Raw genomic sequence first — 53,625 nt, forward strand, 5'->3', positions numbered from 1 at the left:
GTCTTCCCGGCCCCTCAAGCGTTCCCGCCTTCGGTGAAGCGGTGTTTAGGCCTCACCGCAAACCTGCGCAACAAGAAAATGACGGAAGAGATGAAGAAAAACGCAACTTCATGATATCTAATCAGGATATCACGGGTTGCCTGACCGCCGTCGACCAGGACGTCGTACCATGTTGGCACAAAACCATCGAATCGTGACGGGAGAATGACGGAATCAGGGTGAAGCGCCCGCATTCGAGGCCGTTCGGCTGAGACTTTTGGCGGGAGTGCCTGGACGAGAAGCAGTTCCGGAATGCGAAGGGGGCGCGGCTTTCGCCGCGCCCCCCTGATAGGATGGTCCTGAAACGAAGATCAGCGCTTCGAGAACTGGAAGCTGCGGCGGGCCTTCGCCTTGCCGTACTTCTTGCGCTCGACCACGCGGCTGTCGCGGGTCAGGAAGCCGGCGGCCTTCAGGGCCGCGCGCAGGTGCGGCTGGTGCAGCTGCAGAGCCTGGCTGATGCCATGCTTGACGGCGCCCGCCTGGCCCGACAGGCCGCCGCCCTTGACGGTGGCGTGCACGTCATACTGGCCCACGACGCCGGCAACCTCGAAGGGCTGCTTCAGGATCATCTGCAGCACGGGACGTGCGAAGTAGGCGTTAATGTCCTTGCCGTTGACGGTGACCTTGCCCGAACCCGGCTTGACCCAGACGCGGGCGACCGCGTCCTTGCGCTTGCCGGTGGCATAGCTGCGGCCATGCTCGTCGCGCTGCGGCTGGCGGTCGGTGGCGGCTTCGGTCGCGGCGGCGGGGGTGCCGGCCACGGCCGATTTCAGATCGTCCAGAGTTTTGATGTCGTCGGCCATGATCATGCGCTCCGGGTGTTTTTCTTGTTCAGGACCTTGACGTCCAGAACTTCGGGCTGCTGGGCCTCGTGCGGGTGCTCTGCGCCGGTATAGACGCGCAGATGGGTCATCTGCTGCTTGCCCAGCTTGTTGCGGCTGATCATGCGCTCGACGGCCTTGACCACGACGCGCTCGGGATGGGCGCCTTCCAGGATCTGGCGCGCGGTGCGGTGCTTGATGCCGCCCGGGTGGCCGGTGTGCCAGTAGTATTTCTTGTCGTCACGCTTGTTGCCGGTCATCTGCACCTTGTCGGCGTTGATGATGATGACATTGTCGCCCATGTCCATGTGCGGCGTGAACGTCGGCTTGTGCTTGCCGCGCAGGCGGTTGGCGACGATCGTGGCGAGGCGGCCCAGAACGACGCCCTCGGCGTCGATCAGGATCCACTTCTTCTCGATCTCCGCCGGTTTCGCGGTGTAGGTTTTCATCTGTCGTCCCTTCAGGGTCGTGTGCATTCGAGATGGGGGTGTATCGAAGATTGCCCCGCCTGCGTCAAGACCCGGACGCGCAGATTAAAGACACAAAATCAATGCCTTGAAAGATAGGTATTTAAATACCTCAACTTAGGCCGCTGATCTGGCCCGCATTCGGCGGAATCGAATAGGTCATCGAACAGCGCGCCACCGGCTGATCCTGCCCCTCTGAGCGGATCAGCGCATCGGCCACCGCCAGCACCCGTCCCAGCTTCAGCAGCCGGCAATCGGCCAGCAGATCGACCCCCGCCGCGGGCTTGCGCATGAAGTCGATCGAGGCGTTCGTCGTCACCGCCAGCGCCACAGGCCCGATCCGCGACAGGATCGCGCAGTAGATCGCCAGATCGGCCAGCGCGAACATCGACGGGCCACTGACCGTCCCGCCCGGGCGCAGGTGATCCTCGGACACGATCAGCCGGGCGGTCAGCAGCCCCTCCTCGGCATGCTCGACGCGATAGCCGGTCGCGACCTGCGGAAACTCGCGCGCCAGGAACGCGTTCAGCGCGCCCGCATCCATCATCAACGCCATGCTCTCTCCCTTGGGCCTTTACCCTCCGGGCCCGCGGCGCCTAGGCTTTCCGCAAATGCGGAGGAGATCAAGATGGACCAGCCGGTGACGCGACGCGACAGGGGGGCGGTGGCCTGCCTGACCCTGTCCAGCCCCACGACCTACAACGCCCTGTCGCAGGCCATGATCGACGCGCTTGCCGCGGCGCTGCACCAGGTGGGCGACGATCCCGCGATCCGGGTCGTGGTGCTGGCGGCGGAGGGCAAGGCCTTCTCGGCCGGGCACGACCTGCGCGCGCTGCAGGCCATGCAGCGCGACGGCGACCGGGGACAGGAGCGGATGCGCGATCTCTTCGACCGCTGTGCGGCGCTGATGCAGCTGATCCCCGCCCTGCCCCAGCCGGTCATCGCGCAGGTGCAGGGCGTGGCCACGGCGGCGGGATGCCAGCTGGTCGCGTCCTGCGATCTGGCGGTGGCGGCCGAGGGCGTGCGCTTCGGGGTGAACGGCGTCGCGGTCGGCCTGTTCTGCACCACGCCGATGGTCGCGCTGACCCGCACCGTCCCGCCGAAGGCCGCGTTCGAGATGCTGACCACCGGCGACTTCATCCCCGCGTCGCGCGCGGCCGAACTGGGCCTGATCAACCATGTCGTCCCCGCCGAGGCGCTGGAGGCGCGCGTCATGGCCATGGCCGACAGCATCGCGGCCAAGCCCGCCGCGGTGATCCGCATGGGCAAGGCGGCGTTTCACGCGCAACGCGGCCTGCCCCTGCCCCAGGCCTATGCCACCGCGGGCGAGGTCATGTGCCGAAACCTGGCCCTGCCGGAAACCGCCGAGGGCATCGCCGCCTTCCTGGAGAAGCGCGCGCCCGACTGGCCCTAGGCCAGCGCGCGGACCAGCCGGACGAAATCCTCGCCGCGCTTCTCGAAATTGGGGTACTGGTCGAAGCTGGCTGCGGCCGGGGCCAGCAGCACCGTGTCGCCCGGTTCGGCCTCGGCGCTGGCACGGGCCACGGCCTGCTCCATGGTCTCGCAGATCTCGTGCGGGGTCTGGCCGATCTCCAGTGCGAAGTCACGGGCGGAATGGCCGATCAGATACGCCTTGGCCACCGCGCCCAGATGCGGCTGCAGGGCCGCGATGCCGCCCTCCTTGCCCAGGCCCCCGGCGATCCAGCGGATGCGGGGAAAGGCCTGCAGCGCCTTGGCGGCGGCATCGACATTGGTCGCCTTGCTGTCGTTGACATAGCGCACGCCGCCGATCTCGGCCACGGTCTGACTGCGATGCGGCAGGCCCGCGAAACTGTGCAGCGCCGCCGCGATCTCGCGCGGGGCCAGGCCCAGTGCCCGGCAGGCCGCATAGGCCGCGCAGGCGTTCTGATGATTGTGCGCGCCGGGCAGGCCCTGGATGGCGCGCAGGTCGATCGACGCCGCCTGCCGGCCCTTGCGGTATTCCGACAGGAACCCCTTGCGGGCAAAGACCGACCAAGCCGCCTTGTCCAGCTTCTGCCCAGACGACACGCGGATCACCCGGTCGTCGGCCGGGCCCATCGACAGCTGCCCGGCCAGATAGCGGCCCTCGACCTCGTCCACGCCGATCACGGCGCGGTCGGGGCCGCCCTCGGCGAACAGGCGCCTCTTGGCCGCGAAATAGCCGCCATGGCCGGAATGGCGGTCCAGATGGTCGGGCGACAGGTTGGTGAAGACGGCCACATCCGGGGTCAGCGCGCGCGCGAGGTCGGTCTGATAGCTGGACAGCTCCAGCACCACGACCTCCCCGTCCTGCGCGGGGTCCAGCGACAGCACCCCCCGCCCGATATTGCCGCCCATCTGCACCGGGCGTCCGCATTCCGACAGGATGTGGTGGATCAGCGCCGTCGTGGTCGATTTCCCGTTCGACCCGGTCACCGCCACGACGCGGGGCGCCCGGTCGAATCCGTCCCAGTCATCCGAGGCATAGCTGCGGAAGAACAGTCCGATGTCGTTGTCCACCGGCACGCCCAGATCCAGCGCCATCGCGATGACCGGATGGGGCCTCGGATAGAGATGCGGAATGCCGGGGCTGACGATCAGCGCGCGCACCCCGGCCCAGTTCGCCTCGCGCGTCAGGTCCAGAAGGGTCAGGCCCGCGGCCTCGGCGCTGGCGCGCGTGTCCACGCCGTCGTCCCAAGCGACGACCGTCGCGCCCCCCGCGGCCAGGGCCGCCGCCGTCGCGGTGCCCGACCGCCCCAGGCCAAGCACTGCGATCGTCTGGTTCTCAACGCCCTGGACGGGGATCATGGCAGGCTCCTTGGGACTGTGGGTGGATCAGCGCAGCTTCAGCGTCGCCAGACCGATCAGCGCCAGGATCAGCGCGATGATCCAGAAGCGGATGACGATCTGCGCCTCGCCCCAGCCCTTCTTCTCGAAATGGTGGTGGATGGGGGCCATCAGGAAGACCCGCTTGCCGGTGCGCTTGAAGTAGAGGACCTGGATGATGACCGACAGCGCCTCGACCACGAAGAGGCCGCCGACGATGGCCAGGACGATCTCGTGCTTGGTCACCACGGCGATGGCGCCCAGCGCGCCGCCCAGGGCCAGCGACCCGGTATCGCCCATGAAGACAGCCGCCGGGGGCGCGTTGTACCACAGGAAGCCCAGCCCCCCGCCGATCAGCGCGGAGACGAAGATCAGGATCTCTCCGCTGCCCGGCACATGGTGCACGCCCAGATATTCGGTGAAGTCCACCCGGCCCACCGTATAGGCGATGATGCCCAGCGTCCCCGCCGCGATCATCACCGGCATGATGGCCAGCCCGTCCAGGCCGTCGGTCAGGTTCACCGCATTGGCCGAACCCACGATCACGATCATCGCGAAGGGCACGAACAGCAGGCCCAGATTGACCAACGTATCCTTGAAGATCGGCAAAGCCAGCTGGTTCGTCAGCGCCTCGGGGTGCAGCAGCGAGGCCGCCAGGCCCGCCAGGGCCGCGATGGCCAGGCCCAGCAGCATCCGGATGCGCGAGCTGACGCCCTTGGTGTTCTGCTTGGTGACCTTGGCATAGTCGTCGGCGAAGCCGATCGCGGCAAAGCCCGCCGTGACCAGCAGCACGATCCAGACATAGCCGTTGTCCAGCCGCGCCCAGAGAAGCGTGGAGAAGAGCAGCGCCGACAGGATCAGCAGACCGCCCATGGTGGGCGTCCCGGCCTTGGCCAGATGGCTCTGCGGGCCGTCGTCGCGGATCGGCTGACCCTTCTTCTGGACGCGGCGCAGATAGTTGATCAGCGGCCGCCCGAAGATGAAGCCGAAGAACAGCGCCGTGAAGAACGCGGCCCCCGCCCGGAAGGTGATGTATCGGAACAGGTTGAAGAAGTCCCCGCCCTCGGACAGGTTGCTGAGCCAGTAGAGCATGGCATTATCCTTTGTCTTGGGCGGCGCGGGCGCGCAGGGCGCCGACGACCGCCGAAATCCGCGAGGATTTCGATCCTTTCACCAGGACGATATCGCCCGCGCGGATTAGGTCGGGGGCCTGGGCGGACAGCTCGGCCGCCGTCTCGGCCCAGACGCCGCGCCGCCCCGGGGGCAGCGCGTCGAACAGGTGGCGCATGCGCGGACCCGCGCAATGGACCAGATCGACCGCGGCCATGGCCGGGTCGTCGGCCACGGCGCGGTGCATCGCGGCCTCATCGGCACCCAGCTCCAGCATGTCGCCCAGGATTGCCACGCGCCGTCCGCCCTCCAGCCCCGCCAGCGTCGCAAGCCCCGCGGCCAGCGATGCCGGGTTCGCGTTGAAGGCGTCGTCGATCAGGCGGATGTCGCCCAGATCCTCGACCGCGCCGCGCCCCTGCGGCGGCTGCCAGTCGGACAGATGCGCCGCCGCCTGCCCCAGATCGGCCCCCGCCGCCGCCAGCGCGGCCAGCACGCCGACCGCGTTCATCGCGAAATGCCGCCCCGTGGTGGGCAGGGTGAAGGCCAGCGTGTCGCCCATGATGCGCGCATGACAGGACAGCGCCCCGCCCTGCGGCACGATCCGCAGCGGCCGCGCCATGCCGTGTTCGCCAAAGCCCACGACCACCGCGCCCGCCCGGTCCGCGCAATCGCGCAGGATCTGGGTCACGGGCAGGTCCTCGGGCAGGATCGCGTGGCCCACGGGCTGCAGCCCCTCAAAGATCGCGCCCTTCTCGCGGGCGATGCCCTCAATCGCGCCGAAGGCCTCCAGATGCGCGGCGGCCACCGTGGTGATCAGCGCCACATGCGGCCGCGCCATGCGCGACAGGGGCGCGATCTCTCCCGGGTGATTCATGCCGATCTCGATGATCGCGAAATCGGTCGCGGCGGGCATGCGCGCCAGCGTCAGCGGCACGCCCCAATGGTTGTTGTAGCTGGCCTCGGCCGCGTGGATCATGCCCTGCCCCGCCAGCGCGATCCGCGCCATCTCCTTGGTCGAGGTCTTGCCGACCGAACCGGTGATGGCAATGACCCGGCCCGCCATGCGCGCGCGGCCCGCGCGACCCAAGTCCTCCAGCGCGGCCAGCACGTCAGGCACCACCAGCAGCGGCGCATTGGACGCCACGCCATCGGGGATGCGGCTGACCAGCGCGGCGGCCGCCCCCTTGACCAGGGCCTGCGCCACGAAATCATGCCCGTCGCGCTCGGCCTGCAGGGCCACGAACAGATCGCCGGGCGCGATGGTGCGCGTGTCGATGGACACGCCCGAAGCGGTCCATGCGGCCGTCACCCGCCCGCCGGTGGCGGCGGCGGCATCGTCGGATGTCCAGAGTGTCATATCCGCCCGTCCAGTGCCGCGACCGCGACCGAGGCCTGTTCGGCATCGTCGAAGGGATAGACGTCCTGCCCCACGATTTGGCCGGTCTCATGGCCCTTGCCGCAGATCAGCAGCGCATCGCCCGGCTGCAGCGCATCGACGCCGCGCAGGATCGCCTCGGCCCGGTCGGCGATCTCGGTCGCGTCGGGGCCGGCGCCGGCCATGACGGCGGCGCGGATCAGGGCCGGGTCCTCGGTCCGGGGGTTGTCGTCGGTGACGATCACCACGTCGGCATGATCCCGCGCGGCCTCGCCCATCAGCGGGCGCTTGCCCCGGTCGCGGTCGCCGCCCGCGCCGATGATGCAGACGATGCGCCCCATCACATGCGGGCGCAGCGATTGCAGCGCGGCGACCACGGCGCCCGGCTTGTGGGCGTAATCGACAAAGACCGCCGCGCCATTGTCGCGCTGCGCGACCAGCTGCATCCGGCCCCGCACGGTGGTCAGCTGCGGTAGCACGCGCAGGATGTCCTCGGCGCTGTCGCCTGCGGCCAGGCACAGGCCCATCGCCGCCAGCACGTTCTCGGCCTGGAACCCGCCGATCAGCGGCAGCCGCACGAGGTGCGCCTGTCCCATCACCGAGAACCGCAGGTCTTGCCCCGTCGCGTCGTACCGCTGGCCCAGGATGCGCAGCATCGCATTGTCGCCCGTGCCGATGGTGGTCAGGGCCAGGCCGCGATCGGTGGCGATGTCGGCCATCTGGCGGCCGCGCTGGCTGTCGATGTTGATGACCGCCGCCGCACCATCCTCCAGCACGCGGTTGAACAGCAGAGCCTTGGCCGCGAAATATTCGTCGAAGCCCGCGTGGTAATCCAGGTGGTCCTGGCTGAAATTGGTGAAGGCCCCGGCCTCGACCCGGACCCCGTCCAGGCGGCGCTGGTCCAGACCGTGGCTGGAGGCCTCCATCGCGGCATGGGTGACGCCCGCGGCGACCGCCTCGGCCAGGACGCGGTGCAGGGTCAGCGGATCGGGGGTGGTATGGGCCAGCTTCGCCTGATGATCGCCCTCGACCCCCATGGTGCCCAGGCTGATCGCCTTGTGGCCAAGCGCCTGCCAGATCTGGCGGGTGAAGCTGGCCACGCTGGTCTTGCCGCTGGTGCCGGTGACCGCCACGACATGGGCGGGCTGATCGGCGAACCACAGCGATGCGGCCCCCGCGAACGCGGCGCGCGGGTCCTCGGCCACGATCAGCGCGCCGTCCCATCCCGCCAGCGCTTCGGCGGCGATCTCGGCGCCCTGGCGGTCGGTCAGGACGGCGGCGGCCTGCATGCGCAGCGCGTATTGGATGAATTCGCCGCCATGGACCGCCGATCCCGGCAGGGCCGCGAACAGATGCCCCGGCTTGACCGTCCGGCTGTCGATGGACAGCCCGGTGATGCGCGGGTCACGCCCGCCGGGGGCGCGCAGCCCCAGCTGCGACAGCGTCACGTCGTCCTTGTCCACAGTCCCACCCGTCATTGATTTGCGACGAGCCTTACCGCAGCCTCCGCGCCGGGTTCAACACGCGGTTCGAACCGCGCGGTGATCGTCGGCAGGTTTTCGTCGGTGACCGGCTCCAGCCCCAGCAGCGGGGCCACGCGGCGGATCAGCTCGGCCGAGACCGGCACGACCGTGTGGCCGGCGGTGCGCACCTGGGTGCCGTTGATCGTGGTCGAAGGTTCGTCCAGCGCGACGATCAGCACGTATTTCGGGTCGCTGGCCGGGAACATCGAGGCGAAGGTCGCGATGACCTTGTTCTCATAGTACCCGCCGGCGGCGCGGGGCTTGTCGGCGGTTCCGGTCTTGCCCGCGACCTCATAGCCAGGAACCTCCGCCTGGCGGGCGGTGCCGCGGGTCACCACCTGGCGCAGCATGTCCACCGACATGGCCGCGGCGCGCGGCGACATGATCTGCTCGCCCTCGGGGCGCTGGCGGCCATGGACCAGCGTCGGCGTCACGCGCTTGCCGCCATTGGCGATGGTCGCATAGGCCACGGCCAGGTGCAGGGGGCTGGCGGCCAGGCCGTGCCCGAAGCTGACCGTGGCCGCAGTCACCGCCGGCCAGCGCGTGGGCACCAGCGGCTGGCCGGTGGGCGCCTCGACCATCTCGATGGGGGTCGGCACGAACAGGCCCAGCTTCTCCAGGAACTCGCGCTGGCGGTCCGGGCCGATCATCTGGGCGATGCGCACCGTCGCCACGTTCGACGACTTGACGATGACGTCGGTCACGCTCAGCTCGCGGCCGTAATTATGGAAGTCGTTGATCAGGAAGCGCCCGATGCGCATGGGCGCCTGCGCGTTGATGCCGCTCGCGGGGTTGATCAACCCCAGATCCAGCGCCTGCGCGACGGGAAAGATCTTGAAGGTCGAGCCCAGCTCGTACTGGCCCTGCACCGCGCGGTTGAACAGCGGGCTGTCCGAGGGCTCTCCGGTCAGCAGCGGGCGGGGGCGGTCGTTGGGGTCGAAATCGGGCAGGCTGGCCATGGCCAGGATCTCGCCGGTCGAGACCTCCATCAGGATGCCGGTGGCGCCCTTGGCGTTCATCAGCGTCATCCCGGAGGCCAGCACGTCCTCCATCGCCTGCTGCAGGGTCAGGTCGATGGACAGCGCCAGGGGCGCGCCTTCGTTGCCGGGGTCGCGCAGCCACGCGTCGAAGGCCTTCTCGACGCCCGCGACGCCGATCACCTCGGCACTGGCCACGCCCTCGTTGCCGAAGCCCGAGCCGCCCAGGATGTGACTGGCCAGATCGGCATTGGGATAGATGCGCATCTCGCGCGGGCCGAACAGCAGGCCGGGCTCGCCTAGGTCGTGGACGGCCTGCATCTGCTCGGGGCTGATCTTGCGCTTGATCCACATGAACTTGCGGTTGCCGGTGAAGTCGCGGGTCAGCCGCTCCTGATCCAGGTCGGGAAAGATCCGCGCCAGACCCTCGGCCGCGCGGACCGGGTCGATCATCTGGTGGGGATGGGCATAGACCGAATGGGTCAGCAGGTTCGTGGCCAGCACCCGGCCCCTGCGGTCGGTGATGTCCGCGCGCTGCGAGATGATCTGCGCCGACAGGACCTGGCCGCGCGGTTCGGAGGGCTCGCTGGAGGCCAGCGTGCCCATGCGCACCGCCACCGTCCCGAAGGCCAGCAGGAAGCAGCCCGCCATGACGATCAGCCGCTTCTCGGCGCGGCGCCGGGCGCGGTCCTGGATCTCCTCGTGGCGGCGGCGGCGGTTCTCGGCCTCGATGTCGTCGGGATTGTCGCCGCGTTCGCGGGCGCGCAGGATGCGGGCCAGGGGGCGCAGAGGGGTGCGGATCATGGCTGGGACTCCTCGGCAGGATCGGTGGCGGGCAGCAGGTCGGACATCATGTCGGGCGGGGGCGGCGGCTTGGGATAGTCGATCTGGTCCAGATCCATCAGCTGGCCCGATTCGATCGGCACCAGCTGCAGGCGCTCGAAGTTCAGGTCGACCAGCTGGCGCAGCCGGTCGGGCCGGTTCAGGAAGGCCCATTCCGCGCGCAGCACGCCCAGTTCCTCGCGCAGGCCGGCGATCTCGCGCTGGACCTGGGACATCTGGCCGATGGCGGCCTGGGTGGCATAGTTCTCGCGATAGGCCCAGAAGGCCATGCCCATGACCGACAGCACGCAGCCCAGATAGGCCAGCGACCGCATCAGCCACCCCCCGGCAGGGCCGGCATGGCTAGGTCCGCCGCATCGACCGACCCGGCCGCCGCATCGGTGCGCAGCCCGACCCGCAGCAGCGCGGACCGCGCGCGCGGGTTCACGTCCAGCTCCTCGGGATCAGGCCCGATGGCGCGGCGGAAGGGCAACGTGAAGGCGGGCGAGACCGTCTTGGTCACCGGCGCATAGCGGTTGCCGCCACCGCCCGCATCGGACCGCGCCTGCAGGAAGCGCTTGACGATGCGGTCCTCCAGCGAATGGAAGCTGACCACGGCCAGCTGACCGCCCGGACGCAGCGCGCGTTCCGCCGCCGACAGGCCCGCGACCAGCTGGCCAAACTCGTCGTTCACCCAGATGCGGATCGCCTGGAAGCTGCGGGTGGCGGGGTGGCTCTGGCCGGGCTTCGGGCGCGGCAGGCAGGAGGCCACGATCTGCGCCAGCTCCGCCGTGCGGCTCAGCGGGCGGGCCGCGACGATGGCACGCGCGATGCGACGCGCCGCGCGCTCCTCGCCATAGTGATAGAGGACGTCGGCGATCTGCGCCTCGGTCGCGCCGTTCAGCAGATCGGCCGCCGAGGGGATGTCACCGCCCATCCGCATGTCCATCGGCCCGTCGCGCATGAACGAGAACCCGCGATCGGCCTGGTCCAGCTGCATCGAGCTGACGCCCAAGTCCAGGACCACCCCGTCCACCGGCCCCCCGGCCAGCCGGTCCATGTCAGAGAACGTCCCCTGGACCAGCCGCAGCCGGTCGCCATAGGCGCCGCGCCACCCTTCGGCCATGGCGAAGACCGACGGATCGCGGTCGATGCCGATGACCCGGTCCGCCCCGGCCTCCAGCAGGCCGCGCGCATAGCCGCCGGCGCCGAAGGTGCCGTCAATCCAGGTGCCGCGCACCGGGGCCACGGCCCGCAGCAGCGGCGCCAGAAGGACGGGAATATGCGGATCGGCCATCGCTCAGCCTCCGGTCTGCTGGTCGAGGAAGGCGCGCGGATCAAATTCGGGGCCCTTGCTGGCGGCGAAATCCTCCAGCGCCTGCACGTCCTTGGGGCGCGAATCCGGGTGATAGACCTGGATGTAGTCGCCGCGCGATTCAAAGACCGTCTCGGTGCCCTCTCCAAAGCCCAGCTTGTCGCGCAGCTTCGCGGGGAGCACCAGCCGGCCCTCGCGGTCGATCTCGAGGTCGGTGGACTGGCCGTTCATCAGCAGCTCCAGCCAGCGCCGTTCCTGGCTGCCGCGGGTCAGGCGGTCGATCTGCTCGTCGATCTCCTCGATCGCCTCGATGGTGTAGAGCTCGATCCAGTTCCACCAGTCGGGGCCATAGACGGCCACCAGCTGCGTGCGTCCGGTGTTGGCGCCGGCAAAGGACGGGTCCCCGGCATCGAAGACGCGCCGCAGGCGGGCGGGGATCGACATCCGACCCTTGCCATCCACCTTGACGGTTTCGGTGCCTCTGAACTTTCGCGCCACCTTGCGCCCGCCCTCACTGTCCGCTCTTTCGGGTCGTCCGAAAGAGAAAGGGCGGATCGGGCCGCTGCCACTGCCCGATCCGCCGCCCTCGTTCCCGATTACCCGGGCCCCTTTGCGGGGTGGTTGCCGGCCCGCCCGCGCCACCTGGGGGAGGTGCTGCTCGCGCAAGGGGGCCGACTATGTTGGAAAACGGTTGCCTGTATGAACTCTGCTTCGCCTGTCAGGGGTCTTGGCGCCCCATTCCTGCCCGTTTTCGTGATCCGGTTGTGACATGGGATTTTACGGGAAGCAACGGTATTCTTGGGCCACAAGCCGTTATCCGCCACACCGATTGGCGGCCCGCGAATCAATCGACAAAGGCAGCGCGGGGCAAACCCTGCCACTTCTGGTAGCGTTGCCGGAAAGGCACACCATATCTAGAAGATGCGGCAGCGCAGCACTTTCCCGGCCAGTGGGGCGAATTCATCACAGTTCACGGCTATGCAAGCCGAAATTCCGCGCCGCCGGATGAATCCTGGTCGCCATTCTCACGGACGGTCACGAAATCGCGACCGCCCGTCCCGTGCTTTCCCAAGCTTCCCGTGATTTCCCGGGATCGGCCGCCCGCGCAGGCCGCGACCAGCCGTTTCAGGCGATGCCGCCCTGCACCAGCCGGTCGGCCAGCCGCGCATAGGCCTGGGCCACGGCCCCGTCGCCCAAGGCGACCGGCCGCCCCGAATCACCCGCCAGCCGGACCTCCAGCTCCAAAGGCAGCGCGCCGAGGAAGGGCAGGTTCAGCGACTCGGCCTCGGCGGCGACGCCGCCATGGCCGAACAGATGCGCCTCATGCCCGCAATTCGGGCAGACATAGGTGGACATGTTCTCGACCAGGCCCAGGACAGGAGTCTTCAGCTTGCCGAACATGTCGATGGCGCGGCGCGCATCCAGCAGCGCCACGTCCTGCGGGGTCGAGACGATGATCGCGCCGGTGACGGGCGCCTTCTGGCACAGGCTCAGCTGCACGTCGCCGGTGCCGGGCGGCAGGTCGATCAGCAGCACGTCCAGCTCGCCCCAGTTCACTTGCTGCAGCAGCTGCTGCAGCGCGCCCATCAGCATCGGGCCGCGCCAGACCAGCGCCTCGCCCTCCTTCAGCATCAAGCCAATCGACATGACGGTGACGCCATGCGCGTGCATCGGGTCGATCCGCTGGCCGTCCGGGCTGGCGGGACGGCCCGACACGCCCATCATCCGCGGCTGCGACGGGCCGTAGATGTCGGCATCCAGCAGGCCCACCTTGCGCCCCGCCCGCGCCAGAGCCACCGCCAAATTCGAGGTGATGGTCGACTTGCCCACGCCCCCCTTGCCCGACCCCACGGCGATGATGTGGCGCACCCCGGGGATCGCCTGCGGCCCGGCCTGGGGGGTCGGATGACCGCCGATCTTCAGGGACGGCGCCGCGCCCTGCCCTGAGACCGCCTTGGGAGGCGCGGCATTGGCGGGGGCGGTCATCACGATCTGGACCTTGCCGACGCCGGGCAGCCGCTCCAGCCGGGCGCGGGCCTCGGCCTCGACCGGCGCCATGGCGCGGGCGGTCGCGGCGTTCTCGACCTCCAGGACGAATCGCACCGTCTCTCCGTCGATGGTCAGGGCCCGCACCAGGTCCGCCTGACCCAGGCTGCCCCCCTGCGGAAGCGCGATGTCAGAGATGGCCGAAAGGATCGTGTCGCGGGTGACGGGCATGTGAAGAACCTGTGTCTTGTGTGCGCGGCAGCATGAAGCATAGAAGCGCGACCCTCAACACCCCCTGCGACAATCCGCACCACGCGGCGCTAACCGCTTTCAAACAGCCAAATTTTTGGCCCTGCAGCGTGATCGCTAACAGTTGTACTGTGTCAATTTTATGTCACTATTTCATTATGAAAGCCGACGATAGGTCAGCCTTGGCTATGCAATTGCTGCATGGCAGCATTACGAAAGCGTCGGTTGTGGATCGGGCCCGATAGCGCCATCTTCAACTCAACGAAACGCCGGGCCAATCCGGGAACGGCGCAGACGAGATGAACCGAAAGGATACGACAATGGCTGTTATCGCCCATGCCCAGAACGCCGCCGCCGCTTCCGGCCCGCGTGGCCGCCTGATGGCTGCGATCCAGCGGATGCAGGAGAACCGCGCCCGCCGCGCCGTGTACCGCCAGACCGTGCGTGAACTGAACGCGCTGACCACCCGCGATCTCGACGATCTGGGCATCAGCCGCTCGATGATCACCCGCCTGGCTCACGAAGCGGCCTGGGGTTCGAACCGCTAAGAATTCGCATTCCCGGCCCGTCCTCCTCCCTCGGGCCCGGGAACGGCGGCACCCCCTCCTCCTCCCTGGGGTGCCGCCCAAAGAATGCCGGGAACCCGATCCTCCTCCCCGGGTTTTTCAGGCAAATGCGGCGGCCCCGCTCCTCCCTCCCAAGGGGTCGCCGCACAAACCATAGCCGCCCCATCTGCGGCAACCGAATGCGCCGGGTCCTCTCCTCCTCCCTCCCGGATCCGGCGCTGGCGGTACGGCCTCTCCTCCTCCCTGGCCCTACCGCACCCCATACGCGGCCCCTCCCTCCTCCCTGGGCCAGCGTTCAGCGGCGACCTCCCTCCTCCTCCCTGGAGGTCGCCGCGCCCTCATCGCCGCCTCGATCGCGGCACCGGATACGACGGGCTCTCCTCCTCCCTGCCCGTTCGTTAGCGGTGGTGGCCTCTCCTCCTCCCTGGCCGGCACCGCGACCCATACGCGGCCCCTCCTCCTCCTTGGGCCAGCGTTCCGCGGCGGCACCCACCTCCTCCCTGGGTGCCGCCGCTTTTTCGTTTCAGGAACCCGACCGGCGTCATGCGGCTTGTCCCACGGATCATACCGAAGGGAGCCGTCATGCTGCGCAAGGGAACCAAGGTCGAATGGGACTGGTCGGGAAGCACCGCCTCCGGCACGATCGCCGAGATCTTCACCAAGGACGTGGAACGCACGATCAAGGGCAGCAAGATCAAGCGTGAGGCCAGCCCCGACGAACCCGCCTACCTGATCGAGCAGGAGGACGGCGCCAAGGTCCTCAAGAGCAAGTCCGAGATCCGCCGCAGCGACGATTGAGGCCAGCCCACATCTTTCCCCCGCGGCGCGGGCGGGATATGGCTGCGGGATGCTCAGCTATCAACACGCCTATCATGCCGGGAACCTGGCCGACCTGCACAAGCACGCGCTGCTGGCGGCCGCGCTGGACTATCTGACGCGCAAGGACAAGCCGCTCACCTATCTCGAGACCCATGCCGGGCGCGGCCTCTACGACCTCGACGCCCCCGAGGCGCTGAAGACCGGCGAGGCCCAGTCCGGTATCCGCCGCGCCGATGCCGAGGGCTGGCTGGGCGCGGAGCATCCGCTGATGCGCGCCCTGACGGCCATCCGGGCGCTGCGCGGGCCGCGGACATACCCTGGATCGCCGCTGATCGCGGGGCATTTCCTGCGCTTCGGCGACCGGGCGCATCTGGCGGAGCTGCACCCGGCCGAACATGAGGCGCTGCGCCGCGTGGCCGGCTTCGCCACCATCCACCATCAGGACGGATTCGCGATGGCGCAGGCCGTCTGCCCGCCCGAACCGCGGCGCGGCATGCTGCTGATCGACCCCAGCTATGAGGTCAAGGCCGACTATGCCGCGATCCCGCGCCAGATCGGGCTGATCGCGCGCAAATGGAACGTCGGCGTGATCGCGCTGTGGTATCCCATCCTGACCGATCACCGGCACATGGGCATGACCGCGCAGCTGATCAGCAACTTTCCCGACGCGCTGCTGTCGGAGGTGGCCTTCGCGCCCGCGCGTCACGGCCATTCGATGGTCGGATCGGGAATGATCGTCGTGAACCCGCCCTGGGGCCTGGCCGAGGAGGCCGCCCGGCTGGAGGCGGTGTTCCGCCAGCGTGCCCTGTGACGGGGGATTCCCCCGACGGTTGCGCTGTGGCATGATCGCCCGGCCCTCAAGGATTCCGCCATGCCGCAACGCCTCTCCATCGGAGCCACCGTCTTCCTGATCCTGACCGTGCTGGCGGGGCTGTATTTCGCCTATGCCGCCGTGCAGGGGCCGTCGGGTATCCTGCGCCGCATCCAGATCCAGGCCGAGACGGTCGAGCTTCAGGCCAGCCGCGACCAGCTGCGCGCCGAGGTCGCGCGGATGCAGAACCTGACCCGCCGCCTGTCGGACGACTATCTGGACCTCGACCTGCTGGACGAACGCGCCCGCGAGGTGCTGGGCCTGCTGCGCGCGGACGAGGTGCTGCTGCGCTGAGGGGCGGCATTGCACGGTCCGCGGCGATGCGCTACGGATAGTTTAACGCTGAACTATCCGCCATCCAGGAGGACATGCCGCATGGCCAGGAAACCCAGCCCCCAGCAGGAGGCCCCTTCGAACGTCTCGAAGGACGAGTTGCTGAAATACTATCGTGACATGCTGCTGATCCGCCGATTCGAGGAAAAGGCCGGCCAGCTGTATGGCATGGGCCTGATCGGCGGCTTCTGCCACCTCTATATCGGCCAGGAGGCCGTGGTGGTCGGGCTGGAGGCCTGCGCCAAGGAAGGCGACAAGCGCATCACCAGCTATCGCGACCACGGCCACATGCTGGCCTGCGGCATGACCGCCCGCGGCGTGATGGCCGAGCTGACCGGCCGCGAGGGCGGCTATTCCAAAGGCAAGGGCGGCAGCATGCACATGTTCAGCCGCGAGAAGCACTTCTATGGCGGGCACGGCATCGTGGCCGCGCAGGTGCCGCTTGGCGCGGGCCTGGCCTTCGCCGACAAGTATCTGGGCAATGACAACGTCACCTTCACCTATTTCGGGGACGGCGCCGCGAACCAGGGCCAGGTCTATGAGACCTACAACATGGCCGAGCTGTGGGACCTGCCGGTCGTCTTCGTGATCGAGAACAACCAGTACGCGATGGGCACCAGCGTCAAGCGGTCTACGAAATCGACCACCTTCTTCGGTCGCGGCGAGGCCTTCGGCATTCCCGGAGAGCAGGTGGACGGCATGGACGTGCTGGCCGTCAAGGCCGCCGGAGAGAAGGCCGTGGCGCATTGCCGCGCGGGCAAGGGCCCCTACATCCTGGAGGTCATGACCTATCGCTATCGCGGGCACTCGATGTCGGACCCGGCCAAGTACCGGACCCGCGAGGAGGTCCAGAAGATGCGCGACGAGCGCGACCCGATCGAGAACATCCGCGAGATGCTGCTGACCGGCAAGCATGCGACCGAGGAGGATCTCAAGGCGCTGGACAAGGAAATCAAGGACATCGTCAACGATTCCGCCGAGTTCGCCAAGGAGAGCCCCGAGCCCGCGCTCGAGGAGCTGTGGACCGACATCTATGCCGACGACCTGCCCCAGGGCAGCGCCGAAGAACACGCCTGAGGGGGATGACATCACATGGCAACCGAAATCCTGATGCCTGCCCTGTCGCCGACCATGGAGGAAGGCACGCTTGCGAAATGGCTGAAGAAGGAAGGTGACACGGTCAAGTCCGGCGACATCATCGCCGAGATCGAGACCGACAAGGCCACGATGGAGTTCGAGGCCGTCGACGAGGGGATCATGGGCAAGATCCTGGTGGCCGAGGGCACCCAGGGCGTGGCCGTGAACACCCCCATCGCCGTCCTGGTCGAGGAGGGCGAGGATGCCGACGCGGCCCCCGCCCCCAAGGCCGAGGCCAAGCCCACTGATGCCGCGCCGAAGAAGGACGAGGGCGCCCAGCCCGGCGAATCCGCCATCGAAGAGGTCGTGACCCCGCAGCCCAAGCCCCGCAGCCCCGACTGGCCCGAGGGTACCAAGATGAAGACCATGACCGTGCGGGAAGCCCTGCGCGAGGCCATGGCCGAGGAGATGGACCGCGACGAGACCGTCTTCCTGATGGGCGAGGAGGTGGGCGAATACCAGGGCGCCTACAAGATCAGCCAGGGCCTGCTGGAGAAGTTCGGCCCCCGCCGTGTCGTGGACACGCCCATTTCCGAGATCGGCTTTGCCGGCATCGGCACCGGGGCGGCGCTGGCCGGCCTGCGCCCGATCGTGGAGTTCATGACCTTCAACTTCGCCATGCAGGCGATCGACCACATCATCAACTCGGCCGCCAAGACGCTGTACATGTCCGGCGGCCAGATGGGCTGTCCGATCGTGTTCCGCGGCCCGAACGGCGCCGCCGCCCGCGTGGGCGCGCAGCACAGCCAGGACTATGCCGCCTGGTATGCGGCCATTCCGGGCCTCAAGGTCGTGATGCCCTACAGCGCGGCCGATGCGAAGGGCCTGATGAAGACCGCCATCCGCGACGCGAACCCGGTGATCTTCCTGGAGAACGAGATCCTCTATGGCCGCAGCTTCGAGGTGCCGGACCTGGAGGATTTCACCATCCCCTTCGGCAAGGCCAACACGGTGCGTTCGGGCGATGACGTGACTCTGGTCAGCTTCGGCATCGGCGTGGCCCATGCGCTGGAGGCCGCCAAGACGCTGGCCGAGCAGGGCATCGAGGCCGACGTGATCGACCTGCGCACCCTGCGGCCGCTGGACTATGACGCGATCCTGCAATCGGTCAAGCGCACCAACCGCTGCGTGACCGTCGAGGAGGGCTTCCCCGTGGGCGCCATCGGCAACCACATCTCGGCCTGGCTGATGGAGAACGCGTTCGACCATCTGGACGCGCCGGTCATCAACTGCACCGGCAAGGACGTGCCGATGCCCTATGCCGCCAACCTGGAAAAGCACGCGCTGATCACGCCCGCCGAGATCGTCGAAGCCGTGAAAAAAGTCACCTACAAGTAAGGGAGCTGCGCGATGCCCACGGAAATCCTGATGCCCGCCCTCTCCCCGACCATGGAGGAGGGCACGCTGGCCAAGTGGCTGGTCAAGGAAGGCGACGAAGTGAAATCCGGCGACGTGATCGCCGAGATCGAGACCGACAAGGCCACCATGGAGTTCGAGGCGGTCGACGAAGGCCGCATCGGCAAGATCCTGATCGCCGAGGGCACCTCGGCGGTCAAGGTCAACACCGCCATCGCGGTGCTGCTGGAGGATGGCGAGGAGGCGGACGACATCAAGGCGCCCAAGCCCGCCGCCGCGCCCAAGGCGGATGCCGAGCCCGCCCCGGCCGAGAAGGGCTATGGCGGCCCGATCGGCGCGCCGGTTGCGGGTGACGCGAAGGCCGATGACGCGAAGGTCGACGGGTCCAAGGGCGACCGGGTCTTCGCCTCGCCCCTTGCGCGGCGCATCGCCAAGGACAAGGGTCTGGACCTGAGCCAGATCCAGGGCAGCGGCCCGCATGGCCGCATCGTCAAGGCCGATGTCGAGAACGCGCAGCCCGGTGCCGCCAAGCCCGCCGCAGCCGCCGCTCCGTCCGAGGCCAAGGCAGCCCCGGCTCCTGCCGCCGCCGCAGCCCCCAAGGCCCCGTCGGCCGATGCGATCCTCAAGATGTATGCCGACCGCGAGACCGAGGAGGTCGCGCTGGACGGCATGCGCCGCACCATCGCCGCCCGCCTGTCCGAGGCCAAGCAGACCATCCCGCATTTCTACCTGCGCCGCTCGGCCAAGCTGGATGCGCTGATGGAGTTCCGCGCCACGCTGAACAAGCAGCTGGAGGCCCGCGGCGTCAAGCTGTCGGTCAACGACTTCATCATCAAGGCCTGCGCCCTGGCGCTGCAGCAGGTGCCGGACGCGAACGCGGTCTGGGCGGGGGATCGAATTCTCAAGCTCAAGCCGTCGGACGTGGCCGTGGCCGTTGCCATCGAGGGCGGGCTGTTCACGCCGGTGCTGAAGGACGCGCATCAGAAGACCCTGTCGGCGCTGTCGGCGCAGATGAAGGACCTGGCCGCGCGCGCCAAGTCCAAGAAGCTGGCCCCGCATGAATACCAGGGCGGCAGCTTCGCGATCAGCAACCTGGGCATGTTCGGCATCGAGAACTTCGACGCGGTCATCAACCCGCCGCATGGCGCGATTTTGGCTGTGGGTGCGGGCATCCCCACCCCCGTGGTCGAGAAGGGCGAGGTCGTGGTCCGCAACGTCATGTCGATGACGCTGTCGGTCGATCACCGCGTGATCGACGGTGCGCTTGGTGCCCAGTTGCTGGAGGCCATCGTGCAGCATCTGGAGAACCCGGTGGGCATGCTGGCCTGACGGGCCGATGCGCGGCATTCTCCTTAAAGACATCTCGACAGGGACGGCGGCGCTGGACTAGCGTCGCCGTCGGTGCATTCGGGCGGGTCGGGAGGACCGTGGCGTGCCCACCTGCCACCGGAACCGCGGGTAACCGCCCATGGAAGGGATGATTTTCGATGTTGCGTATTGTTTCCGCCTGCGCGCTGTCCGCCGCGCTACTGGCCGCCTGCTCACCCGTCAATTTCGAGAGCGAGCCGGTCGCCGTCCAGACCCCCAACGGCACCGTCACCTGTCAGCTTTATACGCGCGGCATGACCGATTGGGACCGTTCGATCAGCCGTCCCGACACCATGTCGGTGGAGGTCGCCGATTCCTTCTGCCGCCGCGAAGGTCAACGTCTGCAGGGCGCCGCCTGACATCGGGTGCGTCCCCGGCCCGCCACGCGCGGGACGGGGCGCATCGCGTCAGAACGTGACCGCGACACCCGGCAGGCGCAACTCTCCGATCAGGTCGCGCAACTCCTGACGGGCGGCGATGTGGGATATGCTCATCGTCTCGGTCCCCGCATCCTTCAGGTCCAGAAGCGTCAGCCCGTTGGGAAACAGCTCGCGGAAGATCACGCGTTCCGAGAACCCCGGCGAGACGCGAAAGCCGATCCGCTTGGACAGGGCCGCCAGCGCGCCGCCGACCTTGCGCTTGTTGTGCATCTGCTGGGTGCCCAGACGGTTGCGCAGCACCAGCCAGTCGATCGGCCCCGCTCCGGCTTGCGCGCGCAGCTGGCGGGCGTTCCACACCATCTCGGCATAGATCGACGGGCCCAGCACCTCGCCTTCGGGCGAGAGCCGCGCCAGAAGATCGAAATCCACGAAGCTGTCGTTCAGCGGCGTGATCAGCGTGTCGGCCACGGTATGCGCCATCTGGCTCAGCTTCGTGTGCGATCCGGGACAGTCCAGCAGGATGAAGTCGCATTGCCGCTCCAGCAGCTCCAGCGCCGGGGTCAGCGGGTCCGGCCCCTCGCCCAGCTGCGCCATGACCGGCATGGGCAGCTCGATCCCGCGCCGGGCGCGAAACGCCGCACGGTTCTCCAGATACCGCCCGAAGCTGCGCTGGCGGACATCCAGGTCCAGGCCCCCGACGCGATGCCCCATCCGCGCCAAGGCCGTGGCCACATGCATCGAGGTGGTGGACTTGCCTGAGCCGCCCTTCTCGTTTCCGACGACGATGATATGCGCCACTGGCCGCCTCTTGTCCTGTCCCTGGGGGCGACCGTAGCGGCGGCGCAAGCCGATGGGAACCCGCCCGGATCGGCGGGCGCAGGGGTGTCACCCCGCGACCACGGCCCTATCCTGGCGGCGACCGGCGCCCGATCAGGCGACCGTCGATCATCGTCAGACCCAGCCCGATGACCGCCATGCCCAGAAGCTGCGTGGCCCCCAGCCGTTCGTCCAGGAGCAGCCAGCCCAGCAGGATCGCCGAGACCGGCACCAGAAACGTCACGAGGGAGATGTTCGTGGCCCCCACCCGCGCCAGGATGCGGAAGAACAGCACATAGGCCAGCCCCGTGCAGACCAGCCCCAGCGTGCCCAGCGCCAGCCAGACGCGCGCCGGTGCCGCGGGCGGCAGCCCGTGCTGCCACAGCGCCAGCGGCAGCAGCACCAGCGCCGATCCCGTGACCATCCCCGCCGCCGAGACCAGCGGATCGACCGCGCGCGCCCGGAACCGCCGACCGAAGGCCGCGGCGCAGGCATAGCTGACCGCCGCGCCCAGCATCGCCAGTTGCGGCCAGATCGGATGGCCCTGCCCCGCGGCCTTGTCCAGCCCGATCATCACCGCCACCCCGCCCAGGCCCAGCAGCACGCCCCCCAGCCGCATCAGGCCGGCCCGCTCATCCGCCAGCACCATGGTCGAGACCAGCACCGTGAACAGCGGCGTCGTGGCGTTCAGGATCGAGGCCAGCCCCGCCGGGATCTGCTGCTGCGCCAGCACGATCAGGCTGAACGGGATGACGTTGTTCAGCACCCCCATGACCACGAAGGCGCCCCACAGCCCCGCACCGCGCGGCAGGGGCCGCCCGCCGATCAAAACGACGCCCCACAGCACCGCCGCCGCGATGCCGACGCGCAGGCCGACCACCCAGAAGACCGGCATGTGACCGACGATGACCGCGATCAGGAAGAACGACCCGCCCCAGATCAGCGACAAGAGCCCCATCAGCGCCCAGTCGCGGGCGCTCATCCGGGCGCTGATGGCGGGGGCTGCGGCAAGGCTCATCGGCCCAGCATCAGGAAGTCGTCGTTCGGCATCAGGTCGGCCGCATTCGCCAGCCGGTTCGACATGGCGAAGAAGGCCGCGATGGCGCCGATGTCCCAGGCCTCGTCCCGGCTGAACCCGGCCTCGGCCAGGGCCGCGTGTTCCTCGGGGCCGATCTGATGGGCGGCGATGGCCACGCGCTCGGCATAGGTCAGCATGGCGCGGTGGCGCGGGCTCAGGTCGGCCTTGCGCCAGTTGACGGCCAGCTGGTCGGCGATGCGCGGATCGCGCGCCCGGATGCGCAGGATCGCCCCATGAGCGACGACGCAGTACAGGCACTGGTTCAGGCCGCTGGTGGCCACCACGATCATCTCGCGCTCGGCCTTGCTCAGGCCGTCGGCCTTGTCCATCAGCGCGTCGTGATAGGCGAAGAAGGCCCGGAACTCGGCCGGGCGATGCGCTAGCGCCAGGAAGATGTTGGGCACGAAGCCCGACTTCTCCTGCACGCGCAGGATCGCCTCGCGCAGGTCGGGCGGCAGGTCGTCCAGATCGGGCACGGGAAAGCGGCTGACGGGTCGGGTCATGGGTGGTCCTCCTTGCCGCGCAGCCTGCCCCAAGGCGCGCAGGGGCGAAAGCCCTAGCCGCCGCGCAGCGCCGCCAGCGCCGCCTGGACCTTGGGCGTGCGGTGCAGGTCGACATGCGTGACCAGCCACAGCGACGATTCCCATTCCGGCAGCCGCAGCGCGGGCACCAGCCCCTCGGCCAGGCGGTCGGGCAGCAGCCCCACCGCCAGCCCCGCCCGCACCACGGCGGCGCGGGCCGCGGCCTCGTTCGCGGTCAGCAGGATGTTCTCGGGGCCGATCCGCCCCTCCAGCCAGCGCATGGCGGGCGCGCCCCGCGCCTCGGGACCGGGCAGCGCATATCGGTGCGCGCGCGGGTCCTCCACCGGTCCGTGACGCTCCAGATAGGCGGGCGCGGCATAGAGGCATTGCGGCAGCCGCCCCAGGGGACGCACGACATAGTCCGGCTCGGTCGGCTCGGGGCCGCCGCGGATGGCGATATGCGCCTCTCCGGCGTCCAGCCGGAACAGACGCGCATCGGTGACATAGGTCACGCGCAGGTCGGGATGCCGCTCCAGCAGCGGGATCAGCCGCGGCATGACCAGGTCGATCAGCTCGGGCAGCGCGGTGATGATCAGCGCGCCCTCGATCCGCTCTCCGGCCCCGGCGATCTGCGCGGCCATCTGGGCAAAGCGCTCCTCGGCGGCGCCCGCCGCGCTCAGCAGCGTCCGGCCCGCCTCGGTCAGCGCGTATCCGCGTGTGTGGCGCTGGAACAGCCGCGCATGCAGCGCCGTCTCCAGCGCGTCGATGCGGCGGATGACCGTGGCGTGATGCACGCCCAGCTCGGCGGCCGCGCCGCTGACCGTGCCATGGCGCGCCACAGCCAGCGCCACGCGGATGTCGTCCCAGGATTCGATCTGCATGTGCATCCCCGCACAATGATTGCGCAACTATCGCCCTACCGTTCGCCAGTGCATAGACCTAAATCTGCTGCAATGCAGAATTAGCCGCATCGGAGCACGCCATGCACATCCTTCATCTCGACAGCGCCATCACCGGCGACGCCTCGGTCTCGCGCAACCTGACCGCCCAGATCGTCGCCCGCCTGACCGCCGCCGACCCGGCCGCCACCGTCACCTATCGCGACCTGGCCGCGGACGAGGTTCCGGTCATCGACGGCGCATGGTTCAAGGCCGTCCGCGTCGGCACCGACAGCCCCAGCCCCGAGGAGCAGGCCCAGATCCGCACCTCGGATACGCTTCTGGCCGAGGTGCAGGCCGCCGACACGCTGGTCATCGGCCTGCCCATCTACAACTTCTCGCTGCCCTCGCAGTTGAAGACCTGGCTGGACCAGATCGCCCGCGCGGGCGTCAGCTTCCGCTATACCGAGGCCGGCCCCGAAGGCCTGCTGACCGGCAAGCGGGCGATCGTGGCCTATACCGCCGCCGGCACGCCGATCGGCTCGGACATGGACCACGCTTCGGGCTATCTGCGCCACATGCTGGGCTTTCTGGGCATCACGGACGTGACCTTCGTGCCTGCCGACGGCCTGGCCTTCGACCGCGAGGCCGGCATGGCGCGCGCGCAACAGGTGATGGACCAGATCTCCGCCTGATCCCAACGGGCACGGCACGGTCACGCGCGCGGCGGGATGGGCGGATCGCTCATTCTGCGGCAGCCTCCTGCAACCGCGCCCGTCCGCTGCACCTCGCCCGCCGCGATCCTCCTGTCGCGGCGGCCGGTCTGCTGCCCCCCGCAACGCATGGCGGAAGCCGGACCTCAGCCGGGATCCGACCTCTCGCCGCGCAACCACCGCCTCGGCATCCCGAGGGCCGCCCGCTTGGCCGATCCGGAACCGAGCAGACCTTGCCCGGAGAAACCGGGGCCACCGCACAAGACCCCTGCCCTCAGGCATGGCACTCTGCCGAGCCCGCGTTGACAGGACCTGCCGCGCGCTGTAGAAGACCCTGAACTTTCCGGAAGCGCCGCCTTCCGGTCCCCGCGCCGATCGTGGGGATCGCCCCCCGTCAGCGCGTCGCGCCCACGGGGGCTAAACCGATTTGGAGCCATAGGAGGCCCGGCCATGTTCGAGAACCTTTCCGACCGTTTGGGCGGCGTCTTCGACCGGCTGACCAAGCAGGGCGCCCTGTCCGAGGAGGACGTCACCGCCGCCATGCGCGAGGTGCGCGTCGCTCTCCTGGAGGCAGACGTGTCGCTGCCGGTGGCGCGCAGCTTCGTCAAGGCGGTCACCGCCAAGGCCACCGGCTCTGCTGTCACCAAATCGGTCAGCCCCGGCCAGCAGGTCGTCAAGATCGTCCATGACGAGCTGATCCGCGTCCTTCAGGGCGACGACGCCCCCGAGGCGCTGCGCATCGACAACCCGCCCGCCGCCATCCTGATGGTCGGCCTGCAGGGTTCGGGCAAGACCACCACGACCGCGAAACTGGCCCTGCGCCTGAAGGACCGCGAGAAGAAGCGCGTGCTGATGGCGTCCCTGGACACCAACCGCCCCGCCGCGATGGAGCAGCTGGCCATCCTGGGCCAACAGATCGGCGTAGACACGCTGCCCATCGTGATGGGCCAGACCGCCGTGCAGATCGCACAGCGCGCCAAGACGCAGGCCTCGCTCGGCGGCTATGACGTGGTGATGCTGGACACCGCCGGCCGCCTGCATATCGACGAGGCGCTGATGACCCAGGTCCAGCAGGTGCGCGACATCGCGAACCCGCGCGAGACGCTGCTGGTCGTCGACGGCCTGACCGGTCAGGACGCCGTGAACGTCGCGACCGAGTTCGACGCCAAGGTCGGCGTCACCGGCGTGGTGCTGACCCGGATGGACGGGGATGGGCGCGGCGGTGCGGCCCTGTCGATGCGCGCCGTGACCGGCAAGCCGATCCGCTTCGTGGGTCTGGGCGAGAAGATGGACGCGCTGGAGACCTTCGACGCCAGCCGCGTCGCGGGCCGCATCCTGGGCATGGGCGACATCGTGGCCCTGGTCGAGAAGGCCCAGCAGGTCCTGGAGGTCGAGCAGGCCGAGCGCATGATGAAGCGGTTCCAGAAGGGCCTCTTCAACATGAACGACCTGCGCGGCCAGCTGGAGCAGATGCAGAAGATGGGCGGCATGTCCTCGGTCATGGGCATGATGCCCGGCATGGCCAAGATGGCCAAGCAGGCCGAGGCTGCGGGCTATGACGACAAGGTCGTCCGCCACCAGATCGCCCTGATCAATTCGATGACCAAGAAGGAACGGGCCAACCCGGACCTTCTGCAGGCCAGCCGCAAGAAGCGCATCGCCGCCGGCGCGGGCCTGGACGTGGCCGACCTGAACAAGCTCCTGAAGATGCAGAAGCAGATGGCCGACACGATGAAGAAGCTGGGCAAGATGGGCAAGGGCGGGCTGATGAAGCAGGCCATGCGCGCCATGACCGGCAAGGGCGGCGGCCTGCCCGACATGGAGAACCTGGACCCCGCCAAGATGGCCGAGGCCCAGAAGATGCTGGCCGATCCCAAGGGCCTGGGCGGGCAGCTGGGCCGTGCCGGCCTGCCCTCGGGCCTGGGCAACCTGTTCGGCAAGAAATGATCGCGCTGTCGCCCACCCCGGTTCTGGAGACGGAACGCCTGATCCTGCGCGCGCCGCAGGGCGGCGACTGGCCGCATTGGCGCAGCTTCTATCAGTCCGACCGCGCCCGCTTCGTGGGCGGCGGCACGACCGAGCCCAAGCCCGGCGCCTATTGGCGCACCTTCGGTCATGTGATCGGCCATTGGGCGATGCGCGGGTTCGGCATGTTCGTCTTCTGCCACAAGGGGCAGGAGGATCTGCCCCTGGGGATGACCGGCCCGTGGTTCCCCGATGGCTGGCCCGAGCGCGAGCTGGGCTGGACCGCATGGTCGCAGGCCGTGGAGGGCAAGGGCCTGGTGGCCGAGGCCGCCCGCGCCGCGCGCGAGCACGCCTTCCGCGATCTGGGCTGGACCACCGCCGTCAGCTATATCGACCCGGAGAACGCCCGCTCGATAGCGCTGGCCGAACGGCTTGGCGCGGTCCGAGACCGGGCGGCCGCGACCCCGGTCTTCGATCACCCCTGCATCGTCTACCGCCACCCCGCCCCGGAGGCCGCATGACCGACGCCACCGCCCGCGCCGCGGCCCTGCTGAAGGACCACCGCGCCAGCATCGACCGCCTTGACGCGATCCTGGTCTATACGCTGGCCGAGCGCTTCAAGCACACCCAATCCGTCGGCCGCCTCAAGGCCGACCACGACCTTCCGCCGTCCGATCCCTCGCGCGAGGCAAGCCAGATCGAACGCCTGGAACGCCTCGCGCGCGAGGCCGATCTCGACCCGGAATTCGCGCGCAAATTCCTGACCTTCGTGATCGCCGAAGTCATTCGGCACCACGAGCATTATCAGTCCTGACCGGACGACAACCCCAAGGAGACGACCCATGTCCATGAAGATCCGCTTGGCCCGTGGTGGCAGCAAGAAGCGCCCGCATTACGCCATCGTCGCGTCCGATTCACGCATGCCGCGCGACGGCCGCTTCATCGAGAAGCTGGGCACCTACAACCCGCTGCTGGCCAAGGACAGCGAAGAGCGCGTGAAGATGGATGTCGAGCGCATCCAGTACTGGCTGGGCCAGGGCGCACAGCCCACCGACCGCGTCGCCCGCTTCCTGGAGGCCGCCGGCGTCAAGGAGAAGGCCGAGCGCAAGAACATGAAGAAGGCCGAGCCGGGCAAGAAAGCCAAGGCCCGCGCCGAGGAGCGGGCCAAGAAGGCCGCCGCCCCGGCCGAAGCCGAGTGATCCGATGCTGGCGGGGGAAACCCCGCCAGTTCGTCTTTCAGGACCGGCCCGCGCGGGCCGGTTCGCGTCCATCAGGGGTGTGACATGACCCAAGACCGCATCTGCGTCGGTGCCATCGCCGGAGCCTTCGGGGTCCATGGCGAGGTGCGGCTCAAGAGCTTCTGCGCCGAACCCTCGGACATCGCGGCCTATGCCCCCATCACCACCGAGGACGGCGGCCGCCGCTTCACCATCCACCTAACCCGCCCGGTCACCGGCGGGCTGGGCGCGCGCATCGACGGCGTCTCGACCCGCGAGGAGGCCGAGGCCCTGCGCGGCGTGACGCTGTGGGTGCCGCGGTCGGTGCTGCCGTCGCTGCCCGACGACGAATTCTATCATGCCGACCTGATTGGGCTGGAGGTCGTCGATACCGGCGGCGCCCCCCTGGGCCGGGTGCGCGCGATCTTCGATCATGGCGCGGGTGACATCCTGGAGATCGTGGGCGCAAGCCGCAGCCTGATGCTGCCCTTCACCCGCGCCGTGGTGCCGACCGTCGATCTGACCGCCCGCCGCATCGTGGCGGACCCGCCCGCAGAGCTGGGCGACGACCCGGACGCACCCGCATGACCGACACGCCCACCCCCCGGTCGCACGGGCGGCTGGCCATCCGGCCCAGCCTGCGCCCGCGCGTCCTGATGGACGAGCCGCAGGTCGCGGGTGCCTGGACCGCGCGCATCGTCACCCTGTTCCCCGAGGCATTTCCCGGCATCCTGGGCCTGTCGCTGACCGGCAAGGCGCTGGCGCAGGGGCTGTGGAACCTCGAGACGATCGCGCTGCGCGAGCACGGCATCGGCCGGCACCGCAACGTGGACGACACGCCCGCGGGCGGCGGCGCGGGCATGGTGATCCGCCCCGACGTCCTGGACGCGGCGCTGCGCGAGGCGGGCGCCGGTCTGCCGGTCATCTACATGTCGCCGCGCGGCAAGCCGCTGACCCAGGCCCGCGCCCGCACCCTGGCCCAGGGCCCCGGAGTCACGCTGATCTGCGGCCGGTTCGAGGGCATCGACCAGCGCGTCCTGGACGCCCATGGCGTCGAGGAGGTCAGCATCGGCGATTATGTCCTGACCGGCGGAGAGATCGCCGCTCAGGTCTTGATCGATGCGACGGTCCGGCTTATACCGCGCGTGCTGGGCAATCATGATTCCCTGGCCGAGGAATCCTTTTCCATCGGCAATCGGGGTCTCCTGGAAGCGCCGCAGTTCACCAAGCCCGCCCTTTGGGATGGTCGCGAGATCCCGCCGGTCCTGCTGTCGGGTAATCATGCCGCCATCGCCGCCTGGCGGGCCGGTGAGGCCGAGAGGCTGACCAAGGAACGCCGCCCCGATCTGTGGCGGGCATATGCGGAGACGCATGTGGACCCGGCAAAGGACCGACAGCGCTCGGGCGCATCAGACCAATCGCGGAACCACCGCGAGCAGACAGAGGAACCCAAGCGATGAACCTGATCGCACAGCTCGAAGCCGAGCAGATTGCCGAACTCGGCAAGAAGATCCCCGATTTCAAGGCCGGCGACACCATCCGTGTCGGCTACAAGGTGACCGAGGGCACCCGCACCCGCGTCCAGAACTACGAAGGCGTGTGCATCTCGCGCCGTGGCGGCGCGACCATCGCGGCCAGCTTCACGGTCCGCAAGATCAGCTTCGGCGAAGGCGTGGAGCGCGTGTTCCCGCTGTATTCGACCAACATCGATTCGATCGAGGTCGTGCGTCGCGGCAAGGTCCGTCGCGCCAAGCTGTACTATCTGCGCGATCGTCGCGGCAAGTCGGCCCGCATCGTCGAGAAGACCAACTACCGTCCCCTGTCGGACGCGAAAGCCTGAGCCGAGGTCACGCCATGAAAAAAGACATCCACCCCGACTATCACATGATCTCGGTCAAGATGACCGACGGCACCACCTACCAGACGCGCTCCACCTGGGGTTCGGACGGTGAGACCATGTCGCTGGACATCGACCCGACCTCGCACCCGGCCTGGACCGGCGGCTCGTCGCGCCTGATGGATGCGGGCGGCCGCGTCTCCAAGTTCAAGTCGAAGTACGCGGGCCTGGGCTTCTGAGCCCTTCCGCCATCGACTGCCGCGACGCCGCCCTCCGGGGCGGCGTCTTGCATTGGCGCGTCAGGTGAAGAAGGCCAGAATCGGTCGGCGCCGCGGCGCGCCCAGCCACAGGGCGATCCCCAGGCAGGTCACCATGATCGCCAGCGCCTTGGCATCGCCCTCCAGCCCGAAGCGGCTGGCGCAGATCATGATCATCACATGGATGAAATAGACGAAGGCCGCGGTGCTGGCCGCGCGCTTGCCGTCCCACCGGCCATGGATGCCCTGCGCGGCCAGGAACAGCAGCGGCGCGGCCACCAGCAGCGACAGCATCATGTCGACGCCCCACCCGCCCCCGGCGATCCAACGCCAGATCAGGCTCTCGACCATCACGGACAAAAGCGCCAGCACCGCCAGAAGCCGCGCGCGGCGGCGCAGCCGCTCCGGCACGCCATGCGCCAGAAGCCAGCCCAAGGCGAAGAACGGAAAGATCGTGAACAGCCCGTTGCGGTAATAGTCCAGCGGGATGTCGGCCACCCCCGCCAGGACCAGTGCCTGCAGCGTCAGCCCGGTCGCGGCCATCGCCGCCGCCGCCACGGCGACGGGCAGCGGCCGACGCATCAGCGCCACCAGCACCGCCCCGACCAGCAGCCCCGGCAGGAACCACAGGTGGAAATAGCCGAAGACCACCGTGCGGATCAGGTGCCACGCCCCCGTTAGGTCCGGCCCCCAGATCGGCAGATAGATCACCATCCACAGCCCATAGAGTGACGCGATGCGCCGCAGGGAGGACCCGGCCCGCCCGCCCCGCATCGCCGCCAGGAAGAAGTAGCCCGAGATCAGCGCGAAGACCGGCACCGCCAGCCGATAGAGCCCGTTGAACAACACCTGCTTGACCAAGGCCGGCGCGGCATCCGGGAAGCCGGTATGCAGCGCGATGACGCTCAGCGCCAGCAGGATGCGCAGCGGGTCGATGGCGCTGTCGCGCGCGGGGGTCTGGGTCATGACGCGGCCTTTCCTCAAGCCCTGTCAACGGCTTGGCCGAGATCCGGTTCACTCGGGGCGGGCGGTTTCCGCGCCTTGGGCGTCAGGCCGCCGCCGCACCCGGTTCGGCCAGCCCCACGATGTCCATCATGATGGTGTTCAGCTGGAAATCCTTGGGCGTATAGACGCGCGCGACCCCCATCGCCATCAGCCGCGCCGCGTCCTCGTCGGGAATGATGCCGCCCACGACCACGGGCACATGGCCCAGCCCCGCGGCCCGCATCCGTGCCATCAGGTCCTCGATCAGCGGCAGGTGGCTGCCCGACAGGATCGAAAGGCCGACGACATGGGCATCCTCCTCCTGCGCGCGGGCGACGATGGCCTCGGGGGTCAGGCGGATGCCCTCATAGGTGATGTCCATGCCGCAGTCGCGCGCGCGGACGGCGATCTGCTCGGCCCCGTTGGAGTGACCGTCCAGGCCCGGCTTGCCCACCAGGAACTTCAGCCGACGCCCCAGGCGGGCGCTGACCGCATCCACCGCCTCGCGGATCTCCTCCAGCCCCTCGGTGCGGTTGGACGGGCTGCGCGCGACGCCGGTCGGCCCGCGATACTCGCCATGCACCGCCCGCATCACGCCCGCCCATTCGCCGGTCGTCACCCCGGCCCGCGCCGCCGCGATGGAGGGCGGCATGACGTTGTCGCCCCTCTGCGCCGCAAGGCGCAGCGCGGCGAGGGCGGCCTCTACGGCCCCCTCGTCGCGGGTCCCGCGCCAGGCGTTCAGCCGGGCGATCTGGTCAGCCTCGACCGCCGGATCGACGGTCATGATCCCGCCATCCCCCGCCGTCAGCGGCGACGGCTCGGCCTGCTGCCAGCGGTTGACGCCGACCACGACCGTCTCGTTCGTCTCGATCCGCCCCAGACGGGCGGCATTCGACTCGACCAGCCGGGCCTTCATGTAGTCGATCGCCGCGATCGCGCCGCCCATCCCGTCCAGCGCCGCCAGCTCCTCGCGCGCACCCTGCTTCAGCGCCTCGACCCGCGCCGCGATGACCGGGTTTCCGTCGAACAGGTCGCCGTATTCCAGCAGGTCGGTCTCGTAGGCCAGGATCTGCTGCATCCGCAGCGACCATTGCTGATCCCAGGGTCGGGGCAGGCCCAGGGCCTCGTTCCAGGCGGGCAGCTGCACCGCGCGGGCGCGGGCGTTCTTGGACAGCGTGACGGCCAGCATCTCCAGCAGGATGCGATAGACGTTGTTCTCGGGCTGCTGCTCGGTCAGGCCCAGGCTGTTGACCTGCACACCGTAGCGGAAGCGGCGGTACTTCTCCTCGGCGATGCCGTATCGGTCGCGGGTGATCTCGTCCCACAGCTCGGTGAAGGCGCGCATCTTGCACAGCTCGGTGACGAAGCGGATGCCCGCGTTGACGAAAAAGCTGATCCGCCCGACCATCTCGGGGAAGCTCTCCGCCGGCACCTTGCCCTTCAGGTCGTCCAGCACCGCGATGGCGGTGGCCAGCGCATAGGACAGCTCCTGCTCGGGCGTCGCCCCCGCCTCCTGCAGATGATAGGAGCAGACGTTCATCGGGTTCCATTTCGGCAGATGCTGCCGGGTATAGGCCGCGATGTCGGTGATCATCGCCAAGGACGGCTTCGGCGGGCAGATATAGGTCCCGCGCGACAGGTATTCTTTGATCAGGTCGTTCTGGACCGTCCCCTGCAGACGGGTGACATCGGCCCCCTGCTCCTCGGCTACCGCGATGTACAGCGACAACAGCCACGGCGCGGTCGCGTTGATCGTCATGGAGGTGTTCATCTGCTCCAGCGGGATCCGGTCAAACAGCGCGCGCATGTCGCCCAGATGGCAGATGGGCACGCCGACCTTGCCGACCTCGCCCCGCGCCAGGATGTGGTCGCTGTCATAGCCGGTCTGGGTCGGCAGATCGAACGCAACCGACAGGCCGGTCTGCCCCTTGGCCAGGTTCGTGCGATAGAGCGCGTTCGATTTCGCCGCCGTGGAATGACCCGCATAGGTGCGGAACAGCCAGGGCTTGTCCTTGTCGGCCATAAAGTCTCTCCGCAAGAATATTTCTGCTTCATTCTGCTTATAGATACAAAACTGCGCCGTCAATTCGCCGCAGCGCGGCGGATGCTGCAGCGCGTCAGAAACTTTGTTGCGCATAAATATCTATTGCGGTTGCATTGTTGCTTTCATGATTGTATCACCGCCTCATCAGGCGCATTGATTCTGCGCTGCGGCACTGGACAGGAGAAGCAGATGGCCCTCGACGCACCGACCCCGATCGCGCCCTACAATGCGCCCGTCAAAGACCTCTATGAGGTCGGAGAGATGCCGCCTCTGGGCCATGTCCCCGCGCGGATGCATGCCTGGGCGATCCGCCGCGAGAGGCAAGGAGAGCCCGATCAGGCCATGCAGCTGGAGGTCGTGGACACCCCCGCCATCGACAGCAACGAGGTGCTGGTCCTGGTGATGGCGGCGGGCGTCAACTACAACGGGATCTGGGCGGGTCTGGGCAAGCCGATCAGCATGTTCGACGTGCACAAGCAGCCCTATCACATCGCCGGATCGGACGCGTCCGGCATCGTTTGGGCCGTGGGCGACAAGGTCAAGCGCTGGAAGGTCGGGGACGAGGTCGTCATCCATTGCAACCAGGACGACGGCGATGACGAGCATTGCAACGGCGGCGACCCGATGTATTCGCCCACGCAGCGGATCTGGGGATACGAGACGCCGGACGGCAGCTTTGCCCAGTTCACCCGCGTGCAGGCCCAGCAGCTGATGCCCCGGCCGCGCCACCTGACCTGGGAAGAATCGGCCTGCTATACGCTGACCCTGGCCACCGCCTATCGGATGCTGTTCGGGCACGAGCCGCACGAGCTGAAGCCGGGCATGAACGTCCTGGTCTGGGGCGCGTCGGGGGGCTTGGGCTCCTATGCGATCCAGCTGATCAACGCGGCGGGCGGCAATGCCATCGGCGTCATCAGCGAGGAGGACAAGCGCGACTTCGTCATGGGGCTGGGCGCGAAAGGGGTCATCAACCGCAAGGAATTCCGCTGCTGGGGGCAGCTGCCCACGGTGAACACGCCGGAATACAAGGAGTGGTTCAACGAGGCGCGCAAGTTCGGCGCGGCGATCTGGGACATCACCGGCAAGGGCAACAACGTGGACATCGTCTTCGAGCATCCGGGCGAGGCGACCTTCCCGGTCAGCACCCTGGTCTGCAAGAAGGGCGGCATGGTGGTGATCTGCGCGGGGACGACCGGGTTCAACTGCACCTTTGACGTGCGGTACCTGTGGATGCATCAGAAGCGCATCCAGGGGTCGCATTTCGCGCATCTGAAGCAGGCCAGCGCCGCGAACAAGCTGATGCTGGAGCGGCGCCTGGACCCCTGCATGTCCGAGGTCTTCCCCTGGGCCGAGATCCCGGCCGCGCACATGATGATGCTGCGCAACCAGCACAAGCCGGGCAACATGGCGGTGCTGGTCCAATCGCCGCGGACCGGGCTGCGCACCTTTGAGGATGCGCTGGAGGCCGGCCGGCGCTGACCTGCGTCCCGCGACGTGCCGGGGGGCCTGCCGCCCCCCGGACCCCCCGCCCACCGCATGACAACGGACCGGTCCTGCGCATCACGCCTTGCGGTCACCCTCGCCGGCGCGACGGCATTTCCATTCGCGCACCTGTTCGGCCGGATGCGTGGCGATCCATTTCGCCAGCTCGTTCTGGCTCTGCAGCATGCAGGTGAAGAGGCCGTTCTGCTCCTCGAACAGCAGGCTGTGGTCGGTGCAGCGCTGGGGGTCGGCCAGAAGGCAGGTGACGAAGAACAGTTCGATCATCGCGTCTCTCCTGTGGGGGCGCCCGCAGGCACGGTGGCCGGGGCGGAAAAGTTGCGCGGCCTTTGCCTTTCGGCCCGGGCAGGCTATGGGACAGGCATGAGCACCCCCGCCCCGCCCCTGTCCGCCGATCAGGCCGATGCCTGGGATACCCTGGCCGAGACCTTTGCCGCCGCCGGCATCGACATTATCGCAGAGGAGCTGCATCCGCCCCAGTCGGGTAAAGGTCGGGTGATGGCGGTGATCGGCAAGGCCGGTTCGGGCAAGACGCTGATGCTGTCGATGATCACCAAGGCCCTGCTGGAGGCCGGGGTCGAGCTGATCAGCCCCGATTACGAGGGGCGCCGCCGCAAGGACCGACGCAGCGTTGCGATTCTGGCGCCCACCAACAAGGCGGCCTTCGTGCTGCGCATGCGCGGCGTGCCGGCCACCACGATTCACCGGATCCTGTACACCCCCGTCTATGACCCGCAATACGAGAAGATCGCCGAATGGCTGACCGGCAGCGCCGAGCGCCCGGTGATCGAGGACCTGTCTGACCAGGCGCTGGACCGGGCCAAGGCCTTCTACGACCAGAACGCGTCGATCCCGGGCGCCCTGGCCACGGCGGGGCTGCGCGGGTCGGACTTCATCCGCGGCTGGACCCGGCGCGAGGAGGGCCTGGATGTCGGGCTGATCGACGAGGCCTCGATGCTGGACGAGAAGCAGTTCGAGGACCTGCGCGAGATCTTTCCGGTGCTGGTCCTGTTCGGCGATCCGGCGCAGCTGGCCCCGGTGGGTCAGTCCGGAGAGATGGTGTTCGACAAGCTGGCCGCGCCGCAGCGGCTGATGCTGAACCGCATCCACCGCCAGGCCGACGACAGCCCGATCCTGGACCTGGCCCATGCGCTGGCCGACGATCAGCTGGGCTTCGACGCGTTCGAGGGGATGATCCGCGCGGCGGCACGGAAGGACGACCGCGTGGTCTGGGCCGAGCGGGTGGAGAGCGACCTGATGGCGCGCAGCCCGGTGCTGGTCTGGCGCAACGCGACGCGCATCCGGCTGATCCACGCCTTCCGCACGGCCTTCGGCGCGCCGGGGGATGCGCTTTTGCCCGGAGAGCCGCTGATCTGCGACGGGCTGGAGCTGCCGCTGAAGCATCGCAAGAAGCGGATCGATCTGGAGGCGCGCGGCCTGATCAAGGGCGCCCAGGTCGTCTATCTGGGACCGGGGCGCAAGCCGGGCTTCTCGCGGCTGCACGTGATCGGGGCGGAGGACCCGCGGCTGTCCGCCGCCAGCATCGTCAAGATCGAGATGCCGGACGAGGAGGAGCCCTTCATCCCCTATGCGGCGCGGATGGGGGCGGCCTTCCTGCACGGGGCGGCAGTGACGATCCACAAGGCGCAGGGCAGCCAGTGGCAAGAAGTGCAGGTCTTTGGCCCGGACATCAGCGCGGCGGCCTGGTCGAACCGGTCCGAGGCCGGGGTGCCGCTGTGGAAGCGGCTGACTTATGTCGCGATCACCCGCGCGCAGGAACGGCTGTACTGGGTGACGAAGGCGCGTCTGGCGCGACCCTCGGGACCGTTGAGCACCGACGACCTGCCGACCACGGCCACGGCACTGGCGCTGGACGCGGAGGACGGCTGACCTGCGTCCCGCGACGGGCCGGGGGGCCTGCCGCCCCCCGGACCCCCCGCTCACCGCAGAACAGCGGGGTCAGCGAGGTGCGGGTATCTGACGCTGGATCGAGAGGCGTAGGGCCTCGGTCAGGGCCTCGCGCGGCAGGCCGGTCTCGACCGAGAGGCGCATCAGGCCGAAATGCACCCGAGCCAGTTCCTGATAATAGCGCGCGAAGACGTAGTTGATCGAAGCGCCGACCACAGCCCCGAAGACGGGCGCGGCCTGCGCGGCCATCTTCTGGCCGAGAGAGATCGACAGGCGGGGCGCGACCTTGCTGACCAGGCTCTGCACCGTCTGGCCGGTGACCGACAGGCGCGCAGCCAGAAGGCCCAGATCGGTCTGGTCATCCTCGGCCATGGGACCGGCGGCGGCGAAGATGCGCAGGCATTCGACCCGCACCTCCTCGCTCTCGGGGTCGAAGCCGTGTTCGGCGGCGATGTCCAGCATCGCGCGCAGCAGCAGCGTCACGGTGAAGGGCAGCTCGACCAGCGCGCCGACGAAGCCGCCGACCCCGCCCGCAGCCCCGCTGACCGTGGAGGCCATGCGGTTGAACCAGTCGCCGCGATCGCGCACCACCTTGCGCGACCGGCTGGCCGCGCCGAAGGCCCGCATCAACGCCGCCTGCGTCACCCCATCCAGACGCGCGCGCACGAAGGTCGGCAGCCGCGCGATCAGGCCTTCGGCGCCGTCGCCCACGCGCTCCATCACCTTCATCCCCGGCCCGGACGCAGCCAGATAACGCATCGCCAGGCGGTCGATCTGCGCGTGAATCAGCGGATCAGTGATCGGCGGAAGAACAAGGGGCATCGGTTCTTTCATCGGAGGGCCTTTGCGGATGAGGTGCCGGACGGCAGGCGTCCGATGCGGATCCGGATCTGTGGGGCAGCGGCTCCAGGTCGCGTGCCACCGGCCCCGCGACACCAACCCAGGCCCCGGGCCGGAGTTCCAGCCCCAGGACCCGATCGGGGTTCGTGGGCGGCGGCATCACGACATCGTCAAGCTTGCGGAACCCGAACCGCCCGTAATAGGGCGCGTCCCCCACCAAGAGGACCCGGCCGAAGCCCATCTCGCGCGCCCGCGCCAGGCTGTCGCGCATCAGCAGCCCGCCCAGGCCCTCGCCCTGCGCAGTCGGATGCACCGCGATGGGTCCCAGAAGCAGCACCCGCCGCCCCGCGACGCGCACCGGCCAGTAACGGATCGCGGCCAGAAGGACGCCCGCCGAATTGCGCAGCAGCAGGCACAGCGGCGCCACCCGCGCCACCCCGTCGCGCAGCCGGTAGGAGGACAGAGCCGTCCTGCCCGGCGCAAAGCACAGGTCATAGAGGCCCTCGACCTCGGGCTCGTCCGCGGGGGTTTCGGGGCAGATCTCGAACATCGCGCCTCCTTGCTGTCGCGCGGGCCTTTAGCACGGGTGGACACCGTGCGAAACATTGCACCGCAGGAAAATCCGGGGCAGGTTGGCGCCCGAACGCCATCAGGAGGCCGCCCATGTTCTATCGCCCCGAAGCCGGACACGGCCTGCCGCACAACCCCTTCAACGCCATCATCGCGCCGCGCCCGATCGGCTGGATCTCGACCCGCGGGTCGAAGGGCGACAACCTCGCGCCCTATTCCTTCTTCAACGCGGTGGCTTATGTACCGCCGCAGGTGATGTTCGCCTCGACCGGGTCCAAGGGCGACCGGCCCGGCACAAAGGACAGCGTGGCCCAGATCATCGAGACGGGGGTCTTCTGCGTGAACATCGCCACGGGCGATCTGCGCGACGCGGTCAACGCGACCTCGGCCCCCCTGCCCGCCGGGACCAGCGAATTCGCCGCCGCCGGGATCGAGGCGGCACCTTGCACCACCATCGACTGTCCGCGCGTGGCGGGGGCGGCGGCGGCGCTGGAATGCCGCATGACCCAGATCGTGCCGCTGGCCGGTCAGGCGAATTTCGCGGTCTTCGGCGTGGTGACCGGCATCCATATGCGCGACGACTGCGTGGTGGACGGGCGGTTCGATCCGCGGGCTGCGGGCGGCTGGATTGCGCGCCTCGGCTACAAAGACTATGCCGCCGTGACCGATCTTTTCGAAATGGACCGCCCCACATGAGCCGCACCGTCAAGGACTATGTCCGCTCGATCCACGACTTCCCGCATGAGGGAATCATCTTCCGCGACGTGACAACGCTGTTCGCTGATGCACGCGGATTCCGCATGGCGGTGGACCAGATCCTGCATGCCTATGCGGGGACCCGTATCGACAAGGTCGTGGGCCTTGAGGCGCGCGGCTTCATCTTGGGCGGCGCGGTGGCGCATCAGCTGTCCACCGGCTTCGTGCCGATCCGCAAGAAGGGCAAACTGCCCGGCACCGTCATCTCCGAGGCCTATCAGCTGGAATATGGCGAGGCGATCATGGAGATCCATGACGACGCCCTGAAGCCCGAAGAGAAGGTCCTGATCGTGGACGACCTGCTGGCCACCGGCGGCACGGCGGCGGCGGCGATCACGCTGTGCCGCAGGCTGGGCGCCGAGGTCATCGGCTGCGCCTTCGTCATCGACCTGGCGGAACTGGGCGGGCGCAAGGTGCTGGAGGGCATGGACATGCCGGTCCATGCGCTCTGCGACTTCGAAGGCGCCTAGGCCAGGACCGCGCCGGGGTTCATGATGCCAAGGGGGTCCAGCGCCCCCTTGATGGCCCGCATCGCGGCCAGCCGCGCCGGATCGCCCCACCGTGCCAGATCGGCGGCCTTCAGACGCCCGACCCCATGCTCGGCCGAGAACGACCCGCCCCGCGCCACGACCATCTCGTGCAGCCTGCGCGACAGGTCGCGGCGGACGGTCTCATAGTCGTCGCGGCTCCGGCCCGCCGCCGGGAACAGGTTGTAATGCAGGTTGCCGTCGCCCAGATGGCCGAAGCAGTTGACGCGCATGTCCCCCTGCCCCGCCAGCCAGGCCCCGGCATCGTCGATGAACCGGGCGACCTCGGACAAAGGCAGGCTGATGTCATGGCTGGCGATCGCGCCGACATGGCGGTTGGCCAGCGGAATATGCTCGCGCAGCGCCCAGAGGTCCGCGCCCTGCTGACCCGACTGCGCGATGACGCCGTCATGAACCAGACCGGCCTCGGACCCCGCGACAAACAGCCCCTCCAGCGCCGCATCGGCCGAGAGGCCCGCAGGCAGGCCGACCTCGATCAGCACCAGCCAGTCGGGGCGCGCCTCGAAGGGCTGGCGCATGTCGGGAAAGGCCGCGTCCAAGAAATGCAGGCTCTGGCCCGAGATCAGCTCGAAGGCCGTGACGCCGCCCGCCATCCGCGCCTGCGCCAGCGACAGCAGCGACAGGGCGGCGGCGGGAGTGTCCACGACCAGCATCGCGACGCCCGTCTCCGCCGGCACCGGGGCCAGGACCAGCGATGCGGCGGTGATGATGCCCAAGGTCCCCTCCGCCCCGATCAGCAGGTCGCGCAGGTCGTATCCGGTATTGTCCTTCCGCAGGCGCTTCAGGTCGTGCATCACCGAGCCGTCGGGCAGCACCGCCTCCAGCCCCAGGCACAGCGCGCGCGCATTGCCGTATCGCAGCACGTTCACGCCCCCCGCATTCGTGGACAGCACCCCGCCGATCTGGGCCGACCCCTGAGAGGCCAGCGACAGCGGGAACTGCCGCCCCACACCTGCGGCGGCGTCCCGCGCGGCCTGCAGCGTCACGCCCGTTTCGGCGATCATCACGCCCTCCTCCGGGTGACAGGCCCGGATGGCGGTCATGCGCTCCAGCGACAGGATCAGGGGCGCGGGTCCGTCGGGCATGATCTGCCCGCCGACCAGCCCGGTGCCGCCCCCGCGCGGCACGACCGGCACGCGCAGCGCCGCGCAGGCGCGGATCACGGCGGCGCATTCCTGAACGTCGCGCGGGGCCGCGACCAGACCCGCCCGCCCGTGATAGCGGCCGCGCGGCTCCTCGGTATAGTGCGGCGCGGGGTCGCGCAGCACGCCCTCGGGCAGCAGGGCGGCCAGACGGTCATCGGCTTGGGTCAGCATCATCGCACCTCGGTCCTGCCGCGGCGGTCGCCGCGGAGATTGGCGTAAAGCACATGGTTCCGCCAGCGCCCGCCGATCTGAAGATAGCTCTGGGCCACGCCCTCATACTTGAAGCCCGACCGCTCCAGCACGCCGCGCGATGCGGCGTTCTCGGGCAGGCAGGCGGCCTCGATCCGGCTCAGGTCCAGCGTGGTGAAGGCGTGGTGCACCAGCGCCCCGATCGCCTCGCGCATGAAGCCCTGCCGCGTGTGCTGCTGTCCGATCCAGTATCCGATGGTCCCCGACTGAGCGGGTCCGCGGCGGATGTTGTCCAGCGTGATCGCGCCCAAGAGCGTGCCGTCGCGATGGACCAGGAACAGCGGAAAGGCCGTCCCCGCCCGCGCCGACCGGGCCGCCCAATAGACGCGGTTGGTGAAGCTCTTGCGCGACAGGTGGTCGGGCGACCAGACCGGCTCCCACGGCGTCAGGAAATCGCGGCTTTCGTCGCGCAGCGCCCGCCAGGCGGCGAAGTCGGAATGGAGCGGCAGGCGCAGCGCGATGCGTTCGGCGTCCAACCGAAGGGCACGGCGCCGCGCCAGGATCATGCGGCAAGCCTCTCGGCCAAGGCCTCGCGCGAGGGGGCCGCGCCGACCGGGCCGTAGAGCGCCAACGCCGGCCGGGCATTGGCCAGCATCTGTTCCGCATGCGCCCGCACATCGGCGGCGGTCACGGCGGCGACCCGCTCGGCCACCTCGGCGGCGTCGGGCACCCGGCCCCAGATCGCCAGGCTGCGCGCCATGCGTTCGGCCTGGCCCGAGGGGCTTTCCAGCCCCATCAGCAGGCCCGCGCGCAGCTGAGCCTTGGCGCGGGCGATCTCGGCCTCGGTCATGTCCTCGGTCGCGCGCTTGATCTCGTCGATGGTCAGGGTGGCCAGATCGCCCAGATCCTCGGCCCCGGTGCCGGCATAGATGGTCAGCATGCCGGTATCGTCATGGAAGCCCGACTGCGCGAAGATCGTGTAGCACAGCCCCCGCTCCTCGCGGATCTTCTGGAACAGACGCGACGACATCCCCCCGCCAAGCGCCGATGAGAAGATCTGCGCCGCATAGAAATCGGGCGCCAGATAGCCCGGCCCCTCCAGCGCCAGCGCGAAATGCGCCTGCTCCAAGGGCTTCACCGTGCGGCTCTCCAAGCCCTGCCAGCGCGCGCCTTCGCGTACGGCCTGCGGGCGCGGCGCGATATGGCCCAGAACCTTCTCGGCCAAGCGCACGATGCGGTCGTGATCGACCGATCCGGCGGCGGCCACGACCATCTGGCCGGGGCCGTAATTCTCGGCCACGAAGCCCGCCAAATCGGCGCGGCCGAAGCTGCTGACCCGCTCGGCCGGGCCCAAGATGGTGCGGCCCATCGGCTGGTCCGGATAGGCGGCCTCCTGCAACCAGTCGAAGATGATGTCGTCGGGCGTGTCCAGCGCCTGCCCGATCTCCTGCAGGATCACGCCGCGCTCGACCTCGATCTCGCGCGCGTCAAAGACGGGGTTCAGGACGATGTCGCTGATCACGTCGAAGGCCAGATCGACGTCATCCTCCAGCACGCGGACGTAATAGGCCGTCGCATCGCGCGAGGTATAGGCGTTGATATAGCCGCCCACATCCTCGATCGCCTCCGCGATCTGCAGCGCGCTGCGGGTCGCGGTGCCCTTGAAGGCCATGTGCTCCAGGAAATGCGCGATGCCGTTCTGGTCGGCGCGCTCGTTCCTGCCGCCCGCCGCCACCCAGATGCCCAGGGCCGCCGAATGCAGGCCGGGCATCTGCCGGGTCACGATGCGCAGCCCGTTGGGCAGCGTGGTCAGGCGCGGGGTGGGGTCTTGGCTCACGCGGTCCTCCGTTCAAGGATCAGGGACTTAAGCGCGTCCACGTCGTTTTCAACCCGGGTCAGGCGCTCGGGCAGGTCGTAGAGGTCCGCCATATGCGGCGGCAGGCCGGGGCGGACCCCGATGGCGCGTTCCACCGCATCGGGGAACTTGGCCGGATGCGCGGTGGCCAGCGTGACCATCGGCACGCCGGGCTCCAGATGGCGCTCGGCCACGGCGACGCCCACGGCGCTGTGCGGGCAGAGGATCTCTCCGGTCCGCTCGCGCATGGCGCGGATCGTCTCCAGCGTCTCCTCCTCGGAGACGCGGCCCGAGGCATATTGCTCGCGCAGGGCCTCCAGCGCGCCCTGGCTGATCGCAAAGCCGCCCTGCTTCAGCTCCTCCATCAGCTGCCGGATCGCGCCCGCGTCCTGGCCATAGGCCAGATACAGCGCGCGTTCGAAGTTCGAGCTGACCTGGATGTCCATCGAAGGGCTGATCGACGGTTCGACCTCGCCCATGCGGTATTCGCCGCTGCTCAGCGCGCGGTGCAGGATGTCATTCTGGTTCGTGGCGACGATAAGGCGGCGGATCGGCAGGCCCATCTGGCGCGCGATCGAGCCTGCGAAGATGTCGCCGAAATTGCCCGTCGGCACGCAGAAATCGGTGGGCCGCATGCCAAGCGACGCGGTCGCGGTGAAGTAATAGACGATCTGCGCCACGACGCGGGCCCAGTTGATGCTGTTCACGCCCGCAAGCCCCACCCCGTCGCGGAAGGCATGGTCGTTGAACAGGTCCTTCAGACGCGCCTGGCAGTCGTCGAAATGCCCGGTCACGGCCAGCGCATGGACATTGGCGGCGGGGGGCGTGGTCATCTGGCGGCGCTGGACCTCGGACACACGGCCATGCGGGTACATGATGAACACGTCCACATTGTCGATGCCGCGGAAGGCCTCGATCGCGGCCGATCCGGTGTCGCCCGAGGTGGCGCCCACGATGGTGATCCGCTGGCCCGACCGCGCCAGGGCGATCTGGAACAGCTGCGCGATCAGCTGCATCGCGAAATCCTTGAAGGCCAGCGTGGGGCCGTGGAACAGCTCCAGCAGGTGATGGCCGGGGGCCAGCTGCACCAGCGGCGCGCGGGCGTCATGGCTGATGCGCGCATAGGCGCGCTCGATGGCGCCGCGCAGCTCGGCATCGGTGAAGCTGTCGCCGGTGAAGGGGCGCACCACGCGGAAGGCGACCTCCTCGTAGGAGAGGCCGTCCAGCTGCTCCAGCCCCTTGAAGGCCGGGATCGTCTCGGGCAGGTACAGGCCCCCGTCGCGCGCCAGCCCCGACAGCATGGCCTGTTCGAAATTCAGCACCGGGGCCTGGCCCCGCGTCGAGACGTAACGCATCGGAAATCCTTCAGTAGCTGCGCTGCCTGATACGCCAGATCAGCGCCAGTGTCATCACCGCCCAGGTGGCCGCGATCAGGAACCACTGCACCGCATAGGACAGGTGGTTGTTGGGAATCCCCTCGATGGCGACGGGGATGGGACGGGCGCCCTGGTTGTCGCCCTGAACCGCGCTGGCCACGACCAGGACGGGCAGCGTGTCCAGCGACGCGGCCATGGCGTCCACGTCGCGGGCGAACCAGATGTTCTCGTCCAGGTTCGGCGCAGGGGTCGAACTGCTGGCATCCTGCGGCCAGTGCAGGTTGCCCACGACGTCCAGCCGGACCGGCGGACGCTCCAGCCTGCGCGCCTCCTGCGGGACGAAGCCCCGGTCCAGCAGGATCGCGCGCCCGTCATCGGTGATGAAGCGCGACACGACCTGATAGCCCGCGCCTTGGTCGCGGGTGTGGGACAGCACGTCGATCTCGGCCCCGGTGGTGGTGCCGCTGACGGTCACGGGCAGGTACTTCATCGACGGGTCGATGGCCGCGGGCAGCGGCACGGGCGGGGCCTGGATGCCGGCGGTGATCTCCTCCAGCATCCCCTCCTTCCAGGCGCGGCGGTCCAGCTGCCACAGGCCCAGCTGGATCAGGACGGCGCAGCCGGCGATGCCGAGGATCAGGGGGAACAGATAGCGGCGCATGGGCGCTCCGGGGTCGGACGAACGAAAAACGCGCGGAGAAAGCCCCCGCGCGCCTGGATCGGTCAGGATCGGGGATCAGCTGCCCCAGACATAGATCACGGCGAACAGCACCAGCCAGATCACGTCGACGAAGTGCCAGTACCAGGCCGCGGCCTCGAACCCCAGATGCTGGTCGCGGGTCATCTGCCCCTTCTGGAAGCGCAGCAGGCAGACGGCCAGGAAGATCGTGCCGATGATGACGTGCAGGCCGTGGAAGCCCGTCGCGATGTAGAAGGCCGAGGCATAGGCCGTGTCGGCCAGACCGAAGGCCGCGTGGCTGTATTCGTAGGCCTGCAGCGCGGTGAAGAGGACGCCCAGGCCCACCGCGACGATCAGGCCGTTGATGGTGGTGCGGCGGTCGCCCTCATGCGCCCAGGCATGGTGCGCCCAGGTCACGGCCACGCCAGACAGCAGCAGGATCAGCGTGTTGATGAAGGGCAGGTGCCAGGGGTCGAAGGTCTCGATGCCCGCGGGCGGCCAGACGCCGTCGGTGATGGGGCTGTTCTCGCCCATCGGATACATGGCGTGCTTGATGAAGTTCCAGAACAGCGACACGAACAGCATCGCCTCGGACATCACGAACAGGATGAAGCCGTATTGCAGGCCGATGCGCACGACCGGGGTGTGATCGCCCTGCTCGGCCTCGCGGACCATGTCGGCCCACCAGGCAAAGGCGACATAGCAGGTCGCGACCAAGCCGATGCCGAACATCCAGGGTCCGGTGATCGGCGCGCCTGCCAGTGTCACCTCGCCCGACATCCAGGCGACCGCGCCGAACAGCATGACGAAGACCGCCACCGCGGACAGGAAGGGCCAGACCGAGGCCGGCAGGATATGATAGTCGTGGTTCTTAGCGTGCGCCATGATCGGATCCCCGTCGGCTCCCTCGTGTATTCGTCTCAGTTGATGGTGTCGGTCGCATCGGAGTCAAGCGCGGCGCTGCGCGGCTCGGTCCGGTGGAAGGTGTAGGACAGCGTGATGTCGCGGACATGGCCCGCGTCGCGGTCCTGCACCAGCTCGGGATCGACGTAGAAGCTGACCGGCATCTCCACCCGCTCTCCGGGCTGCAGCGTCTGCTCTTGGAAGCAGAAGCACTCGACCTTGATGAAGTAGTATCCCGAAACCTCGGGCGCGACGTTGTAGCTGGCCGTCCCGGTCAGCGGCACGTCGGAGGTGTTCACCGCCTCGTAGAAGGCCAGCCCGCTCTCGCCGATCTTCAGGTCCATGCGGGTCTGCATCGGCCGGAAGGTCCAGCCCAGGTTCTGGTCGGTATTGGCGTCGAAGCGCACGCGCACGACCTCGTCCAGGATCTCGTCGGAGGCGCTGTCCGAGACCTGCGTCGTGCCCCCGAACCCGGTCACCCGGCAGAACCAGTCGTAGAAGGGCACCGCGGCCCAGGCCAGCGCGCCCATCGTCACGACGACGCCCAGCAGCATGGCGACGGTGCGGCCCTCGGGGCTGAGACGTTTCATTGCTGAACCTCCTCTGCGGGTGTCCGGGTCGGCGCGGCGGCGGGTTCCGCAGGCGTCAGCGACACGCGGGGCTGGTGGTCGAACCCCTCCATCAGGCCGCCCTGCCGGACCTTGACCACGGTCAGCGCAAAGACCAGCGCGACGAAGCCGACCAGCACGATGCCCAGACCGATGTTGCGCGACCGGCGGCGGCCGTGGATCGGATGTTCGGTGCGTAGCGCCATCACCAGCCCCCCATCCAGCCCTGGACCATCAGGGCCAGGAAATGCAGGAACAGATAGGCCAGCGACAGCTTGAAGACACGCTTTTCCACGGCGTAGCCGTCGGCGATGGCGGCCTCCTCGCTGCGGCGCAGGATCTGCCAGCCGCCGCGGATGAAGGCCACGTTCAGCACCACCGCCACCGCCATGTAGAGCGGCCCGCCGATGGAGGTCAGGCCCAGCCACAGGGCGAAGGGCGCCAGCACCAGCGTATAGGCGAAGATGTGGCGGCGCGTGGCCTGCCGGCCATGGGTCACGGTCAGCATCGGCACGCCGGCCTTGTGGTAGTCCTCCTTCATGAACAGCGCCAGCGCCCAGAAGTGGGGCGGCGTCCAGAAGAAAATCAGCGCGAACATCAGCAGCGATTCGATGCCGATGCCGCCCGTAGCGCAGGCCCATCCGATCATCGGGGGGAAGGCGCCGGCGGCCCCGCCGATGACGATGTTCTGCGGGGTCCAGCGTTTCAGCCAGACGGTGTAGACGACGGCGTAGAAGAAGATCGTGAAGGCCAGGAAGCCCGCCGCGAACCAGTTCGCGACCAGCCCCAGCATCATCACCGAGATGACCGCCAGCACCAGGCCCAGGCCCAGGGCCGCGCCCTCCTCGACCCGGCCCGACGGGATCGGGCGGCTCTGGGTGCGGTTCATCACCGCGTCGATGTCGCGGTCGTACCACATGTTCAGCGCGCCCGACGCGCCCCCGCCCAGGGCGATGAACAGGACCGAGCAGAAGGCGATGAAGGGATGGACGTCCACGGGCGCCACGACCAGGCCGACGAAGGCGGTGAACACCACCAGCGACATGACCCGCGGCTTGAGCAGGGCGACGAAATCGCCGAACTCGGCCTCGGGGGTGGTGTCATATGCGTTGATATCGGTCATCGCGCCTGCACTTCTCATGCCTGGCCCGCGTCGGCGTGATTGCCGGCGCGGGTGGGTGTTTCGGTCTGCCGGGTCACTCGGCGCGGGCCAGCTCCACCTTGGCCTCGGGGGCCAGAGCCGCGGTCGGCGCGGGTTCCTCGCCCATGGTGCCGCCCTGCTCGGCCACCCAGGCCGCATAGACCTCGGGGCTGACGGCCTTGACGACGATCGGCATGTAGGCGTGGTTGATGCCGCACAGCTCGCTGCACTGGCCGAAATAGGTGCCTTCTTGCTCGACGCTGAACCAGGCCTGGGCGATGCGCCCGGGAACCGCGTCCTGCTTCACCGCGAAGGCGGGGATGGTCCAGGAATGGATCACGTCGCTGGCGGTCACCTGCAGCAGGACGGTCTGGCCGACGGGCACGACCACGGCGGTGTCGGTGGCCAGCAGGTACTCGTCCTCGGCATAGCCGTTCGCGGCCAGCTCCTCGCGGGGCAGCATCAGCGAATCGAAGGTGATGCCGTTGTCGGGATATTCGTAGGACCAGTACCACTGGTGGCCGGTCACCTTGACCACGACGTCGGGATCGGCGGGCATCTCCTGGCTGCGGAACAGGATCGGCAGCGAGAAGGCCCCGATGGCCACCAGGATCAGCACCGGGACCAGGGTCCAGCCGATCTCCAGCGGCGTGTTGTGGGTGAACTTGGCCGGGACCGGGTTCGAGCGGCTGTTGTAGCGGAAGATCACGATCAGCAGCAGCACGCAGACGAAGACGGTCACGGCGGCGATGATGATCAGCACGAAATGATCCAGCCACTGCTGGTCGCGCGCCAGTTCGGTCGAGGCGGGCTGGAAGCCCGTTCCTGCGGCCACCGGCTTGCCGATCGTGGGCAGATCGCCCAGCACGCCCTGCGCCATAGCCGCTGTGGTCAACAGGCCCGCGGATGCGAACCCCGTAGCTGCCGCGACCGCACGGCCCATCATCGCTCTTGCCATCATACCATCCCGTTGCATTGGCCCGGCCCCAATGACCGCAGGGGCTGCCGGGAGGCTGCCCCTTTTCCTTTCACAGTGACCGTTCTATGACCATATCTCGCCCGTCCGGGCAAGTCATACCTACCGCATTTCCCCATCCTTGGGGAACGCGACCCGGCGCCGCGCGGCCTTTTCGGACCGCACCGCGCGCCCCGGCAGCCAGGAGAGCACGATGACACGGCCCAGCTTCGACCCCTTCTCGACCGACCTGGACCGGGACCGCGCGCTGCGCATCCTGCAAGACGCCGTCGCGGGGGCCGATGACGGAGAGCTGTTCCTGGAACGCAGCCAGCAGGAATCGCTGGTCTTCGATGACGGCCGCCTGCGCCAGGCCAGCGTGTTGGCCGAACGCGGCTTCGGCCTGCGCGCGGTGCTGGGCGAGGTTACGGGCTATGCCCATTCGACCGAGATCACCGAAGCCGCGCTGCGCCGCGCCGCCGAGACCGCGCGCCTTGCCGTGGGCCGAGGCGGCGGCACCCTGGCCGCGGCGCCTCGGATGGAGCCGGTCGCGCTCTATCCGGCGCTGGACCCGGCCCTGGGCATCCCGACCGCGCGGCGCATCGCGCTCCTGCGCGAGATCGACGCCTTTGCCCGCGCCCTTGACCCGCGCGTGGTGCAGGTCACGGTGACGCTAGCCTCCAGCCTACAGGAGGTCGCGATCCTGCGTCCCGAGGGCGGGCTTGCCACCGACATCCGCCCCATGGCACGGTTGAACGTGGCGGTGATCGTCGAGAACAACGACCGCCGCGAGAGCGGCAGCGCCGGCGGCGGCGGGCGGCACGCGCTGGAGCCGCTGATGGCCCCCGACCGCTGGCAGGGCCTGGTCCACGAGGCGCTGCGGATCGCGCTGGTCAACCTGCGTTCGGTCCCGGCGCCCGCGGGGGTCATGGACGTGGTGCTGGGTCCGGGCTGGCCGGGCATCCTGCTGCACGAGGCGGTGGGCCACGGGCTGGAGGGCGACTTCAACCGCAAGAAGGCCTCGGCCTTTGCGGGTCTTCTGGGGCAGCGCGTCGCGGCCCCTGGCGTGACGGTGGTCGATGATGGCACCATCGAGGGCCGCCGCGGCAGCATCAATATCGACGACGAGGGCACGCCCCCCGCCCGCAACGTGCTGATAGAGGACGGCATCCTGACGGGCTACATGCAGGACCGCCAGAACGCGCGGCTGATGGGGGTGGCCCCCACCGGCAACGGCCGGCGCGAGAGCTTTGCCCATGTTCCCATGCCGCGCATGACCAACACCTACATGCCCGGCGGCGACGCGGATCCCGCGGCGATCCTGGCCGACCTGAAGGACGGCATCTATGCTGTGGGCTTCGGCGGCGGCCAGGTCGACATCACCAACGGCAAGTTCGTCTTCAGCTGCACCGAGGCCTATCGCGTCCGGAACGGCGTGGTGGGCGACCCGATTCGCGGCGCGACGCTGATCGGCGACGGGGCGACCGCGCTGCAGCAGGTCCGCGCCATCGGCAACGACATGGCGCTGGATCCCGGCATCGGCAATTGCGGCAAGCAGGGACAGTGGGTTCCGGTGGGCGTGGGTCAGCCAACGCTGATGATCGGCGGGCTGACGGTCGGCGGATCGGCCGCCTGACCGGACGGCGCTAACCGAATCTTAACCTCTTTCGGTCCAGATGGCGGGACGGATCGGAGGTGACCCATGACGATCGGCCTGACACCCGCCAGCTTCGGCCTGCCCGCGACGGATGACGACCTGACGGTGCTGCGGCTGATCCGCTCACGCAGGGTCGGGCCGGCGACGTTCCACCGCCTGATCGCCGAACATGGCAGCGCGCGCGCCGCGCTGGAGGCGCTGCCCCAGATCGCGGCCGCGTCCGGCATCGCCGACTATCAGCCCTGTCCCGAAGGCGTCGCGGCGGCCGAGCTGGCCGCCGGGCGCAGGATCGGCGCGCGCCTGATCCGCCATGACGGCTCCGACTATCCTGACCGGCTGCGCCAGATCGACGGCGCGCCCGCGATCCTCTGGGTGCGGGGCGACCCGGCCTGGCTGTCGCGCGACATGCTGGCGGTGATCGGGGCGCGCAACGCCTCCTCCCTGGGCATCCGCATGGCGCGAGGCATGGCCGCCGGTCTGGGCGAGGCCGGGTTCGTCGTGGCTGCGGGGCTGGCGCGCGGGGTCGACACAGCCGCCCATGCCGCCGCCCTGCCCACCGGCACCGTCGCGGTGATGGCCGGGGGCGTCGATGTCATCTATCCCGCCGAGAACGCGGCCCTTGCCGCCCGCATCGCCGAGACGGGCGTGCTGGTGTCCGAGCAGCCGCCGGGGACCGAACCGGCGGCGCGGCATTTCCCGACCCGCAACCGCATCGTCTCGGGCCTGTCGCAGGCGGTGGTGGTGATCGAGGCCGCCCACCGCTCGGGGACGCTGATCACCGCGCGCAACGCGCTGGACCAGGGGCGCGAAGTCATGGCGGTGCCGGGTCATCCGATGGATGCCCGCGCCGCGGGCTGCAACGCGCTGATCCGCGACGGCGCAACGCTGGTGCGCAGCGCCGCCGACGTGGCCGAGGCTCTGGCCCTGTCGGGCGCCACCGTGCCGCAGCGGATCGCGGTACAGGCGCCCCGCGCGATCCCGGCCGTCGAATCGCCCCGCGACCCGGCTCAGCCGATCCAGCTTGAGGGGCGTATTCTGGACCGGCTCGGGCCTTCGCCCACCGATGAGAACGACCTGATCCGCGATCTGGGCCAATCGGCGGCCACGGTCAGCGCGGCCATCCTGTCGCTGGAGCTGCAGGGGCGGGTGACGCGCATGCCGGGCGGGCGGCTGGCGCTGTCGTGACGGCGGGTCGGGCGGAAGCAGGCCTCGCCCCCCCCGTTGACACTGCGCCCCCCGGCACCCATCTTGCCGCCCCATTGCAGTTGTCCGAGATCATCATGCCCGTCGTCGTCGTCGAATCCCCGGCCAAGGCCAAGACCATCGAGAAATACCTGGGCTCGGACTATCGGGTTCTGGCCAGTTTCGGCCATGTGCGCGACCTGCCGCCCAAGGATGGCAGCGTCGATACCGACCATGATTTCGACATGAAATGGGAGGTCGCGGCCGACAGCCGCAAGCATCTGGCCGCGATCAAGGCCGCGCTGAAGGACGACCAGACCCTGATCCTGGCCACCGACCCCGACCGCGAGGGCGAGGCGATCAGCTGGCACCTGCTAGAGGCCCTGGCCCCCGCCCTGAAGAAGGGCGCCGAGGTCAGCCGCGTGACCTTCAACGCCATCACCAAGACCGCCGTGACCGAGGCGATGGGCAAGCCCCGTCAGATCGATCAGCCGCTGGTCGACGCCTATCTGGCGCGGCGCGCGCTGGACTATCTGGTGGGCTTCAAGCTGTCGCCGGTGCTGTGGCGCAAGCTGCCAGGAGCCAAGTCGGCGGGCCGGGTGCAGTCGGTCTGCCTGCGCCTGATCGTCGACCGAGAGATGGAGATCGAGGCCTTCAAGGCCCGCGAATACTGGTCCGTCCACGCACGCCTGGCGACGCCCGGCGGCGAGGAATACGACGCGAGCCTGGTGTCATTGGCGGGCAAGAAGCTGGAGCGCTTCGATCTGGCCACCGCCGATCAGGCCGCCATGGCGCTTAGCGCGGTGGTCAGCCGCGACCTGAAGGTGGCCTCGGTCGCCGCCAAGCCCGCCAGCCGCAACCCCTGGCCGCCCTTCATGACCTCGACCCTGCAGCAGGAGGCCAGCCGCAAGATGGGCATGGGCGCCAAGGCCTGCATGTCGGCGGCGCAGCGCCTCTATGAGGCGGGGCTGATCACCTACATGCGGACCGACGGCATCGACATGGCCCCCGAGGCCGTGATGGCCGCGCGCGACGCGATCAAGGCCAAGTTCGGCGAGACCTACCTGCCGAAATCGCCCCGCATGTACAAGAACAAGGCCAAGAACGCGCAGGAGGCGCATGAATGCATCCGTCCCACGGACATGATGCTGTCGCCCGACCGCCTGAAGGTCACCGCGGATGACCAGCGCAAGCTCTATGACCTGATCTGGAAGCGCACCATCGCCAGCCAGATGGAGGCCGCCCGGATGGAGCGGACCACCGTCGAGATCGAGAGCCCCGACGGCCAGGTGGGCCTGCGCGCCACCGGCCAGGTGATGCTGTTCGACGGCTTCCTGCGCGTCTATGACCAGGGCCGCGACGATGACGAGGGCGAGGACAGCGCCCGCCTGCCCGCGATCGCGCAGGGCGAGGCCGCGACCCTGGTCGCCGCCGCCTTCGAGGACGAGCTGACCCGCGCGCGCGACAAGGGGGCCGAGACGCCCGCCGCACCCAAGGGCCAGCGCGCCGCACCCGGCCTGCTGACCGACGAGGCCGCCCGCGCCGCCGCCCGGCAGCATTTCACGCAGCCGCCCCCCCGCTATACCGAGGCCACGCTGGTTAAACGAATGGAGGAGCTGGGCATCGGGCGCCCCTCGACCTATGCCAGCATCGTCACCACGATCCAAGACCGCGACTATGTCCGCAAGGACAAGAACCGCCTGATCGCCGAGGACAAGGGCCGGCTGGTCACGATCTTCCTGCTGAAATACTTCCCGCGCTATGTCAGCTATGACTTCACCGCCGACCTCGAGACCGAGCTGGACGAGATCAGTGCCGGCGACCGGCTGTGGCGCGAGGTGCTGTCGCGCTTCTGGCGCGACTTCTCCAAGGCGCTGGAGGGCACGTCGGAGCTGCGCATCACCGAGGTGCTGGACGCGATCGACGAGGCGCTGGCGCCGCATCTCTATCCGCCGCGGGCGGATGGGGGCGATCCGCGCGAATGTCCGCTGTGTGGTCAGGGCCGGCTGAACCTGAAGACCGCGCGGTCGGGCGGCGCCTTCATCGGCTGCACGAACTATCCCGAATGCCGCTATACGCGCCCGCTCTCCTCGCCTGATGGCGAGGCGCCGGTGGGCGACCGGGTGCTGGGCGAGGATGCGGGCGATGTCATCAGCCTCAAGACCGGCCGCTTCGGCCCCTATGTCCAGCGCGGCGAGGCGACCGAGGAGGCTCCGAAGCCGCCCCGCGCCTCCATCCCCAAGGGCTGGGACGCGGCCAGCCTGGACCTCGCACAGGCGCTGATGCTGCTGAACCTGCCGCGCCTGGTCGGCCTGCACCCCGAGGACGGACAGCCGATCGAGACGAATATCGGCCGCTATGGCCCCTATGTGAAGCACGGGTCGAAATACGCCAATATCGCGGATGTCGACGAGGTCTTCACCATCGGCATGAACCGCGCGGTCGAGGTCCTGGCGCAGAAACAGACGCGGGGCCGTGCCGCCGCCGCGGCCCCGCTGCGCGAGCTGGGCGAGCATCCCGATGGCGGGCCGATCCAGATCATGAACGGCAAGTACGGCCCCTATGTGAAATGGGCCAAGGTCAACGCCACCCTGCCCCGCGACGTGACACCCGAGGACCTGACGGTCGAGCAGGCGCTGGAGCTGATCGCGGCCAAGGCGGCCAAGTCCCCCGCCAAGGCCAAGAAGCCCGCCGCGAAGAAGCCGGCGGCGAAGAAGCCTGCCGCCAAGAAGCCCGCGGCCAAGAAGGCGGCCGCGAAACCTGCCGCCAAGACCGCCAGGACGACCAGGGCGAAGGCGGCCAAGCCCGACGCCGAGTGAGCGTCCGCCTGTCGGCGCTAACACCCGCCCCCCGCGATTGACACCGTCGCGGGGGCGGGCAACAACTTGGCCGTCAACGGGATTTCAGCAGGGGAGGGCCGATGAAAAAGGTCTATGGAACGGCGGCCGAGGCCTTGGAGGGGCTTCTGCATGACGGGATGGTCATCGCGGCGGGAGGCTTCGGCCTCTGCGGCATTCCGGAACTGCTGATCGACGCGCTGGTCGAGGCCAAGGTCAAGGACCTGACCATCGCCAGCAACAATTGCGGCGTGGACGGGTTCGGTCTGGGCAAGCTCTTGGACACGCGGCAGATCCGCAAGATGATCAGCAGCTATGTCGGCGAG

Annotated in this window: 58 protein-coding genes (1 of these 58 only partly in view); 27 read left to right on the forward strand and 31 right to left on the reverse strand. The window is 68.8% G+C overall.

The window, feature by feature from the left end; genetic code table 11:
- Positions 1–197 (forward strand): hypothetical protein (locus AC2SGK_RS10550; protein WP_488323511.1); only part of this gene is annotated, 197 nt, incomplete at its 5' end.
- Positions 198–350: 153 nt separating this feature from the next.
- On the opposite strand, the gene rpsI is transcribed toward AC2SGK_RS10550, so the two are convergent.
- The 3 genes from rpsI to AC2SGK_RS10565 form a co-directional block, all read right to left on the reverse strand.
- Positions 351–842: a 30S ribosomal protein S9 gene (gene rpsI, locus AC2SGK_RS10555; protein ID WP_488323512.1), complete on the reverse strand. Its 492-nt coding sequence runs from the start codon at positions 840–842 to the stop codon at positions 351–353.
- A gap of 2 nt (positions 843–844) precedes the next feature.
- Complete coding sequence (gene rplM, locus AC2SGK_RS10560; protein ID WP_411837424.1) at positions 845–1,309, reverse strand: 50S ribosomal protein L13; 465 nt, start codon at positions 1,307–1,309, stop codon at positions 845–847.
- A 130-nt stretch (positions 1,310–1,439) separates the two neighbouring features.
- Positions 1,440–1,883, reverse strand: a complete 444-nt coding sequence (locus tag AC2SGK_RS10565; protein ID WP_411837425.1) for a PaaI family thioesterase — start codon at positions 1,881–1,883, stop codon at positions 1,440–1,442.
- A 72-nt stretch (positions 1,884–1,955) separates the two neighbouring features.
- Between AC2SGK_RS10565 and AC2SGK_RS10570 the strand changes: the two genes are divergently transcribed.
- Positions 1,956–2,741: an enoyl-CoA hydratase gene (locus AC2SGK_RS10570; protein WP_488323513.1), complete on the forward strand. Its 786-nt coding sequence runs from the start codon at positions 1,956–1,958 to the stop codon at positions 2,739–2,741.
- Here AC2SGK_RS10570 and murD read toward each other — a convergent pair.
- The 9 genes from murD to AC2SGK_RS10615 form a co-directional block, all read right to left on the reverse strand.
- On the reverse strand, positions 2,738–4,135 hold the full coding sequence (gene murD, locus AC2SGK_RS10575) for a UDP-N-acetylmuramoyl-L-alanine--D-glutamate ligase (protein WP_488323514.1): 1,398 nt from the start codon (positions 4,133–4,135) through the stop codon (positions 2,738–2,740). The two genes, AC2SGK_RS10570 and murD, sit on opposite strands and share 4 nt — an antisense overlap.
- Before the next feature lie 27 nt (positions 4,136–4,162).
- On the reverse strand, positions 4,163–5,245 hold the full coding sequence (gene mraY, locus AC2SGK_RS10580; protein ID WP_488323515.1) for a phospho-N-acetylmuramoyl-pentapeptide-transferase: 1,083 nt from the start codon (positions 5,243–5,245) through the stop codon (positions 4,163–4,165).
- A gap of 4 nt (positions 5,246–5,249) precedes the next feature.
- Positions 5,250–6,620 (reverse strand): UDP-N-acetylmuramoyl-tripeptide--D-alanyl-D-alanine ligase, encoded by a 1,371-nt coding sequence (locus AC2SGK_RS10585; protein WP_488323516.1) that lies wholly within the window; start codon positions 6,618–6,620, stop codon positions 5,250–5,252.
- Positions 6,617–8,116: a UDP-N-acetylmuramoyl-L-alanyl-D-glutamate--2,6-diaminopimelate ligase gene (locus AC2SGK_RS10590; protein ID WP_488323517.1), complete on the reverse strand. Its 1,500-nt coding sequence runs from the start codon at positions 8,114–8,116 to the stop codon at positions 6,617–6,619. The genes AC2SGK_RS10585 and AC2SGK_RS10590 overlap by 4 nt, the downstream gene beginning before the upstream one ends.
- Positions 8,113–9,942 carry a peptidoglycan D,D-transpeptidase FtsI family protein gene (locus AC2SGK_RS10595; RefSeq protein WP_488323518.1) on the reverse strand — a complete coding sequence of 610 codons (1,830 nt, stop codon included), beginning with the start codon at positions 9,940–9,942 and terminating at the stop codon, positions 8,113–8,115. The genes AC2SGK_RS10590 and AC2SGK_RS10595 overlap by 4 nt, the downstream gene beginning before the upstream one ends.
- On the reverse strand, positions 9,939–10,295 hold the full coding sequence (ftsL, locus tag AC2SGK_RS10600) for a cell division protein FtsL (RefSeq protein ID WP_488323519.1): 357 nt from the start codon (positions 10,293–10,295) through the stop codon (positions 9,939–9,941). Before ftsL ends, AC2SGK_RS10595 begins: the two co-directional genes overlap by 4 nt.
- On the reverse strand, positions 10,295–11,257 hold the full coding sequence (rsmH, locus tag AC2SGK_RS10605; RefSeq protein ID WP_488323520.1) for a 16S rRNA (cytosine(1402)-N(4))-methyltransferase RsmH: 963 nt from the start codon (positions 11,255–11,257) through the stop codon (positions 10,295–10,297). Before rsmH ends, ftsL begins: the two co-directional genes overlap by 1 nt.
- Before the next feature lie 3 nt (positions 11,258–11,260).
- The gene (locus tag AC2SGK_RS10610) at positions 11,261–11,917 is read right to left on the reverse strand and encodes a division/cell wall cluster transcriptional repressor MraZ (RefSeq protein WP_488323638.1); all 657 of its coding nucleotides are present in this window, start codon (positions 11,915–11,917) and stop codon (positions 11,261–11,263) included.
- 483 nt (positions 11,918–12,400) lie between these two features.
- Complete coding sequence (locus tag AC2SGK_RS10615; RefSeq protein WP_488323521.1) at positions 12,401–13,492, reverse strand: Mrp/NBP35 family ATP-binding protein; 1,092 nt, start codon at positions 13,490–13,492, stop codon at positions 12,401–12,403.
- A gap of 338 nt (positions 13,493–13,830) precedes the next feature.
- Here AC2SGK_RS10615 and AC2SGK_RS10620 point away from each other — a divergent pair, with 338 nt between their 5' ends.
- The 8 genes from AC2SGK_RS10620 to AC2SGK_RS10655 all read left to right on the forward strand — a co-directional run bounded on the left by AC2SGK_RS10620 (position 13,831) and on the right by AC2SGK_RS10655 (position 20,319).
- Positions 13,831–14,058 (forward strand): DUF1127 domain-containing protein, encoded by a 228-nt coding sequence (locus AC2SGK_RS10620; protein ID WP_411837435.1) that lies wholly within the window; start codon positions 13,831–13,833, stop codon positions 14,056–14,058.
- A gap of 600 nt (positions 14,059–14,658) precedes the next feature.
- Positions 14,659–14,874, forward strand: coding sequence for a hypervirulence associated TUDOR domain-containing protein (locus tag AC2SGK_RS10625; RefSeq protein WP_488323522.1), 216 nt, complete (start codon positions 14,659–14,661; stop codon positions 14,872–14,874).
- Between the two features lie 49 nt (positions 14,875–14,923).
- Positions 14,924–15,706: a 23S rRNA (adenine(2030)-N(6))-methyltransferase RlmJ gene (rlmJ, locus tag AC2SGK_RS10630; protein ID WP_488323523.1), complete on the forward strand. Its 783-nt coding sequence runs from the start codon at positions 14,924–14,926 to the stop codon at positions 15,704–15,706.
- 60 nt (positions 15,707–15,766) lie between these two features.
- Positions 15,767–16,060, forward strand: a complete 294-nt coding sequence (locus tag AC2SGK_RS10635; protein WP_411837438.1) for an FtsB family cell division protein — start codon at positions 15,767–15,769, stop codon at positions 16,058–16,060.
- A gap of 81 nt (positions 16,061–16,141) precedes the next feature.
- Positions 16,142–17,176 carry a pyruvate dehydrogenase (acetyl-transferring) E1 component subunit alpha gene (pdhA, locus tag AC2SGK_RS10640; RefSeq protein ID WP_488323524.1) on the forward strand — a complete coding sequence of 345 codons (1,035 nt, stop codon included), beginning with the start codon at positions 16,142–16,144 and terminating at the stop codon, positions 17,174–17,176.
- A gap of 15 nt (positions 17,177–17,191) precedes the next feature.
- Entirely contained in the window at positions 17,192–18,574 is a 1,383-nt protein-coding gene (locus AC2SGK_RS10645) for a pyruvate dehydrogenase complex E1 component subunit beta (RefSeq protein ID WP_488323525.1), read from the forward strand.
- 12 nt (positions 18,575–18,586) lie between these two features.
- Positions 18,587–19,921, forward strand: a complete 1,335-nt coding sequence (locus tag AC2SGK_RS10650) for a pyruvate dehydrogenase complex dihydrolipoamide acetyltransferase (RefSeq protein ID WP_488323526.1) — start codon at positions 18,587–18,589, stop codon at positions 19,919–19,921.
- A 158-nt stretch (positions 19,922–20,079) separates the two neighbouring features.
- Positions 20,080–20,319: a hypothetical protein gene (locus AC2SGK_RS10655; RefSeq protein WP_488323527.1), complete on the forward strand. Its 240-nt coding sequence runs from the start codon at positions 20,080–20,082 to the stop codon at positions 20,317–20,319.
- A 48-nt stretch (positions 20,320–20,367) separates the two neighbouring features.
- Here the strand turns inward: AC2SGK_RS10655 and AC2SGK_RS10660 are convergent, their stop codons facing one another.
- The 4 genes from AC2SGK_RS10660 to AC2SGK_RS10675 all read right to left on the reverse strand — a co-directional run bounded on the left by AC2SGK_RS10660 (position 20,368) and on the right by AC2SGK_RS10675 (position 23,636).
- Positions 20,368–21,138 (reverse strand): division plane positioning ATPase MipZ, encoded by a 771-nt coding sequence (locus AC2SGK_RS10660; RefSeq protein ID WP_488323528.1) that lies wholly within the window; start codon positions 21,136–21,138, stop codon positions 20,368–20,370.
- A gap of 106 nt (positions 21,139–21,244) precedes the next feature.
- Entirely contained in the window at positions 21,245–22,174 is a 930-nt protein-coding gene (locus tag AC2SGK_RS10665) for a DMT family transporter (protein ID WP_488323529.1), read from the reverse strand.
- A complete protein-coding gene (locus tag AC2SGK_RS10670) occupies positions 22,171–22,737 on the reverse strand; it encodes a peroxidase-related enzyme (protein WP_488323530.1) in 567 nt (188 codons plus the stop codon). The genes AC2SGK_RS10665 and AC2SGK_RS10670 overlap by 4 nt, the downstream gene beginning before the upstream one ends.
- A gap of 53 nt (positions 22,738–22,790) precedes the next feature.
- A complete protein-coding gene (locus tag AC2SGK_RS10675; RefSeq protein WP_488323531.1) occupies positions 22,791–23,636 on the reverse strand; it encodes a LysR family transcriptional regulator in 846 nt (281 codons plus the stop codon).
- Between the two features lie 101 nt (positions 23,637–23,737).
- On the opposite strand from AC2SGK_RS10675, the gene AC2SGK_RS10680 reads away from it, so the two are divergent.
- The 9 genes from AC2SGK_RS10680 (at position 23,738) to rpmE (ending at position 29,604) form a co-directional block, all read left to right on the forward strand.
- Complete coding sequence (locus AC2SGK_RS10680) at positions 23,738–24,328, forward strand: FMN-dependent NADH-azoreductase (protein ID WP_488323532.1); 591 nt, start codon at positions 23,738–23,740, stop codon at positions 24,326–24,328.
- 468 nt (positions 24,329–24,796) lie between these two features.
- Entirely contained in the window at positions 24,797–26,293 is a 1,497-nt protein-coding gene (gene ffh, locus AC2SGK_RS10685; protein ID WP_488323533.1) for a signal recognition particle protein, read from the forward strand.
- Positions 26,290–26,832, forward strand: a complete 543-nt coding sequence (locus AC2SGK_RS10690; RefSeq protein WP_488323534.1) for a GNAT family N-acetyltransferase — start codon at positions 26,290–26,292, stop codon at positions 26,830–26,832. The genes ffh and AC2SGK_RS10690 overlap by 4 nt, the downstream gene beginning before the upstream one ends.
- Positions 26,829–27,125, forward strand: a complete 297-nt coding sequence (locus AC2SGK_RS10695; protein ID WP_119887517.1) for a chorismate mutase — start codon at positions 26,829–26,831, stop codon at positions 27,123–27,125. The genes AC2SGK_RS10690 and AC2SGK_RS10695 overlap by 4 nt, the downstream gene beginning before the upstream one ends.
- 28 nt (positions 27,126–27,153) lie before the next feature.
- Positions 27,154–27,510 (forward strand): 30S ribosomal protein S16, encoded by a 357-nt coding sequence (gene rpsP, locus AC2SGK_RS10700; RefSeq protein ID WP_488323535.1) that lies wholly within the window; start codon positions 27,154–27,156, stop codon positions 27,508–27,510.
- A gap of 84 nt (positions 27,511–27,594) precedes the next feature.
- Entirely contained in the window at positions 27,595–28,116 is a 522-nt protein-coding gene (gene rimM / locus AC2SGK_RS10705) for a ribosome maturation factor RimM (protein WP_488323536.1), read from the forward strand.
- Positions 28,113–28,988, forward strand: coding sequence for a tRNA (guanosine(37)-N1)-methyltransferase TrmD (gene trmD / locus AC2SGK_RS10710; protein ID WP_488323537.1), 876 nt, complete (start codon positions 28,113–28,115; stop codon positions 28,986–28,988). Before rimM ends, trmD begins: the two co-directional genes overlap by 4 nt.
- Positions 28,985–29,368, forward strand: coding sequence for a 50S ribosomal protein L19 (gene rplS / locus AC2SGK_RS10715; protein ID WP_411837455.1), 384 nt, complete (start codon positions 28,985–28,987; stop codon positions 29,366–29,368). Before trmD ends, rplS begins: the two co-directional genes overlap by 4 nt.
- A 14-nt stretch (positions 29,369–29,382) precedes the next feature.
- Positions 29,383–29,604 (forward strand): 50S ribosomal protein L31, encoded by a 222-nt coding sequence (gene rpmE / locus AC2SGK_RS10720; RefSeq protein WP_488323538.1) that lies wholly within the window; start codon positions 29,383–29,385, stop codon positions 29,602–29,604.
- Between the two features lie 60 nt (positions 29,605–29,664).
- Here rpmE and AC2SGK_RS10725 read toward each other — a convergent pair whose 3' ends face one another.
- Positions 29,665–30,588 (reverse strand): acyltransferase family protein, encoded by a 924-nt coding sequence (locus AC2SGK_RS10725; protein ID WP_488323539.1) that lies wholly within the window; start codon positions 30,586–30,588, stop codon positions 29,665–29,667.
- Between the two features lie 82 nt (positions 30,589–30,670).
- Positions 30,671–32,629 (reverse strand): methylmalonyl-CoA mutase family protein, encoded by a 1,959-nt coding sequence (locus tag AC2SGK_RS10730; RefSeq protein WP_488323540.1) that lies wholly within the window; start codon positions 32,627–32,629, stop codon positions 30,671–30,673.
- Between the two features lie 210 nt (positions 32,630–32,839).
- Between AC2SGK_RS10730 and ccrA the strand changes: the two genes are divergently transcribed.
- Positions 32,840–34,129 carry a crotonyl-CoA carboxylase/reductase gene (gene ccrA, locus AC2SGK_RS10735; protein WP_488323541.1) on the forward strand — a complete coding sequence of 430 codons (1,290 nt, stop codon included), beginning with the start codon at positions 32,840–32,842 and terminating at the stop codon, positions 34,127–34,129.
- A gap of 81 nt (positions 34,130–34,210) precedes the next feature.
- Here the strand turns inward: ccrA and AC2SGK_RS10740 are convergent, their stop codons facing one another.
- A complete protein-coding gene (locus tag AC2SGK_RS10740) occupies positions 34,211–34,417 on the reverse strand; it encodes a hypothetical protein (RefSeq protein ID WP_488323542.1) in 207 nt (68 codons plus the stop codon).
- A gap of 96 nt (positions 34,418–34,513) precedes the next feature.
- Between AC2SGK_RS10740 and AC2SGK_RS10745 the strand changes: the two genes are divergently transcribed.
- Complete coding sequence (locus tag AC2SGK_RS10745) at positions 34,514–36,040, forward strand: ATP-dependent DNA helicase (RefSeq protein ID WP_488323543.1); 1,527 nt, start codon at positions 34,514–34,516, stop codon at positions 36,038–36,040.
- Between the two features lie 69 nt (positions 36,041–36,109).
- Here the strand turns inward: AC2SGK_RS10745 and AC2SGK_RS10750 are convergent, their stop codons facing one another.
- Positions 36,110–36,880 (reverse strand): EcsC family protein, encoded by a 771-nt coding sequence (locus AC2SGK_RS10750; RefSeq protein WP_488323544.1) that lies wholly within the window; start codon positions 36,878–36,880, stop codon positions 36,110–36,112.
- Positions 36,852–37,448, reverse strand: coding sequence for a GNAT family N-acetyltransferase (locus AC2SGK_RS10755; protein WP_488323545.1), 597 nt, complete (start codon positions 37,446–37,448; stop codon positions 36,852–36,854). Before AC2SGK_RS10755 ends, AC2SGK_RS10750 begins: the two co-directional genes overlap by 29 nt.
- A gap of 113 nt (positions 37,449–37,561) precedes the next feature.
- Here AC2SGK_RS10755 and AC2SGK_RS10760 point away from each other — a divergent pair, with 113 nt between their 5' ends.
- Together AC2SGK_RS10760 and AC2SGK_RS10765 are read left to right on the forward strand one after the other, a co-directional pair.
- Complete coding sequence (locus AC2SGK_RS10760) at positions 37,562–38,164, forward strand: flavin reductase family protein (RefSeq protein WP_488323546.1); 603 nt, start codon at positions 37,562–37,564, stop codon at positions 38,162–38,164.
- Positions 38,161–38,694, forward strand: coding sequence for an adenine phosphoribosyltransferase (locus tag AC2SGK_RS10765; protein ID WP_488323547.1), 534 nt, complete (start codon positions 38,161–38,163; stop codon positions 38,692–38,694). Before AC2SGK_RS10760 ends, AC2SGK_RS10765 begins: the two co-directional genes overlap by 4 nt.
- On the opposite strand, the gene AC2SGK_RS10770 is transcribed toward AC2SGK_RS10765, so the two are convergent.
- The 10 genes from AC2SGK_RS10770 to coxB form a co-directional block, all read right to left on the reverse strand.
- Positions 38,691–40,088, reverse strand: coding sequence for an FAD-binding oxidoreductase (locus AC2SGK_RS10770; RefSeq protein ID WP_488323639.1), 1,398 nt, complete (start codon positions 40,086–40,088; stop codon positions 38,691–38,693). The two genes, AC2SGK_RS10765 and AC2SGK_RS10770, sit on opposite strands and share 4 nt — an antisense overlap.
- Entirely contained in the window at positions 40,088–40,669 is a 582-nt protein-coding gene (locus AC2SGK_RS10775) for a GNAT family N-acetyltransferase (RefSeq protein ID WP_488323640.1), read from the reverse strand. Before AC2SGK_RS10775 ends, AC2SGK_RS10770 begins: the two co-directional genes overlap by 1 nt.
- Complete coding sequence (locus tag AC2SGK_RS10780; protein ID WP_488323548.1) at positions 40,669–41,943, reverse strand: M16 family metallopeptidase; 1,275 nt, start codon at positions 41,941–41,943, stop codon at positions 40,669–40,671. The genes AC2SGK_RS10775 and AC2SGK_RS10780 overlap by 1 nt, the downstream gene beginning before the upstream one ends.
- Positions 41,940–43,316: a threonine synthase gene (gene thrC, locus AC2SGK_RS10785; RefSeq protein ID WP_488323549.1), complete on the reverse strand. Its 1,377-nt coding sequence runs from the start codon at positions 43,314–43,316 to the stop codon at positions 41,940–41,942. Before thrC ends, AC2SGK_RS10780 begins: the two co-directional genes overlap by 4 nt.
- Before the next feature lie 10 nt (positions 43,317–43,326).
- Positions 43,327–43,998, reverse strand: a complete 672-nt coding sequence (locus tag AC2SGK_RS10790; RefSeq protein WP_488323550.1) for an SURF1 family protein — start codon at positions 43,996–43,998, stop codon at positions 43,327–43,329.
- A 75-nt stretch (positions 43,999–44,073) separates the two neighbouring features.
- A complete protein-coding gene (locus AC2SGK_RS10795; protein WP_488323551.1) occupies positions 44,074–44,901 on the reverse strand; it encodes a cytochrome c oxidase subunit 3 in 828 nt (275 codons plus the stop codon).
- 35 nt (positions 44,902–44,936) lie between these two features.
- Positions 44,937–45,509, reverse strand: a complete 573-nt coding sequence (locus tag AC2SGK_RS10800) for a cytochrome c oxidase assembly protein (RefSeq protein ID WP_488323552.1) — start codon at positions 45,507–45,509, stop codon at positions 44,937–44,939.
- Positions 45,506–45,733, reverse strand: coding sequence for a hypothetical protein (locus tag AC2SGK_RS10805; RefSeq protein WP_411837469.1), 228 nt, complete (start codon positions 45,731–45,733; stop codon positions 45,506–45,508). Before AC2SGK_RS10805 ends, AC2SGK_RS10800 begins: the two co-directional genes overlap by 4 nt.
- The gene (gene cyoE / locus AC2SGK_RS10810) at positions 45,733–46,650 is read right to left on the reverse strand and encodes a heme o synthase (RefSeq protein ID WP_488323553.1); all 918 of its coding nucleotides are present in this window, start codon (positions 46,648–46,650) and stop codon (positions 45,733–45,735) included. The genes AC2SGK_RS10805 and cyoE overlap by 1 nt, the downstream gene beginning before the upstream one ends.
- Before the next feature lie 73 nt (positions 46,651–46,723).
- A complete protein-coding gene (gene coxB, locus AC2SGK_RS10815; RefSeq protein ID WP_488323554.1) occupies positions 46,724–47,629 on the reverse strand; it encodes a cytochrome c oxidase subunit II in 906 nt (301 codons plus the stop codon).
- Positions 47,630–47,837: 208 nt separating this feature from the next.
- Between coxB and tldD the strand changes: the two genes are divergently transcribed.
- The 4 genes from tldD to AC2SGK_RS10835 all read left to right on the forward strand — a co-directional run.
- Entirely contained in the window at positions 47,838–49,259 is a 1,422-nt protein-coding gene (gene tldD / locus AC2SGK_RS10820) for a metalloprotease TldD (RefSeq protein WP_488323555.1), read from the forward strand.
- A gap of 66 nt (positions 49,260–49,325) precedes the next feature.
- Complete coding sequence (gene dprA / locus AC2SGK_RS10825) at positions 49,326–50,465, forward strand: DNA-processing protein DprA (RefSeq protein ID WP_488323556.1); 1,140 nt, start codon at positions 49,326–49,328, stop codon at positions 50,463–50,465.
- A 95-nt stretch (positions 50,466–50,560) separates the two neighbouring features.
- Complete coding sequence (gene topA, locus AC2SGK_RS10830; RefSeq protein ID WP_488323641.1) at positions 50,561–53,281, forward strand: type I DNA topoisomerase; 2,721 nt, start codon at positions 50,561–50,563, stop codon at positions 53,279–53,281.
- A gap of 101 nt (positions 53,282–53,382) precedes the next feature.
- On the forward strand, positions 53,383–53,625 hold the beginning of the coding sequence (locus AC2SGK_RS10835) for a CoA transferase subunit A (protein ID WP_488323557.1). Its footprint extends 462 nt past the window's final position; the window shows 243 of its 705 coding nt (coding positions 1–243); it begins with the start codon at positions 53,383–53,385; its stop codon lies beyond the right edge, outside the window.

This window comes from Paracoccus sp. NIOT.M2S5SZ12, assembly GCF_057748165.1.

What these genes read in the sequence shown, in the direction of transcription:
- rplS (WP_411837455.1), top strand. Translation starts at nt 28,985, where the DNA reads ATGAACCTGATCGCACAGCTCGAAGCCGAGCAGATTGCCGAACTCGGC.
- rplM (WP_411837424.1), bottom strand. Translation starts at nt 1,309, where the DNA reads ATGAAAACCTACACCGCGAAACCGGCGGAGATCGAGAAGAAGTGGATC.
- mraY (WP_488323515.1), bottom strand. Translation starts at nt 5,245, where the DNA reads ATGCTCTACTGGCTCAGCAACCTGTCCGAGGGCGGGGACTTCTTCAAC.
- AC2SGK_RS10795 (WP_488323551.1), bottom strand. Translation starts at nt 44,901, where the DNA reads ATGGCGCACGCTAAGAACCACGACTATCATATCCTGCCGGCCTCGGTC.
- rlmJ (WP_488323523.1), top strand. Translation starts at nt 14,924, where the DNA reads ATGCTCAGCTATCAACACGCCTATCATGCCGGGAACCTGGCCGACCTG.
- AC2SGK_RS10755 (WP_488323545.1), bottom strand. Translation starts at nt 37,448, where the DNA reads ATGTTCGAGATCTGCCCCGAAACCCCCGCGGACGAGCCCGAGGTCGAG.
- AC2SGK_RS10805 (WP_411837469.1), bottom strand. Translation starts at nt 45,733, where the DNA reads ATGGCGCTACGCACCGAACATCCGATCCACGGCCGCCGCCGGTCGCGC.
- AC2SGK_RS10620 (WP_411837435.1), top strand. Translation starts at nt 13,831, where the DNA reads ATGGCTGTTATCGCCCATGCCCAGAACGCCGCCGCCGCTTCCGGCCCG.
- AC2SGK_RS10565 (WP_411837425.1), bottom strand. Translation starts at nt 1,883, where the DNA reads ATGGCGTTGATGATGGATGCGGGCGCGCTGAACGCGTTCCTGGCGCGC.
- AC2SGK_RS10745 (WP_488323543.1), top strand. Translation starts at nt 34,514, where the DNA reads ATGAGCACCCCCGCCCCGCCCCTGTCCGCCGATCAGGCCGATGCCTGG.
- AC2SGK_RS10680 (WP_488323532.1), top strand. Translation starts at nt 23,738, where the DNA reads ATGCACATCCTTCATCTCGACAGCGCCATCACCGGCGACGCCTCGGTC.
- AC2SGK_RS10650 (WP_488323526.1), top strand. Translation starts at nt 18,587, where the DNA reads ATGCCCACGGAAATCCTGATGCCCGCCCTCTCCCCGACCATGGAGGAG.
- rpmE (WP_488323538.1), top strand. Translation starts at nt 29,383, where the DNA reads ATGAAAAAAGACATCCACCCCGACTATCACATGATCTCGGTCAAGATG.
- tldD (WP_488323555.1), top strand. Translation starts at nt 47,838, where the DNA reads ATGACACGGCCCAGCTTCGACCCCTTCTCGACCGACCTGGACCGGGAC.
- AC2SGK_RS10655 (WP_488323527.1), top strand. Translation starts at nt 20,080, where the DNA reads ATGTTGCGTATTGTTTCCGCCTGCGCGCTGTCCGCCGCGCTACTGGCC.
- ccrA (WP_488323541.1), top strand. Translation starts at nt 32,840, where the DNA reads ATGGCCCTCGACGCACCGACCCCGATCGCGCCCTACAATGCGCCCGTC.
- AC2SGK_RS10595 (WP_488323518.1), bottom strand. Translation starts at nt 9,942, where the DNA reads ATGATCCGCACCCCTCTGCGCCCCCTGGCCCGCATCCTGCGCGCCCGC.
- thrC (WP_488323549.1), bottom strand. Translation starts at nt 43,316, where the DNA reads ATGCGTTACGTCTCGACGCGGGGCCAGGCCCCGGTGCTGAATTTCGAA.
- AC2SGK_RS10730 (WP_488323540.1), bottom strand. Translation starts at nt 32,629, where the DNA reads ATGGCCGACAAGGACAAGCCCTGGCTGTTCCGCACCTATGCGGGTCAT.
- cyoE (WP_488323553.1), bottom strand. Translation starts at nt 46,650, where the DNA reads ATGACCGATATCAACGCATATGACACCACCCCCGAGGCCGAGTTCGGC.
- AC2SGK_RS10570 (WP_488323513.1), top strand. Translation starts at nt 1,956, where the DNA reads ATGGACCAGCCGGTGACGCGACGCGACAGGGGGGCGGTGGCCTGCCTG.
- coxB (WP_488323554.1), bottom strand. Translation starts at nt 47,629, where the DNA reads ATGATGGCAAGAGCGATGATGGGCCGTGCGGTCGCGGCAGCTACGGGG.
- AC2SGK_RS10670 (WP_488323530.1), bottom strand. Translation starts at nt 22,737, where the DNA reads ATGACCCGACCCGTCAGCCGCTTTCCCGTGCCCGATCTGGACGACCTG.
- rimM (WP_488323536.1), top strand. Translation starts at nt 27,595, where the DNA reads ATGACCCAAGACCGCATCTGCGTCGGTGCCATCGCCGGAGCCTTCGGG.
- AC2SGK_RS10750 (WP_488323544.1), bottom strand. Translation starts at nt 36,880, where the DNA reads ATGCCCCTTGTTCTTCCGCCGATCACTGATCCGCTGATTCACGCGCAG.
- AC2SGK_RS10635 (WP_411837438.1), top strand. Translation starts at nt 15,767, where the DNA reads ATGCCGCAACGCCTCTCCATCGGAGCCACCGTCTTCCTGATCCTGACC.
- AC2SGK_RS10695 (WP_119887517.1), top strand. Translation starts at nt 26,829, where the DNA reads ATGACCGACGCCACCGCCCGCGCCGCGGCCCTGCTGAAGGACCACCGC.
- trmD (WP_488323537.1), top strand. Translation starts at nt 28,113, where the DNA reads ATGACCGACACGCCCACCCCCCGGTCGCACGGGCGGCTGGCCATCCGG.
- topA (WP_488323641.1), top strand. Translation starts at nt 50,561, where the DNA reads ATGCCCGTCGTCGTCGTCGAATCCCCGGCCAAGGCCAAGACCATCGAG.
- AC2SGK_RS10725 (WP_488323539.1), bottom strand. Translation starts at nt 30,588, where the DNA reads ATGACCCAGACCCCCGCGCGCGACAGCGCCATCGACCCGCTGCGCATC.
- AC2SGK_RS10790 (WP_488323550.1), bottom strand. Translation starts at nt 43,998, where the DNA reads ATGCGCCGCTATCTGTTCCCCCTGATCCTCGGCATCGCCGGCTGCGCC.
- AC2SGK_RS10615 (WP_488323521.1), bottom strand. Translation starts at nt 13,492, where the DNA reads ATGCCCGTCACCCGCGACACGATCCTTTCGGCCATCTCTGACATCGCG.
- rpsI (WP_488323512.1), bottom strand. Translation starts at nt 842, where the DNA reads ATGGCCGACGACATCAAAACTCTGGACGATCTGAAATCGGCCGTGGCC.
- dprA (WP_488323556.1), top strand. Translation starts at nt 49,326, where the DNA reads ATGACGATCGGCCTGACACCCGCCAGCTTCGGCCTGCCCGCGACGGAT.
- AC2SGK_RS10760 (WP_488323546.1), top strand. Translation starts at nt 37,562, where the DNA reads ATGTTCTATCGCCCCGAAGCCGGACACGGCCTGCCGCACAACCCCTTC.
- rsmH (WP_488323520.1), bottom strand. Translation starts at nt 11,257, where the DNA reads ATGGCCGATCCGCATATTCCCGTCCTTCTGGCGCCGCTGCTGCGGGCC.
- ftsL (WP_488323519.1), bottom strand. Translation starts at nt 10,295, where the DNA reads ATGCGGTCGCTGGCCTATCTGGGCTGCGTGCTGTCGGTCATGGGCATG.
- AC2SGK_RS10665 (WP_488323529.1), bottom strand. Translation starts at nt 22,174, where the DNA reads ATGAGCCTTGCCGCAGCCCCCGCCATCAGCGCCCGGATGAGCGCCCGC.
- pdhA (WP_488323524.1), top strand. Translation starts at nt 16,142, where the DNA reads ATGGCCAGGAAACCCAGCCCCCAGCAGGAGGCCCCTTCGAACGTCTCG.
- AC2SGK_RS10585 (WP_488323516.1), bottom strand. Translation starts at nt 6,620, where the DNA reads ATGACACTCTGGACATCCGACGATGCCGCCGCCGCCACCGGCGGGCGG.
- AC2SGK_RS10590 (WP_488323517.1), bottom strand. Translation starts at nt 8,116, where the DNA reads ATGACGGGTGGGACTGTGGACAAGGACGACGTGACGCTGTCGCAGCTG.
- rpsP (WP_488323535.1), top strand. Translation starts at nt 27,154, where the DNA reads ATGTCCATGAAGATCCGCTTGGCCCGTGGTGGCAGCAAGAAGCGCCCG.
- AC2SGK_RS10645 (WP_488323525.1), top strand. Translation starts at nt 17,192, where the DNA reads ATGGCAACCGAAATCCTGATGCCTGCCCTGTCGCCGACCATGGAGGAA.
- AC2SGK_RS10625 (WP_488323522.1), top strand. Translation starts at nt 14,659, where the DNA reads ATGCTGCGCAAGGGAACCAAGGTCGAATGGGACTGGTCGGGAAGCACC.
- AC2SGK_RS10740 (WP_488323542.1), bottom strand. Translation starts at nt 34,417, where the DNA reads ATGATCGAACTGTTCTTCGTCACCTGCCTTCTGGCCGACCCCCAGCGC.
- AC2SGK_RS10765 (WP_488323547.1), top strand. Translation starts at nt 38,161, where the DNA reads ATGAGCCGCACCGTCAAGGACTATGTCCGCTCGATCCACGACTTCCCG.
- ffh (WP_488323533.1), top strand. Translation starts at nt 24,797, where the DNA reads ATGTTCGAGAACCTTTCCGACCGTTTGGGCGGCGTCTTCGACCGGCTG.
- murD (WP_488323514.1), bottom strand. Translation starts at nt 4,135, where the DNA reads ATGATCCCCGTCCAGGGCGTTGAGAACCAGACGATCGCAGTGCTTGGC.
- AC2SGK_RS10690 (WP_488323534.1), top strand. Translation starts at nt 26,290, where the DNA reads ATGATCGCGCTGTCGCCCACCCCGGTTCTGGAGACGGAACGCCTGATC.
- AC2SGK_RS10675 (WP_488323531.1), bottom strand. Translation starts at nt 23,636, where the DNA reads ATGCAGATCGAATCCTGGGACGACATCCGCGTGGCGCTGGCTGTGGCG.
- AC2SGK_RS10800 (WP_488323552.1), bottom strand. Translation starts at nt 45,509, where the DNA reads ATGAAACGTCTCAGCCCCGAGGGCCGCACCGTCGCCATGCTGCTGGGC.
- AC2SGK_RS10770 (WP_488323639.1), bottom strand. Translation starts at nt 40,088, where the DNA reads ATGCTGACCCAAGCCGATGACCGTCTGGCCGCCCTGCTGCCCGAGGGC.